A 57,671-nucleotide genomic window follows, 5' to 3' on the forward strand; every position below is an offset into this window, starting at 1 on the left:
TAAATTTTACTAGCGAAATTGACTTCGCAAATGTTTTTTTGCACTGATCATAAGATCAGTGACCTCACACATTTGATTTGTCGAAACTTTGTTCAGTTTTCAAAGATCTACTTGAGAATTGCTTATTCACAACAGAAATTATTATATAATGACGAGAATTTCTTGTCAAGAAAATATTTAATTTTTATTTTGAAAGCATTGAAATCATTTTGCTAAAATAATTAAAAATCAATAATCATTGTGAAGCAAAAGTGACAACTCAATTATTATATAACATCGATCCGGATGATGTCAAGAACAAATTTGAATTAACTTTTTTGCTCTGTGTCACCACCTCAGCGACAAATACTATCATAGCAACATTTTCGAAAGTCGTCAACAACTTTTTTTGAATTCTTCATTTAAATTTATATATATGAATAAAAACGAATCAGCCTAAATAAAAGTTTGTATTTTAGTATTAATTTTTACCATTTTTAAAATAATCATTCGTATTTATAAGCCGTGATTCACAAATTCGATTCAATAAAAATTAACATATCAATAACTGATTCACCCATTTTGTTGTAAAACCTGTTTTTCTATTTAGTTCAATCCAACCGTCGTTAACTTTTCGCCTCAAATATTTCGCTGATCAGCTAACCATCGCTTTAATTCTATGCATGCAAAAAATCTCACGTCTTCTAAACAACTTCATTCTGTTTAGCTGCATTCTTTTCTCCTAAAATTAAAAAAATCACGGTCATTGCTGATTTAGCTTCTATTCAACAAACACTCCCTTATTTTGCTTAATCCGTCCATTACCGCACTTATACTACTAAATCAATTCAAGCGCCCTATACTTGTTAATGTAACAAGAACTATCAAACTCGCATTCAAATCTCCTATTCTTTGCAAACCAGCAAGCTCGCTGGCCTCCCTTTTCCAATCTCCTAGTACTTGTCTTGTTATTCGATTAAGCTTCTATATGAGCCCAGGTCTCTCCTCTTCCCCCCTTTAACTAACTCCCCGTTCTAGATTCATACATCATAAAAAAAGACCCCCCACCTAATTCGTGAGAGGCCCTAGCGAATTTTTATTCGTCGTCCTTGTTATCTTCTTTTAATTCCGGTGCATTTGTTTCATAGAGATCTTGAGTTGATTTACCATCGCGTTGATCGATCAAACTAGTCTTCTTTTCTTTCCGTGCCTTTTTAAGAGCTTTGATCCCGTCAGAGTACTTATACTTATACTGGGACTTATCAACTTTCTTAAAATTCTGTGGAGTATAGAAGCGTAAGAGATCTCCTGTTACGATCTTATCAGATAATGACAGCGCCTTGTCAGTCCGTTCCTGTTGTTCTTTCAAAATTTGCTTTTGTTCAACAGTTAGATTCTTAGTATTAACTCGGTTCCCCTGGTTATCATAAACCTTCGAACCAATTTTACTTAAATCAGGTGAAACAAAATCACCATTTCTAAAGGCAACGGTTTGATTCCGAGTCGTTGACAACAAATCATTCCCCAACTGGATCGTATCATCATTTTTAATCCCTAACAGATCCATCAATGTCGGCATGACATCAATTTCACCACCATAGGTATGATCGATCCCACCCGCTAAATTGTTAGAATGAACCATAAAAGGTACCTTCTGCAACATAGCTAGGTCATAACTAGTCACTGACTTCTTATCCAGTAATTTAGCTAACGCCTTGGGATGATTATTTGAGATACCATAATGATCACCATAAGCAACGATGACTGAATTATCATATAAACCAGACTTCTTCAGATAATTCATAAACTCACCAAACGCTTCATCCAGATAACGCGCAGTTTGAACGTATCCATCGACTGTCTTGTCACCCGTCTTAGTTTTAGGAATTGATTGGTTATCCTTGTCCAAATCATATGGATAATGGTTAGTCACCGTGATCACCTTAGCGTAAAACGGCTGCGGCAATTGTTCCAGGTATTTAACTGACTGTTTCAAGAAGATCTTATCTTTTAAACCATAGCCGACACTATAGTTGGCCTTTTCTTTGTAATATGACGAATCAAAGAAATATTGGTAGCCCCATGACTTATAGGTATTATCCCGATTCCAGAAACTACCCACATCTCCGTGCATCGAAGCTGTAGCATAGCCTTGTTGATCCAGGAATGCCGGTAAAGCTTGATAAGTGTTCGATGATCCGTAAGCCGTCATACTGGAACCTGATGGTAAACCATATAACGAAGTCTCCAACATTGTTTCAGCATCAGAGGTTTTCCCCTGACCAACTTGGTTAAAGAAGTTATCAAAAGCCAAGGTATGTTGGTCATGATAAAAACGGTTAATATTCGGGGTGACTTCTTGACCATCAGATTTGTAATCGATCAAAAATTGCTGGAAACTTTCCAAATGCAAGATAAAGACATTCTTGCCCTTTTCTTTACCATAATACGAAATATTAGGTTGCGACCGGTTTTTATTAACAAAATCTAGTGCACGATCAATATCGCTGCTAGTTGCGTTTTTACGGGTCGCAGTTTGCTGGTGCGTTTGATAAGCTGAATAGCCGGCAAAGAAATCAACACCGAGGTACTTCACAATATAATTATTATCAAACGTTCTAGTTAACAGCTGTGAGCGGTCGCCTTCTGCCATACTCAAGTTTAATCCGAATAAAATTAATGCCATGACAGAACCAACAACTGCATACCGTCTTTTAGGCTTAGACATGTCAGGTTGGATCACCTTAAAGGAGACTAACAAAATTAATACAAAAACGTCCAAGAATAACAGAAAGTCCGTGGGATGAATAATTTCTAAAATACTAAGTCCTAGATTATTGGAAACAGAACTCGATGATTTAATGATCCCGAACGATAGAAAATCTGAAAATTCTCGATAATACAAAGTGTTAGCGAATAACCAGGCCGATTGGATCAAACTAACGACCAGCTCGATCCAGTAAGATTTCCGCCCACCAAAATACAAGCCTAATCCTACTAACAATAAACCGCTTGGCACAGGATTTAGCAGTAATAAGAACTGTTGGACCCCGTTATTAACACCTAAGGTAAAGTTGTTTTGATAAGCCAGGTAGGTTTTTAGCCAGAATAAAAAGAACACTAGCCAGAAAAAACCTGCTCTAGAACTAACAACTTGCCTTAATTTTTTAACAAACGAACTCATTGTACGATTTCCTCCATTTTAAAAACTTGCCTGCTGACAAGTATAAAGGATTAATAAAAAAAGAAAAACTGAAAATAAGATATCTTCAGCTTAACTTAATAATCAATAATCCAGCAGGTCATAAATTTCCATTGCAGCTAGATCAATATTGTCGAATTGAAATTTTTGTTTAGTACTAATTTCTTCAAGTTCAAAGGCGTTTAACTTCGGATCATATGTAACTAACCCGCGTTCTTCCCCTTCTTTTTCAAAACGTCTTGAAACAACTTCTTCATCGGCACTCTTGATCATCGCGTCCAAGCGGGAAATGATCGCAACTAATTGTGAATTTTCCATGACAAACTCCTTTTCTACTTTATCAGAAACTTTAGCTCAGGCTAAGTTTCAACTGATTTTAGAATCTAGATAATTCTTTTACATACAAAACTGATAATAACATTTTTTGGGACAAAATAAAATTCAAAATATTAAATTCATCGTTTTTTCTGCTATCTTTTACCGATATTTAACAACTCTGACGCTTAATCACCCTTTTTGGCTGACAAATTAGAAAAAAGTCTGCACTAACACAATCCAGAAATTAATGTCTTGTTCCTCGTAATCGTGAGTCTGAACGGAAAGAAATCTTTTTTCCATAATTCACTTCACAAAAAAAAGCCTCAGTCTGTTTCGACTAAAGCTTAAGTTTCTTGTTCAACACTCATTCAGTGACTCGCCGTGGTTTGACCGCTAACGCCGCCATCCCTAACAGCATCCCCAAATAATAAGTGATCAAACGCCACAGGATCATCGCTAAGACGACCTTGCTGTTTTGGGTCAAGAAGGTCGAAAAGATTACTGAAAAGCTAAATTCAGCCCCACCCAAGCCGCCTGGCAGCGGAAAGAGTGAAATGATCATCACGATCAAAATATGCATCCCCACGACCATTAAAACGTCAATTTGTTTAACTTGCAGAGCTTGCAAGATAAAGTATGGGATCACATAATAGAAAAATAGTTGTCCTAACGTCAATAAACTCACTTGAAATAAAGTTCGCCCATCGCTGCCTAGACTTAAACTCTCCTGATAAAAATTGTCAATTTTTTCAGCAGCGTATTGCCGGTAACGCTCATAAGTTGCTGGTTTTCCCCACCATTTAATCGGCTGTAAGCACGCAATAACTAGTTTTTTAGTGAAGGAGTGCCAGTACATTACCATTAATAAGGCCGTGATCACAAAAAAATGAATCAAAAAGCCAAAAATCACTAAAGCTGATAAAGCATGCAACTTGGTTGCCAGATAATGAAATTGTCCAATCAAACTGATCACAAAACAAACCACGATCATGGACTGATAAACAATAAATTTCATCAACATTTTAGAAGTGCCCCGCCCGGCATCAATTCCCGACTGCAGCAAGGCATACAATTGTGCGGGTTGACCGCCGCTTTGGAAAGGAGTGATCCCATTGAATAACTGTTCTAACAGCGGGACTCGTAACGCATCTCTAAAACGGTAAGATGGATACTGCTTTTGCAATAAGCGATAAACAATCAGACCCTCAAACAATAATGAGATCAACATACAGCCGATTGCACCCAGTAACCAGGGCCACTGCAAGTCGCCAATTTCAGCTTGAACCACTGAAAGGGAGACATCTTTCATTGAATAGATAAAGATCCCAACTCCCACGACCATCACGACCGCTAAGCTTAATTTATTTTTCCAATTCATCTTCGACCCAACTTTGCTTGTTCGGTGTAAAAATCATGCCACACCTGTGCTAAGCGATCCTCATTGTAATAAGCTGCTGCCGCCGCTGCTTTCGTTTGCAAATGACTTAACGCAACTGCGTCAGTTTGTAATTCACTAATCTTTTGGCGCATTTCTTCCACATCAGCTGCTGGTTCATAATAACCAGAAATAATTGAGTGGTATAAATCTAAATCACGCAATAAAACAGGCACTTCACAACTAAAAGCCTCTAAGACGCTCATTGGGAATAACTCATTATAGGACGGCAGTAAGAACAAATCTGCCAAATTATAATATTCATTCATCTGTTTGCGATCCACGATCCCCGGAAACAGTAAATTAGCGGGCGGATCATCGACTACCTTTTTCAATTCTTCATAACCATCAGTCATTTTACCAAATGAAAAACCGCCGACCCAGATAAACTGGCATTCTGGTAATTGGTGGGCGAGTTTGATAAAGTCAAACAGACCTTTACGAGCCTGAACTTGTCCGACCCCGATCACCGTGAACTTATTTGCAGCTATGCCATGCTTCTGGCGCAGCTGTGCCTTTTGGCTGGCCTTCAGCGGGTAAAACTCCTTTTTTGAGACGAAATTCGGAATATAGGTAATCTTTTCGGCAGGGATCCCCAAAGCAGTCAATTTGGCGCCAAACGATGGATTCACCACCACTAGCTGATCCATTCTTTTATAAAACGAGATCATATAAGCATTAAAGATTTTCATCAACCCGCCAGGTAACTGTAAACTGCCTGCCATCGTTTCCGGCAAAAAATGGACATAGCCAATCTTACGCCCCACCCGTTTCGAGAAAGTCGACAAATAAAACTGTGGGTCGATCGTATGATAATGACTAATATCTGCGCTGCCAAAACGGTTCACGATCAAATTCAATTCAGTCGGATAATGTTTTTCTAGTAAAGCTATTAATTCGGAATAAGCACTGCCGACCCCCTGGCCAGCCACCTTACCCGCCGAGGAATACATTCGTATAGTTAACATCTTTCACGCTCCTAGTTGACGCTAAATTCGTTCTCGTGACTGATCGGCATCCACTGCGGGGGCACCTGCACAACAGTCCTGATAGAATTCCAACACTGCTTCGCCGAAATTATCGGCTGAAATACTAGCGACTTTTTTCTCTCGCACTACGTTATCTGCATACTTTTGCGGGTGTAAGAGATATTCAACGGTTTGTTCCACAAATTGAACCGGGGTCTCAAAAGTCGCACCAACGTTCAAATCATCGAGCAACTCATCCGTATATGGACCGCTGGCTGCCACAACCTTTAACCCAGCTGCTAAAGCTTCGATAAAGGTCAAACCCTGAGATTCCGAGATAGAAGTCGAGACAAATAGGTCTGCCATCTGGTAATAGGCTGGAACTTCATCGTGATCGATCTCACCCGTAAAAATAACCTGGTCAGTCAGCTCCATCGCAGCGACTTGTTCCTCTAACTGTGCCTTGGCCGGACCATCACCACAAATCATCAACCGTACCCCTGGGACTCGTTTTTGAATCTCGGGAAAGGCATTGATCAAGCGGTCAATGTCTTTTTCAAAAGCGACCCGACTGACCGTCAGTAACAACGGTGTTTCAGGAGCAATTTGATATTTCTCGCGCAAATTCTCCGATTTAACTGCAGAAAATTTAGTGATATCGACCCCAGTTGGAATGACTGTGATCGGTTCTTTAACCCCATAAGAAGTCAAGGTTTCCAAAACTCGCACACTAGGCGCAATAATCCCCGTCATGTGTTCACAAAAAGTCTTACTTAATTGTTTAACATGCGCTGGTCGTAAAACCTTGCCTTTCATCACATAGTGTAAATAATCTTCATACATTGTATGGTAAGTGTGCACACACGGAATTTTCAAATTTTTAGCGACAAACTTGCCGATCAAGCCCATCGAAAATTCAGTTTGTGTGTGGACAATATCTAAATTTAACTCTTTGGCGATCTCATAGGCCTGAAACAGTCCTCGAACTGCGATCCTACGATCGGTAAAAGAGACAAAAGGAACACTAGTAAAACGAAAGATGTTCCGTTCAAATACATTTTTATCTACCTTAGGGTCCGTGGTGGTAAAAATGTACACATTATGACCACGGCTCTCTAATTGTTCGCGCAGTGTTTTGATCGATGTCGCCACTCCACTGACCTGCGGATAATATGTATCTGTAAATATCCCAATATTCACGGTGATCCCCCTTAGTCTGAATAATAATCATGTTTAATTATATTGGTTTCAATTGTTATAAGCAACTCTCTGGCTGACAAACGAATTATTTCTTAAACAATTCGTCATATAAAACGACAAAGTTGATTATACAAGCTAAACCCAACTTGTCAAACAAAGGCCCAGGAAACAAACGAGCATCAAAACATTTTAAACCCGTCCCTACAGTCATTTTTACCCTGATAGTCTCGCTTTATTTTCTCAGACAGGCTGACAAAAAAGGTTCAAGCTTCCTGCCAAAGCAAGAAACTTGAACCTTTAATTTTTAAGCTTCAGTCATTAGTCAATATACTGATGAACTAATTCAACAACTTCTTCAGTTGTTTCACAATCAGTGACAGCTTTATCAGCTAATTCCTTCATCTTAGTTGTATCGAGTTTCTTCAATAAGCTCCGTGTCTTCAAGATTGAAGTAGCACTCATTGAAAATTCATCTAGGCCTAAGCCGGCTAGTAATGGAACAGCGATTTGATCGCCGGCCATTTCCCCGCACATGCCAGTCCATTTGCCTTCCTTGTGGGAAGAATCAATGATATTCTTGATCAAACGCAACAATGATGGGTTGTATGGTTGATACAAGTATGAAACTCGTTCGTTACCCCGGTCTGCAGCCATTGAGTACTGGATCAGATCGTTAGTACCGATACTAAAGAAGTCAGCGTATTTCGCTAATTTATCAGCGATCATGGCAGCAGCTGGGATCTCCATCATCATCCCGACTTCGATTTCATCAGAAACCTGAACGCCGTCAGCCACTAACTTAGCTTTTTCTTCTTCAAAAACAGCCTTAGCTGCTTTAAATTCTTTAACTGTTGCGATCATTGGGAACATGATTGCTAAACGTCCGTAAGCAGAGGCCCGCAACAATGCCCGTAATTGAGTCCGGAAAATATCTTGACGATCTAAGGAGATCCGAATTGCCCGGTAACCCAAGAATGGATTTTGTTCTTCTGGTAGTGGCAAGTAAGGTAATTCCTTATCTCCACCAATATCCATGGTCCGTACTACGACCTGTTTGCCGTTCATCCCTTCAACTGCTTGTTTGTAAGCTTCGAACTGGTCATCTTCAGATGGCAATTCGGAAGCATCCATGTACAAGAATTCAGATCTGAACAAACCAACAGCTTCAGCGCCATTATCATTGGCTGCTTCAACGTCTTTTGGTGTTCCAATATTTGCACCTAAAGTAACTTGTTTGCCGTCAGCTGTCACAGACTGTTCATTTTTCAAACGAGCCCATTCTGCCTTTTGTGCAGCAAAGTCAGTTGCTTTTTGTTGATATTCTTTCAGTTCAGCTTCGCTTGGATCAACCAATGCATCACCGTTGATACCATCGATAATAACTGTTTGATCAGCTTTGATCTCAGCCGTGGCATTGCCTGAACCAACAATGGCAGGAATTTCCAACGTCCGTGACATAATGGCTGAATGAGAGGTCCGGCCACCAATGTCAGTGATAAAGCCTTTGACATAACGACGGTCTAATTGCGCCGTATCAGATGGTGTTAAGTCATGCGCTACGATCACAACTTCTTCGTCAATTAAAGCAGGACTTGGCAGGGTAACCCCTAACAAGTGGCTTAACAAACGTTTCGTCACATCGCGGACATCCCCTGCACGCTCTTGCATGTAGGCATTGTCTGTCATGGCTTCAAACATACCAATAAACATATCGGTGACACTTTTAACCGCTGCTTCTGCATTAACTTTATCATTCTTGATCTTATCACTGATCTGACCCAGCATTTCTGGATCAGAAAGAATGGTTAAATGTGCCTCGAAAACTTGTGCTTCTTCTTCACCCAAATTTTCTGCAGCTTTAGCTTTGATGACCTCAAGATCTTTCTTAGAAGCGTCAACGGCAGCATTTAATCTGCTGATTTCAGCTTCTGGGTCATCGATTGCTGTCTCGGAAAATGATAAATCGGGTTGCACAAGCATATAAGCTTTAGCTGCGGCAATACCATCACTGGCTGCGATCCCTTTCAACATTTTCGTCATTATTCAGCAAGTCCTTCCTTTTTCATTGTTTCAGCAACAGCTGCGATTGCATCTGCTTCGTCAGCACCTTCGGCTGTGATCGTTACATCAGCACCTTGGCCAACACCCAATGACATTACGCCCATGATAGATTTCAAGTTAACTGACTTGTCATTGTAAGCCAATGTAATATCAGCGTTAAACTTGCTTGCTGCTTGAACCAACAAAGTAGCGGGACGTGCGTGGATACCTGTTTCTGCAATTACGTGAAAGTCTTTCTTTTCCATTTTAAACCATTCTCCTTTAAATAAAAAAATTATTGAGTTTAGCCTATGAAAAAAATCAGCAATTTTGTCGAACACGTTTACATTTCAAACGTCCCAAGCTCGCACTTTCATAGTGAAACTCGTTAAAAAAATAATACCATGTATCATGTGATAAAACAAGTTTGTTTTACTGCTCAAAGGGTTAGAAAACGTTTTAAATCGCGCTTTTTCCACCGACTGAAAATCGCTGCGAACTAGTCTGACAACTTCTTGACCACTTGTTTAGCGAAAATGAAATTTCTTTGTAAGAAAATCATTTTGCACAACACACTTCTAATTAAATAGATAAGCTTTTATCTAGTTACTCTGAGGTTATTCATGCTCATTGCCGTGTTCATAGTGATAAACTGCACCGCCGCCGCGCAAAGCCGTGCCCACGACTTTTTTTCTGTGGGAATATTCCATGAAAACCTTCTGAAAGTCTAAAAACTCAGCGGTCGTAATTTTAAGTTCATCAATTTCACCAGCCCGCAGCTGTTTTAACAGTGCCAAATAATCTTGTGCCATTTGCTCTTCCCCCTTTTCTCAAGTGCTCGTGTCATTATAACACGAAAAAAGTATTTTTTTCGAAGCGTATGGCTTGCAGTTTTCAGAGAACTTTGTATAATGAAATCATAAAGGTCAAAGAAGGTCAAATAGATTTCACCTTCACTGACCGACACTTACGAAAGGTCGTGAATTATATATGCTATGTCAAAATTGTCAACAGAATCCAGCAACGATCCATTTGACAACGAATATTAATGGTCGGCAAACTTCGCTTGACCTCTGTCAAAGCTGTTATCGAAAATTAAAAGATCAAGCTGACCGTAATGGCCGTCCAAACGGCTCCATGCAAGACCCATTCGGTTTTGGTAACTTGGATGATATTTTCCGCTCGATGTCTGGTAATCAACCACGCAACCCGCAAGGAAGACAAATTCCACCGACTCAAGCAGCTGGCGGCCCTGGTCAAGGGAACGGTAATCAAACGATCCTTGGTCAATATGGTTTAGACTTAACTAATGAAGCTAAAAATGGTCGGATCGATCCTGTCATCGGTCGGGATAAAGAAATTGAACGAGTGGTTGAGATCTTAAACCGCCGGACTAAAAATAATCCTGTTTTAATTGGTGAAGCCGGGGTTGGTAAAACTGCTGTTGTTGAAGGCTTAGCCCAAAAAATCGTGGATAACGATGTGCCGCAGAAACTGCAAAATAAAAAGGTGATCCGCTTAGACGTCGTTTCACTGGTTCAAGGTACAGGGATCCGGGGTCAATTCGAAGAACGAATGAAACAGTTAATGGATGAACTGAAAAAAGAGAAGAATACGATCCTCTTTATTGATGAGATCCATGAAATTGTTGGTGCCGGGAATGCTGAAGGCGGCATGGACGCCGGCAACGTTTTGAAGCCTGCCCTCGCCCGTGGAGAACTGCAATTGGTCGGAGCGACAACGTTAAATGAGTACCGGACAATTGAAAAAGATGCTGCCCTTGCCCGTCGTTTGCAGCCGATCCAGGTCAATGAACCTTCAGTAGCTGAAACTGTCAAGATCTTGCAAGGAATCAGTACTAAGTATGAAGCTTACCACCATGTGCACTACACGCAAGAAGCTTTAGCTGCAGCGGCCAACTTGTCTGCGCGCTATATTCAGGATCGTTTCTTGCCTGATAAAGCCATTGACCTGCTGGATGAATCCGGTTCGAAAAAGAACTTAACGATCCATACCGTGGATCCAGAAGTCATGGACCAAAAGATCAAGGAAGCTGAAGATGACAAACAAGCAGCCTTAAAAGATGAAGACTATGAAAAAGCCGCTTACTACCGTGATCAGGTCACGAAATTCACGAAGATGAAAGATAATGCTTCCCCTGATGAAAATGTGCCTGAGATTACTGCCAAAGATATGGAAAAAATTGTCGAAGCTAAGACTAACATTCCAGTTGGCGAACTTAAAGCTAAAGAGCAAGCACAGTTGAAGAACTTAGCCGGTTCCTTGGAAGAACACGTCATTGGTCAAGACCAAGCCGTCAATAAAGTTGCCCGTGCAATCCGCAGAAACCGGGTTGGCTTTAACAAATCTGGTCGTCCAATTGGTTCCTTCTTATTTGTTGGACCAACCGGTGTCGGTAAAACCGAAACGGCTAAGCAGTTGGCGCGTGAATTATTTGGGACAGAAGATTCCATGATCCGCTTTGACATGAGTGAGTACATGGAGAAATTCTCAGTCTCCAAGTTGATTGGTTCGCCTCCAGGCTACGTCGGCTATGAAGAAGCTGGACAATTGACCGAACAAGTTCGCCGTCATCCTTACAGCTTGATCTTGCTCGATGAAATTGAAAAAGCTCATCCAGATGTTTTGCATACTTTCTTGCAGATCTTAGACGATGGTCGTTTGACTGACTCACAAGGTCGGACGGTTTCCTTTAAGGATACGATCATTATCATGACATCTAACGCTGGAAGCGGCGACTCTGTTGCTTCCGTTGGTTTTGGTGCTGAAGCATCCGGTCAGACCAACTCCATCTTAGCTAGTTTGACTAAGTACTTTAAGCCTGAATTCTTAAACCGTTTTGACGGGATCATTGAATTCAACGCCTTAACTAAAGAAAACTTGCACCATATTGTCAACTTAATGTTAGATGATGTCAATGAAATGCTTTCTGCTAAAGAAATCAGCTTGCGGGTCACTGGCCCAGTTGCTGACAAATTAGTTGATTTGGGTTATGATCCGAAGATGGGCGCTCGTCCTTTACGTCGAGTTATCCAAGAACAACTCGAAGACCGGATCGCGGATTACTATCTAGATAATCCTGCTAACAAACACTTATTAGCTAAGTTAGAAGATGGCAACATCAAGATCACTACTGATGATGAAACTGCCAACGACAAAACTGACAAAACAACTGACAAGTAATTAACTAGTCCTTAGTTATTAGCCCGCAAATTTCACTTACGAGAAATTTGCGGGCTTTTTTATTGCTCCAAAACACTAATTGGCCTGCTGGGTCGAGCCTGAATGAACGCCCAGCATCAATTAGTGCCCTGCTACAATTTTGAACCTGTGCTTTTTTGGAAAAAATCACCCAGTTTCAAGTATTATCTATTGTTAGATTGGATATTTTTAATATATAATATAAGCAAAAGAAGGTTTGGAGGTCAGATCATGATGAACTTAATCGATGTCACTAACAGTTATGCCCGTGAAATTAGTAAGGAACTTCGTGTTTCTCCTGTGCATTTTATTAAGGTTTATACCTTAGGCAATTCTGTCGTGGTTCATAAAAAGAAACAAGATGCCCATGAAATCGTCATCTCCAATAAACTACGTGAGATCACGGATAAAGAATTGAACTTTGTTCTAGACACGATCCTTGGCACTGACCAAAACCAAGCTGTCATTTCAAAAGCTGGTAAAGTAATTGAAATTGAAAGTGCAATCAAATAATTTGCAAGCTATCTGATTCCACACAGCCCTGGCCAAGTAGTACGGACACTTAATTTAGACAGTCTCATTGAGGCTGTCTTTTTTTAAAATGCCGCCTTTAACCTAAAAATTAAAATCAACTGTTAAAAACTACAAAATGTACGTTATAATGAACTATAACAGCACTAATTCAGAAGTAAACTACTAGTAAAAAGAGGTGAACAAATTGGCACGGTTTGAACCACTACAAATTATTCGACGTGGCTGGCGCGTTTTAAAAGCGGAATTTTCTGCAGAACGCCAACTGACCCCACTTGCTCAGACCGACGCTGACCAGGAGCTGACTTCGCTTAAGTTCACGCCCGCTTTGAACGAGGAGGCTTCTGTCAAACCAGCCGGTCAATCACCTCAAGCACAGACTGAGCCAACTGACACTGCTCAAACAATGCCAGTCAAAGTTTCCCGGACCGTTAGTCCGATTTCAGCTACAATTCTGGTTTTGTACTTAGATGACCAGCAAAAATCAATGACTGACCCGCAAATTTTGCATGGTGATCAAGGCCAACCAGTTCACTTGGAACTCAAACAATTCCGAAACTACTATGTCAAAAACATTGCTGGTTACACCTCAACTTTTACTGAGCGCTATGGTGTGATCAAGATCCACTATGCCGCAAAAAAAGCCGCACCGGTGTGGTTATTAGCCAAGGACCTGGATGATCACAGTTTGTTGACCAAACCAGAATTTATTCATGGCGAATTAAATGAGCCCTATTCGTTAGTCGCACCCAGTTTTGTCAATTATCAGCTGCAACAAGCTCGTGGACCGGTGACTGGTCGTTTTCTAGAACGCCAGCAGATCGTAACTTATCTCTATCGCCAAAAGTTATGGCGTGAAGTCGACGAATCCTTACGGCTGTTACAGGTGACCGATTTTACCGCCTGCGTCAGTGCACCGCATGGTCAAACGCTCCATCTGACCCTAGCCAAAAACACCCTCTGGCAAGTTTTCAAATCCGTCACGACTACGGATGATAACGTCTGGTACTGCTTAGGCGGTAATACTTGGGTCAAACAAAGTGATCAAACCAAGTTGCTAGACCGGCAAAAGTACTTAACCCAAGCCAAAAGTGCTAGTCAGGTTCCGGAAAGTTATGCGGTGACTTTACACGCTAAAGCAACGATCGACTTTATTCCCGGCAAAAAAGTGGCCTTATATGATCTTCCCTGTGGTAAAAAGCAGGATGCCTTAGCCGACGGTACCGCCGTTAAATTAACTGCACAAAAAAATCTCAGTGGCATGCAGTGGTATTGTGTCGCTGACCACGGTTGGATCTTAGCGGAATATCTTAATTTCAAACATGCATCAAAATAGCAGTGCACTAGCCTTTTTGGTTAGTCCACTGCTATTTTTGACTGGTTATACCGGCTAAGACATGTCTCCAGACTGATGCGAGCTCATTTTGATCCCACTCAAAAAGCAGACTGTGTTTCGCAGCCTGCTTAGTTTAGCTATTATAGCAATGAGAACAATTTGACATCCGGATACTTGCCGGCAAACCAGCGTTCCGCAAAATCATTTTCAAATAAGAATAGTGGTTGTTCTTTCAAGTCCTTAACCAGCATATTCCGCGAACTAGCCATCTTTTCATCTAGCTGTTCTGGGTCGATCCATCGGGCAATTTTATGTCCAAGCGGTGTCATCACAACTTCAGAATGATATTCATTTAACATCCGGAACTGGAAGACTTCAAACTGCAGTTGACCAACGGCACCCAAGATATAGTCACCAGTTGAGTAGCTTTGATACAACTGGATCGCACCTTCTTGCACTAACTGTTGGATCCCCTTGTGGAATGATTTTTGCTTCATCACGTTTTTAGCGGTGACACGCACAAATAATTCTGGGGTAAACTGCGGCAATTTTGGATACTGCAAACTTTGCTTGCCACTGTAGATCGTATCCCCGATTTGGAAATTACCAGTATCATACAGCCCAATAATATCGCCAGCAACCGCATTTTCCACTGTTTCCCGGGTGTCCGCCATAAATTGCGTCGAATTCGACAAACGCATTGACTTGCCCGTCCGGGTCAAATTAACGTCCATCCCTCGTTCAAACTCGCCAGAACAAATGCGCACAAAGGCGATCCGGTCACGATGATTAGGATTCATGTTAGCTTGGATCTTAAAGATAAAGCCAGAGAAATCAGCTGAATCAGGTGCAATTGTCTCTTCTGCTTCAGTTTGATGGGCACTTGGAGCTGGTGCAAATTGCAGATAAGCATCCAAGAAAGTTTTGACCCCAAAATTAGTTAAGGCTGAGCCAAAGAAGACTGGTGTCAACTCGCCACTCGCGATTTTTTGTTCGTCAAAGTCATTACCGGCATCTTTAACTAGTTCGACTTCATCCAAGACCTGTTGGTAGATACTATCTTCCATCAGTTCATTTTCAACCGCCAGCTTACCGTCTTCATCCAACGGTAAGAAATCTTGGCCCTTATCTTCTGAATGATAAAGTTCGATCCGGTTGTTATAAATGTCATACAAACCACGCAGATCTTTTCCCATCCCAATTGGCCAGTTCATAGCATAAGCATTGATTCCTAAAACTTCTTCCAATTCACTGATCAAATCTAATGGTTCACGACTGTCACGGTCCAACTTGTTCATAAAGGTAAAAATCGGGATCCCCCGCATTTTACAGATCTGGAACAATTTTTTGGTCTGGGGTTCGATCCCTTTCGCGGCATCGATGATCATCACCGCAGAATCCACCGCCATCAAAGTTCGGTAAGTATCTTCAGAAAAATCCTCATGTCCTGGGGTGTCCAAGATATTGATCCGTTTACCAGCGTAATCAAACTGCATCACAGAACTGGTCACTGAGATCCCACGTTTCTTTTCAATTTCCATCCAGTCAGACTTGGCAAAATTCCCCGTCTTTTTTGCTTTCACCGTACCCGCTGTCCGCAAAACACCACCGAACAGCAATAACTGTTCGGTAATCGTCGTTTTCCCGGCATCCGGATGTGAGATGATGGCAAATGTGCGCCGTTTGGCAACTTCATTGTCTAATTCTTTTTTATTCATTTTGCTCACTATTCCTTATTCTCACTGTGCTCTTCATTAAAATAGGACGGTTTCGCAGTTTAACTAGCCAACCGTCCTAGTCGTTACTCTCTAATTATTCTTGGTCGCGATGTAATTCTAACTTCGCTTGTGCTTTACGTTTGGATTTTTCCCGTTGCACCCGATATTCCAGTGCCGTTTGCGCGACATCGATCTCTAGTTTAAGTAAACGATCGCCGTCCATCTCAGACACTTTCAATTTTGAACCATCGTCTAAGGTGATTTGATCTTTTCCAGGTTCATCTGGAATATACCCCAATTGGGTGATCATATAGCCCGCGATCGTATCAACATCTGGGACCGAGATCGTTTGTCCAAATTCATCGTTAAAATCAGCCAAAGCCATCTTGCCTTGAACGCTAAACTTAGTTGGCCCAACCTGTCGCAGCATGCGATCTGGTTCATCGGATTCGTCTTCGATCTCCCCGACGATCTCTTCAATCAGATCTTCCAGAGTGACTAAGCCCACGACTCCACCATACTCATCCAGTAAAATGGCCATATGATTTTGCTTACGCTTCATCTCATAGATCAACTGGTCGATCATGATCGTTTCCGGCACAAAGAATGGTTCATTCATGACTTGCCGGATCGTAATATGTTCAAAACCGAACTTCCGAGCAGCCTTAACTAGGTTCTTGATGTGAACCACGCCGATCACCTTGTCTTTATCTTCATGATAAACCGGGATCCGCGAATAGTTCATCTGCAAAATATCATCGATACTCCGGTCATTATCATTAGTAATATCGATCATAAACGCATCGATCCGAGGCACCATGACTTCCCGCGCCATTTTTTCATGCAGCGACAAGATTCCTTCGATCATTTCATATTCGTCATTATCAATTTCGCCCTTACTGCGTCCTTCTTCGATCAGGTCCACAATATTTTGCCAAGACATGGCCTGATTAGGTGCCACGGGCGTCGTTTCACTCTTGCCAAATAACTGACTTAGCCAGTTAGATAAAAAGACCAGTGGTAAAAAGATCACGACCGCCCAGTGTTTATAACCGTACGAATGAACAACCTTTTGAGCAGCATGACCACTCACCAACCGTAATGGTAATTTAACTAAAAGCGGTTCGACCAACAAACTAACAACTAGGCCTAAAACGACCGCACCACCGCAAATGACCGCTAAATTCTGGTCCAAGCGCAATAAGCCGGCCGCTGCCGCAAAAATCAATCCCAACAAACTTGTCGTCCACCGGGCAAAGTGCGCGAGCTCATATTCCCGCGGTAATTTTTGTCCTAAGTTGACGAACTTTTCCCTTCTTTTGTCAGTTAAATCTGCACTCGCATGCTCTAGTGCCTGAGCTGATGTCGTTTCCAATGCCTCTTCATACAAGGCGAACCAAAAACTAAGCACCAACATCACACCAGCAATGACCCACAAGATCCACTGCTGTCCAGGATCAGCATCCATATTTTTCCACCACTCCAATAATAAAGTTTATATCACTCAATTATACTATATCTCAAACACTTTCAACAAATTATTTTGGTACTCGGATAGTATCTCCTGCAGTTAGGTTGACATCTGAGCCCATATCATTCAATTCTTGAATTTTTTCAACGGTCGTTGCGTATTTTTGGGCTAACTCACCGATCGTTTCACCATCGCCCACATTAACTGTTTGTGTTTCTTCTTTTGACTCGGCTGAAGACGATGACGAAGATGAGGCCGACGACGAACTAGCCGAGCTGGCAGAACTAGCACTAGCTTTTTTTGCCGAACTTGCCTGCTTTGTACTGGAAGCTTCCTGCACCTTTTTGGCAGCAGTCTGTTGTGAACTCGACTTTTTAAGTTCTACTGCGAGCGAACTTGAATCAGCCTGCTTTCTGGACTCTAATTTGGAAGACTCAGCTGATTGCCGGTGGGTCAGACTAAATTGGCTCTTTTCTGCAAACCACCAGCCGCCAACTACTAAGATCACCACGATAGCCGTGACTATCCAGCCCCAGCGACCATGATGCGTTTTGATGGCATCTGGTGTTGCTTTAGCCGTTGCAGTTGCTTTAGTCTTTTGACTGACAGGGTCTACACCATGCTCGACAAAGAACGCCTTGCGCATGCGCGGTTCGTCTTTTCTAGTGTAGCCTTGTTGAAATTGCTCTCCTTTAAACTCTTCATACAAGCGGTTAATGTCAAATTCGACCTGCTTTTTTTGCTGCTTGGCTAAGTAGTCATTTTGTTCCGGCAAACTCAGGCCATAGTAGTAATCCATGAAATATTGGTACTGTTGCAAGACATCTTTTGTGGGGCCAAAGTCTTGTTGCTCCCCAAATTGCAGCCAAACTGTCCGTTCACAGAAGTTTTCCACGTTTAACCCGCGAGAATCACTAATGAAAAATGACACGCCTAAATCCTTTAAACGTTGGATTCGGTCGGCCGTCTTTTGGAAAAAGTCCTGGTCTAATAAGAAAAATAAATCATCGATCAAAACTAACTCCGGCTGCAAATATAAGGCGATCCCCAGGCTCAAACGGGCGCGCATCCCCACCGAATACTCATTCACTGGTCGGTAGAGCCACTGACCCAACTCACAGAAATTAATGATTCCGTTCGTTAAGTGGTCGCCTTTAAAACTATCGATGTCGGCAGCTGCAATTTGCGTCCGAATGTTTTCAAGTCCTGTTTGCTCATTATTGAGGCCATGGGTCGCTGAAGCCAGATTGATCCGGTTATTGCAAGTAATAAAACCGGTCGTTTGCTTGGTCAGCCCACTGATCACTTGCAGCAAAGTTCCTTTACCGGAACCGTTTAAGCCCACGATCCCGACTGCTTCGCCATCGTTGACATTTAAGGTCACACCGCGTAATTGCCAGAAGTTGTCATTTTCTGCGGTATGGACCACACCCTTGTTACGCTCTTTTTTGTCGATCATTAAGGGACTTTCTTTTGTAATATACTTTAATTCAATTTTAGCCATTTTGCTCTCCCTGAAATTTAAAATCGGTTAAGTTAAATACTAATCAACTCTCTATGCTCTGTCAATTACCAGGCCACAGTTTTACCCAGCTTGGCAGAACCATTTGTCACAACAAAGCCCCAACTATCGGCATAAAACTCACGGCGACAGTCGAGGCTCACATCATTTTGGTCGGTCCTCAGAAACTTTTGACCTAGAAAGTCTGGGCAGTCGCTTCAGACTTACCTTGACGGGTCATTAAGTTGCCAATTTCTTCTTTAATATCTGCTTTTTGGTACAAAACATTGTAAATGGCATTCGTGATCGGCATCTCGATCTGCTTTTGCGCCGCTAATTCGTAGGCAGCCTTGCAGGTGTTGATTCCTTCAATCACCATCCCCATATCGGCGATCACGTCAGGGAGTTTTTTACCAGCACCTAACTGGTCCCCTGCCCGCCAGTTCCGGGAATGGACACTAGTACATGTAACTATCAGATCACCAACGCCGGATAAGCCGATAAAGGTCAATGGGTCAGCCCCAAAAGCCACACCCAAACGGCTGATTTCAGCCAGTCCCCGAGTCATCAAAGCTGCCTTAGCATCGTCGCCGTAGCCTAGGCCGTGCAAAGCCCCAGCACCTAAAGCGATGATGTTTTTGAAGGCGGCCCCTAATTCGACCCCGATCAAGTCGGTGTTCGTGTAGATCCGCAGGTAGTCATTCATAAACAGGTCTTGCACTTGCTTGGCCAGCTCTAAATCTTCGCTGGCCGCTGTGATCAAGGTTAAATCGTGGTGCGCCACTTCTTCAGCGTGACTTGGGCCAGACAAGGCCACGATCCCCTGATTATAGCCCGCCGGAATTTCTTCGGCGATAATTTCGGAGATTCGTTTATAAGTCTTCAGCTCCAAACCCTTGCTGGCATGAACCAAGAGCGGTGCTTGATTCGTCGCGCGCAAAATGTCGCAGACCTGAACAGCCACTTCACGAACCGCTTTAGTTGGTACGACAAATAAGATCACATCAGCATCATGCAACGCCTCTTGCAGGTCAGTTGTTGCATGTAAACTATCAGAAAAACGTAAATCCTGGATATACTTGCTATTAGTATGTTGGTGGTTAATTTCATCTGCCTGGGCACTCTTATAGGTCCACAAGGCAACTTCGTGTCCGTTCTCGTCCAAAACATTGGCAAGCACGCTTCCCCAAGAACCAGCACCTAAGACAGCAACTTTTTTAGTCATAATTAACGTTTCATCCCATTCTTATTTTTTCATTATCTTGAACTTGCTTTACAGAAGTAACAATACCATACTTCTACGTACCTAGCAATTTTAACCCAGTCAAAAGCCGGCTGGACGGGCTTTTGTCCTAGCAATATCGGGCATTGAGCTGTGACTAAGTTTTCGTTAAAAATTTGGCGAAATGGTGGTGCAGATCAAGTCTCGTTGCTATCTTGCTCAGTCGCTTTTCCATTAGAGCACGTCATATCAACAACAAGACGACCTCCCCGCCGCTTCTTTGGCTAACAATTCATCAGCGGCATAGAATCTAACTGCAACGACAAAAAAGCCCCCGCTGATCAGCAAGCAGCTATCAGCCAGAGACTTTTTTGTGCTAAACACTACGATGGTGCTACTGTCGCCGCGATAACTCGAGGTAACGGTTATACCATATTTCAACATATTCCTGCGAAAACGGGCCCTTTTTATGGTCGATCCAGTCGACTAATGTCCGGACGTTATATTTTAAGATCTTATCTGTTTCCGCCGAATAATGCCAGCGCGCACCGAACTCCTGATACTCATCGACGTCTAACAGCCGCTTTTCACCATTGGGAAAAAGCTTGACGTCTAAATCATAATCGATATACTTCAATGCTTCCTTATCTAAAACAGCTGGAGAAGCTAAATTGCAGTAATAGGAGATCCCATTGTCGCGAATCATAGTCACAATATTAAACCAGTAATCGGCGTGAAAATAAACCAGAGCTGGTTCACGTGTCAACCACCGCCGTCCGTCAGACTCAGTGACCAAAGTATGGTCATTGCAGCCGATCAGGGCATTTTCACTAGTTTTTAAGACCATTGTATCGCGCCAAGTCCGGTGTAGGCTGCCGTCGTGTTTATAACTCTTTAAAGTAATGAACTCGCCTTCCTTGGGTCCACTGAAATGTCGCATATACTTCCCTGCTTTCCATAAACACCGGTGTCAAATACACCGAAATCACTTTAATTATAGCAAAACAAGCCGCAATGCACAAAGCAATTCACTGACTTTTATGCACACGACTTATTTTTTATTTTAAACTTAATTTGACAACGGCTTCAGTCCGAGCAGTTTGCGGGAACATATCCAACGGTTGGATGTAGTCCACATCGTAAGCCTCTGATAATTGCACCAAATCGGCGGCCAGCGTCGATGGATTGCAAGAAACATAGACAAATTTACCTGGTAAATATTGTAAAATAGTCTGGATCAACTGGTCATCTAAGCCAGTCCGTGGCGGATCGACCACCAAAGCATCAGGAGAAACGCCGGCTGCAGTCCATTTAGCCAGCCATTCTTGTGCGGTCCCAACTTCATAATGAGCATTATTCAAGCCAGCTAACTTAGCATTCTGGCGCGCATCATCGATGGCTTCTGGTGTAATATCCATCCCATAAACAGCACTGGCATTTTGTGCCAAATAAATTCCAATCGTTCCAGCTCCACAGTAAGCATCGATCAAGACATCGCCATCTGCGAGTTCCAAGGCGGCATTGATCTGATCATACAAAACTTTAGTCTGCACCGGATTTAACTGGAAGAAGGCCCGTGCTGACAAATGATACTCAGCATCGCCAATTTTTTCAACGAGCTGGTCTTGACCGTACAACCGCACAGTCTTGTTCCCCCAAATCAAGGAAGTTTTCTGGGAATTCACATTTTGCATGACTGAGACTACGGCTGGTTGTTTGGCAACCAAGTCCTTGATAAACTGATCGACTTGCGGAATTTTGCGTGTTCGACTGATCAAGACGACCTGCAACTGGCCAGTCGCAAATGATTCACGGATCACCACAGTCTTGATCACTCCCATGTCCTGTCGTTCATGGTAGGGTTCGATCTTCCATTTGGCCAACAAATCACAGATCAGCCGAATCGTTGCCATCGACAAATCAGTTTGAGTGGCAAAGGTGGGCAAGTTTACCAAATCGTGGCTATCTGGGCGGTACAAGCCGGCTTCGATCTTGCCGTGCTCACCAGCACGAATCTGAAACTGCAACTTATTCCGATAATGGTATGGGTCTTCCATTCCCAAAGTTTTCTTCAAATCATACGCCTCATAATCAGCTGGGCGATATTTCTTTAGCGATTGCTTGATGACATCACGCTTAAACTTCAGTTGCGCTGGATAAGCGAGGTGTTCGAGCTCAATTCCGCCAACGTCATAGTGGTCTACCGGTTTAACACGGTCACGACTGACTTTCTTCACGTGAACCAGCTCACCTTCAAGGTAACGTTGTTTTTCGACGGTCACCCGAGCTAAGACATCTTCATGCGGCAAGGCCCCGGGAATAAACATGATCTTGCGTTTATAATATCCGATTCCTTCACCATTAATACCGAGGCGTTTGACAGTCACTAAGACAACTTGTCCTTCGAGTCCCTTACCTTGATTGCGGGAGTGTTGGAACTTCCGGTTGTTGTGCGAATTATTTTGGTGGTGCTGTGGTGCATGTTGATTATTTTTCATATTTTTAAATTCCTTTTTTTGACAGAGTGGAGGGAGGCGACTAAGAGACGAGCACTATCCTGGGCTGACCTTTAATGCGTTTTTGGCATTGAAGGTTGGGCCGGGATAAGCGGAATCTCTTGCCTCACGAAGCTCGACTAATAAACAGAGCGAAGTGAAACGGGAGAAAGCGAGCACTATCGGAGCCCGACCTTTAATGCGTTCTTGGCATTGAAGGTTAGACTTAGATAGGCGGAACTTTCTGTTTCACGGAGCTCGACTAATAAACAGAGCGAAGCAACTCGAGAGAACTGGAGCATTATTAAGTTTCCTCAGTTTTCCCGCACTTTTAACATACTGTTCCTGATTATAACACGACGCGGATGGAAAATTCCGACTTTCCATATTATAATGTGGATACTTAACAAACTAATTTGTAAGGGAGGACCATTTTGACACAAACAATCACCCTCATTAAAGCACAAAAACGGAAAGGCCGCTACAATATCTATTTGGATAACAAATACGCCTTCCCCGTCGGCGAAGATGTTTTAATTCGCTTCGGCTTAAGTAAAGGCCGCGAACTGACCCCAACTGAAATTGCTGATCTAAAAGAAGCGGACAATACGTCCAAGGCTTATCAAAAAGCGCTGAACTACCTTGCACACCAGTTGCGCACTACCAAAGAAATCAGAGACCATCTCCGCAAAAATGAAATTGAACCAGCTGACATTGAAAAAACACTGGTCAAACTAACAGAAATGCACCTCTTAGACGACTTGCAGTATGCACAAAGTTTTGTCCGCACGATGGCAAACACTTCGGATAAAGGCCCAACGGTGATTAAAAATAAGTTACGGCAAAAAGGCGTGTCTGCCAATGACATTGAAGAAGCACTCACTGAATTTTCCCCTGAGCAGCAAATTGAAAATGGACTTAAAGCAGCCCAAAAAAATGCCCAGCACCTGCACGGGGAATCATTTCGAACTAAGACCAATAAAATCCGCCAACAGCTAATGCAAAAAGGCTTCGCTGGCGACGTAATCACCGTCGTGATGGACGAATTAGCCCTTGAGCCAGACGAAGATGAAGAACAAACCGCCATCAATGAACAAGGTGCCAAACTGTGGCGTAAAAATCGCCGGTATAGCCAACGCGAACAAATGCAAAAAGTGCGGCAGGCTTTATATCGGAAAGGTTTCGGTGGTGATTTGATCAATAATTTCATTGCAGACCAAGTAGAAAAAGATAACCAAGAATCATCTATTTGACAAGCAAAAGCCCAGCTCTCAACTATGAGAACTAGGCTTTTTAGCTTACTTTTTTTTATGGGTTGGATCGACCTTGTCGTACAACCGTTTAATTGCAGTCCGTTTGGGTTCAATTTTACCGTAGTGGTACCGCTCCAGAGTCGAATTTAGCAGTGCCCCTAACAAGACGACCCAACTGGAAAAGTTTAGCCAAAACAGCAAGACGATAAAGGTTCCGATCGTTCCGTAACTCAGCACTGATTTGGCAAAATACTTGAGGTAAATCGAGAAGCCTTGGGTCAATAACATCCAACCGCTGGCGGCAAATAATGCCCCTGGCCAGACAAAGCGCATGTGCGTTTTAGCGTTGGTCAAGAATTCATACAAAAAGAGCATGACCAGCACTAGCACCAAGAAAGTCCCAAAGGTTTTGTATTTGCTGAACGCATCGAGCCACCCTAAATTCCAATGGAAAATTGGTGCCAGATAATCTAAAACTAACTGTCCAAAACTATTGATCAAGAAAACCACGATAGCTAACAGTCCAAAAACTAAAATCGCAAAAAACGAAAAAATCCGACTGGTAATTGCATTGTCATATCCCTCGACACCATAAACCTGGTTGATCGACATTTTCAAAGTGTTAATTCCACGACTAGCCGACCAAATCGTTAAGATCCCGGTTACAGAAGCTAAACCACCAGAACTATTATTCAAAAAGTCCATGATGATTGGCTTTAAAGTACTATAGACGGCTGCGGGAAAGGCAACTTTGAGGTATGGCAACAAATTTCCCGCCTTTAAACCCAACAATGGCAATAAATTGGCCGCAAAAATTAGTAGCGGAAAAATTGCCAACAATACATAGTAGGCCATCACGATTGCAGTATTACCAAAATTGACCTCGCCAAACTCCGCAACGATCAGTTTGATAAATTTTTTAATGGGCTGAAGCTTTTTACTGTGAGCCATGCAGTGAGTTCACATCCTATTTCTTTATTCAACGGAAGCGTCTGTCGTCTCCGTTTGAGTTGTTTCGTTTGTCCCTGTCGTTTCATCCGACGTATTATCCTGAGTTGCTGTCTCAGTATCATTGCCAGTGTATGTCTCGGCTGATTGAGTCTCTACTTGTTGAGTGTTACTTTGTTCCGTTGGACGTTTTCCAGTATCAGGCACTCTTAGCTGAACTCCCGCTGAAATTTCACGGCTTTCTAAGTCATTTAATTCAATCAGTTCGTCCACAGTTGTCCCATAATCTTCGGCAATCGTTGATAGAAATTCACCATTCTTAACCACGATCGTCAGATATTTGCCAGACTTAGTGACTTTTTTGGTGCTAGACTTCGCCGCTTTAGCGGTTGTTTTCTTAGCTGGGGCCTTAGCCTTCGTTTCTTTAACACTAGATTCTGACTGGCCATACTTCTTTTTAGCAAGAGCTCGTTGCCGATTATATTCCTTTTTTTGATAAGCGGCATTATCACCAAATGAAGCCTGGACCCGACTTTGAACGACCGGACTTTTCCAAGCCCAGAGCCCAGCAACGATAACGACCACGAGTCCCAGAATGGTCCAGCTAAACTTTTTCAACATTTTCTTTTGTTTGGAATGCAGGTGTTTCTTCTGTTTATTCATGAAAGTACTCCCCTAATCTAATTATTAGTTATGTTTAGTACGTGAATCAGAGTAGCGGCTCCGAGTACTTCGCACTAATGCACAAAAAATATTACCTTTTTTATTTTACACTAAAACGCAGTTAAATAGTAGGGAAGAATCTTCAGAATCATTTTCTAGGAGAGAAACACGACCCTTTTCTAGGCCTTAACTGGTGAGTTGCTGGGTGTTGGGAAATGAGTTTGGAAAAGTGATGGACATTGTGACACTGGATGACATCGTTTTGGAGAAACAGTATTTGAACCCTCAACTTGCAGTCGTTGTTTTGGTAAAACAACGCACGTATTTCACTTTGCGGTCGTTGTTTCGATAAAATAGCGGTCGCATCTCATTTTGCAGTCGTTGTTTTAATAAAACAGCGGTCGCATCTCACTTTGCGGTCGTCGCTTTGGTAAAACAGCGATTGCATTTCACTTTGCGGTCGTCGTTTTACTGAAACAACGGTCGTATTACCGATAGCTGGTCCTACTTTTACTAAACGGGACCAGCTATCCTCCTCTATCCAAAAAAAGAAGCCCCCACCACAGCGGAAGCTTCTCATTCAATGATTTATTTTAATTTCTTGCTGAGTTCTTTGATATAAGCAGCTAATTCATCCTTAACTTCTGGATGACGTAAGCCAAACTCGATCGAAGTCTTCAGGTAGCCAAACTTGTAACCAACATCGAAACGATCACCCTTGAATTCATGGGCAAAGACGCGTTGGATCTTGTTCAAACGGTCGATGGCATCAGTTAACTGGATCTCGTTACCTGCACCCGGCTTCTGTGTTTCTAACATTGAGAAGATTTCAGGTGTTAACAAGTAGCGACCAATAATTGCCAAGTCAGATGGGGCCTTGTCAACCGCTGGCTTTTCAACGAAACGCTTAACGTCGTACAAACCAGGCTTCGTTTGCATAGCAGGGTCGATCACACCGTACTTGTTAACTTCTTGATGCGGCACCTTCATCACTGCCAAAGTTGAAGCGTGAGTATCATCATAACGGTCCATCAATTGCTTAGTCAATGGCACCTTGTCTTCCATGATGTCATCACCTAACATGACAACAAATGGTTCGTCGCCCACAAAATCCTTGGCCATCAAGACGGCATCACCCAAACCACGTGGGTGGGACTGACGGATAAAGTACAAGTTAATGTCAGTTGTTTGTTCAACTAATTTCAGCAAATCGGTCTTGCCCTTTTCGCGGAGGTTTTGTTCCAATTCAGGGACAGAATCGAAATGGTCTTCGATTGGACGTTTACCTTTTCCGGTTACGACTAAGATGTCTTCGATGCCTGACTTCTTAGCTTCTTCCACGATATATTGAATCGTTGGTTTGTCAATAATTGGTAGCATTTCCTTGGCCAAAGCCTTAGTTGCCGGCAAGAAACGAGTTCCCAAGCCTGCAGCAGGAATAACCGCTTTTCTAACTTTCATTAAATAGCTCCTCCATTAGCAACAGCAAATCATTACTGTGCCGATTAATTATGATTTTATTGTAACAAGTCCACTTATTAATGTAAACGTAAGTCACATCAGTCCTTATTATACCGGTTCCGCCTGCTAAAACAAATATTTCGCGTCAAATTCAGGATCTTGCGAAGTTAAGATCTCCGGACCATCGTTAGTGATCGCAATCGAATGTTCGAATTGGCATGACAAACTCCCATCGGCTGTCCGTGCAGTCCAACCATTTGGATCATCCATGTTAGCTTCCCAGCCGCCCATGTTGATCATTGGTTCGATCGTGATCGTCATTCCTGGACGTAAACGCAAGCCCTTGCCTGCTTCACCATAATGCGGCACGTTTGGACTTTCGTGCATCGTTGGCCCAATGCCATGACCAATAAATTCACGGACATCGCCATAGCCATTTTCATCTTCGGTAAAGTGCTGGATCGCAGCACCAATATCACCGATGCGGTTGCCGACTTGCGCCTGATCAATTCCAAGGTACAAAGCCTTTTTAGTGACATCCATCAAGCGGTCAATTTCTGGGGTTGACTTACCGATCACGTATGACCAGCAAGAATCACTCATTGCGCCATGGTAGTTGACCACTGTATCGACTTTGATCAAATCGCCATCTTTTAAAATTAAATTTTTGCGTGGGAAACCATGACAAATTTCATCGTTGACACTGACACAAGTGGCATACTTGTAGCCTTCAAAGCCAATTTGTTCTGGGATCGCATCATGTTCTTTAAAATACTTCAAAGCGAACTCTTCAATTTCCCAGCTCGACATCCCTGGATGAAGGATTTGCTTGACCCCTTTGTGCATTCCAGCCAAAATCGCACCGGACTTGGCCATTTCCTCGATCTCTCGCGGTGATTTTAATGTAATCATTACTAAGTACCTCCAATTATTTCGACTGACCTTTGCCATTTGCCAAAGACTAGTCGTTCATGCTTGCCTGTCAATTTACTGTACTAACAGCGTCATTTCGACAGCATTTCTCCCCCATTATAGCTCATAAGTCGAATTAATGGTTAATTTTCCCTCAGTATGGATGAAATTCTTCAATAATCTGCTATAATAGCTCTTGATATTAAAAGTGAAAGAAGGATCTGACATGCCAACGGCAAAAGTAGTTTTCGCCACAATTACAGGAAACAATGAAGACATTGCAGATATTATCTCAGATAATTTAGAAGACCAAGGTTTTGAAATTGAACAAATCGAGATCTCCCAAGCACAAATTGAAGACTTTGAACAAGCTGATTTATGTGTGATCTGCCCATATACCTACGATGAAGGTGCCTTACCAGATGAGGGCCTAGATTTTTATGATGACTTAAAAGAAGATGCCGATCTAACTGGCAAGGTGTATGGTGTCGCTGGTTCCGGTGATACATTCTATGAAGGCTTTTACTGCACTGCAGTCGATGATTTTAGTCAAGCCATGAAAGAGGCCCATGCCATTCAAGGCGCACCTGACTTAAAAATTAACTTAGCCCCAGATTCCGACGAAGATCTTGCGGCCATCGACCAGTTCAGCAAACAGCTAGTTGAAACCTACAAGGCCCAAGTTAAATGACGTTGATCAAAAAGCTCTGGACTAAGTATCAAAGTGTGATTGCCTATTTGTTCTTTGGGGTGTTGACCACCCTGATCAACATCGTGGCTTTCTACGTCTTTGGGACGGTCTTTAACCTTTACTACCAGTTGGCAAATGTGATTGCCTGGTTATTGTCAGTGCTCTTTGCGTTTTTCACCAACAAGGTCTGGGTCTTTGGATCCAAATTCACCACCGCTCGTGCCTTTTGGGTCGAAATGGGTAAATTTTTCTTTTACCGTGGGTTATCGTTGCTCGTCGACGCAGCCATCATGGGACTCGGTGTTTCTGTCTTAAAGATCGACAAAAACCTCACCAAGCTCTTAGACCAAGTCGTCGTGGTCATCATCAACTACTTCTTTAGTAAGTTTTTGATTTTTAAGAGTACTCATAAATAACTATTATTAACAAGTCTAACTAGCCGTCAGTGGTTGTTAGGCTTTTTTAATTTTCGTGATTAAACTCAAGAAAAAGAACTTTTTTCAAATAAATGTCCAAGCAGTTCACACTTTCATGTGATTTGGTAGTATAATAATGTTATTGAAAGCGTTACTATATTTAAGAAAGGAGTCTTCCCATGCTAATTGATTTTTCAGTCACTAACTTTGCTTCGTTTAAGGAAGAAGCACTACTCTCTGCAGAAACTGGCGAAAGATTAAGTCGCTTTAAAAATACCAATACCCTCAAGGAAAATAATTATTCATTATTAAAAAACTTGTTAATCTTTGGGCCTAATGGTTCTGGCAAAACTAATCTATTAGTCGCTTTACGCCGCATGCAAATGATGGTGTTGCACGATCCGGCAACTGTCACCGAGCGCCTAGCTTATCAGCCCTATCTTTTTGCCATTGATTCACAGACAACACCAACTCACTTTAAAGTGACATTTAACCATCAAGCTGAAACCTTCACCTACGAATTTGCATACACTGCTCAAGAAATTTGCTACGAAAAATTAACCCGTGTCAAAAAGACTACCGCACGAATTTACTTTGAAAGGTCTTACCAGGACTTTCTAATTTTGCCACAGGAGCTAAAAAATGTTGCACAACACACCAAAGAGAATTCCTTACTGTTATATACAGCTCAAAATGCAAATGATCCTTATGCTAAAAGTGTTTTACGGTGGTTTGCCGAAGATTTAATTTTTGTTTCAACAATTCAACCCGAACGACATGATGAGCTAATTCAGTTAATCGACCGACCACCAGTTAAAACAGAATTATTAGCCTTTTTAAAATTTGCTGATATCCACATTACTGACATTAAAACGGCTAAATTTGCACCGACTCAATCAACCAGCGCCTTTAATCTGAACGAATCTCAGTTAAATTCGACCCGGCCAACTTATCAAATTCTAACTGTCCACCAGATTTATAACTCACTCGGAGAAGTCTTCAGCACGACAGAGCTTCCACTCACTCATGAATCTCGCGGCACTCAAAAAGTTTTTTGGATTGCTCTTTTCATTATTTTTGCTCAGTTAAATGGCAGCGGTAAAACTCTCTTATTTGACGAGTTTGATGACTCATTACACTTTGAGTTATCAAATGCCCTAATCAAAATCTTTAACTCAAAAAATAATTTAAATCAATTTATTTTAACAACTCATGAATTACAACTACTTGATTGTCCCGTTCGAGTTGACCAACTTTATTTAGTCGAAAAAGATTTCAGTGGCTGTAGTGACTTAAAATCTATCTTCGACTTTCAGGATAGCAGGAAAACCACGCGTTCCGGCATCAGCTTAATGAAAAAATACCTTGCTGGTAACTTCGGCTCCATCCCAAACATTGATGCAGCTCAGATGTTAGCGGCTCTAAATAATCAGGAGAATAAAAATGGGCAGAAAATCGCGTGGTCTCCCACAAAAGAAAAGCACTGTCATATATTGTGAAGGACAATCAGAAGTACAATATTTCCAAATGTTAGCTAGAAAATACAGTAGAAAAAATGTCAGTCCCCAAAAAATCATGATTAAATCCATGGCAAAATCTGGGCTGAGTCTATTAGACGGAGCCTGGCGGATGGAAAAAGATCGCCACCATGAAAAAGTCTATGTTGTCTTCGACCGTGATGCACTTACAAATGCTGAACTCAGCCAATGTCAAAAATTAGCTAAGCAATATCACTTTCAAATCTTATTTTCATGTATTAATTTTGAAGTGTGGATCTTGTTACACTTCGAATATTTTGAAACATCATATACTCCAGCCCAGTTAGTCAAAAAGCTTTCAGGCAAAAACTTTTTCGCTACAGACTATCAAAAGTTCAAAGGTCAACCATATGACGCTTTTTTGTTGAATCGTGTTGGAGTCGCGATGAAAAATGCGACGCTTTTAGCGCGAACCAATCAAAATTGGCTTCAAAGTAACCCATATACCAACTTGCACCACTATTTGCCAGAAATTTTCAGTGTCAGCAAATTTTAGAAAAAATCTATTAAAAATCTCCCATTCATTCTTGTTGGCAGCCTTTTTAGGTTACAATGTTAAAGAATGTATTGGAGGTTTTTTTCGTGGATTTTGCAGTTAAGCACCATCATATCAAAAATTTATATCGCGACTACTTGCTCCTCTTTCTGGTCGTAGCGGCCTGCATGTTTGGTACCTATTTGCTGAGCGGTCATTCTTTGATCTGGCGACTCGATGGGGCCAACCAGCACCTGCCCTTACTGGAAAACTTTCGTCGCGGACTAGGACAGCTGCTCAGCGGGCACACCCATTCACTATCGCAGTGGTCCTATCAAATGGGGCTTGGCACGGATAATTTTTCGGTCTATTCCTATTATTTATTAGGTGATATCTTTGCCTACCTGACGCTCTTATTTCCAGTGGCTCAGGTAGTGACCGTTTATCAATGGCTGATCGTCTTGCGGCTTTTTTGTGCGGGATTAGCCTTTCTTTTTTTGGCCTCCCACTTTAACTTCAGTAAAAATGCCCTGTTGACCGGGTCACTTGTCTACATGTTTAATGCATTTTTGTTGTATTCAGCCGCGGCTCAACCTTTTTTCACGACCCCCTTCATTATTTTTCCGCTGCTAGTTTTAGGCGTCGAGAAAATTTTACAAGGTCAGTCGGCTTGGCCGTTAACTGGTGCTTTTATCTGGATGCTGGTCAGCAATTACTACTTTGCCTTTGTCCTCGGCCTTGGAACTCTGTTATACCTAGTGTTACGGGTCGGTTTTTATTACTTACACGACTTAAATTACTGGCAGGCTTTGGGCAAACTAGCCTGGGCGACCGTCACCAGTTTATTGGTTTCAGCCGTCATGTTAGTCCCTGAGATCATCGCTGTTACTCATTCCACCCGGGCAGCGAGCTCCTTTGCAAATGGCCTGAAACTGTATCCGCTCTACTATTACCTGGCTTTGCCCGCCCAACTCATTAATGGGGGGAACAGGGACTTTTATTTCTGGTCGGCTTTAGGCTATGCCAGTCTCGTCTTTTTTGCACTAATTTTTGTTTGTGGTCACTGTCGCAAATATCCGTTGTTGACGACGACCTTTGGGCTGAGTTTCGTAATGCTGCTCTTCCCATTTTTCGGGGCACTATTTAATGGCGGGATGGCTCCATCCAACCGCTGGACCTTATTATTGTGTCTGCCTTTAGCCTTAGCGACCTGCGTACTCGTCCAAGAACTCCGGCAGTTAACCGACCGAACCATCAAATTATTTGCTGGCGGCTTAGGCATTTATGCGCTTGTGATCGCTATGACCTACTATTTTCAAAATGATGAAAAAATCTTTATTCCGTTCATCTTTTTGTTTGTCAGTCTAGCTGCCTTGCTGCTAGTTCACTTTCGTACGGTCCGTGACCCGCAACGCTTTTTACTGTGGGTCGTTTTGGCCAATGTTTCATTAAACGCGATTTACTTTGCCGCACCCTATAATGGCGGCTATGCCAACGAAATGTTGCCGACGAAAACTTACCAGCAACTACGCCACCAAACCTATGCTGGCTTGGCTGACAAATTAGCGCCGGTCCAAAAAAGCGGCTACCGGATCTCAACCACTAGCGAAAACTTTGATCTTGGCGGCGGTTACCACCTGTACAATAGTTTGCCCAGTCAGGCTACGTCAATTTCGTCTTATTATTCGGTACAAAATCAGTTTGTGGGCGACTTTTCAGAACAAATGGGCAATATTCAATATGATGCCAATGTTCCGTTACGCCAAGTGGACGATCGCACAATTTTAAGCAATTTTCTCGGCGTCCGCTACATTTTCAATTGGCTCAATCAAGATAATTTCAAAAAGATCCCAGCCAACTATTATTTAGACAAAATGTCGTCCTTAGTGACCGACCCGAACGGCAACCACCAGCACGATCAGCAGGCACGCCGCTACAAGACGGACCAAGCTTTGCCGCTCTTTTACTGGCAAGACCATGTTTTCACGGCCAGCCAGCAGCGCCACTATACGGTCAGTCAAAAAGAACGCGCCCTGATCAGCGGCGTCAAGGTCAGCTCCAAGACTGCGCACAACTTACCGCAAGCCAGCGTCAAGGGACAAACATTCAACCTCCCTTACCGGCTGATCTCGAGCCGTGGTAACGAGGTCGATCCGCATCATTTGACGAAAGAAGACAGTCAAGAAACCTACCAGATCGTCTTACCGCGCGACTTGCCCGACTACTATCCGGACTCGGAACTGCACTTGGAATTTAGCAAATTAACTTATCGGCCAGACTCACTTAAAGACCAGATCAAACTCGAACAGCTCCACCAAAAATCGCAAGGAATGTCTGGCCTGCTGGGGCAAAATGACCGTTATAACTATTACAAGTATCTACGGTATCATGTTTTGCAGGGCTCGCCCGACTCAAGCTTCAAGTTGAAAGTTTCTTCGGCTCTGGGCACCGAAACGATCGACCAGCCCAAGCAAAGCACCCTGTCCTTTTACAAGGATGTCACCGACGGCATGATGAACGTTGGCTACTTCAAGCAGTCCTTGCCGCAAGCTGTCACACTGACGCCTACGAAACTGGGTCACTACAGCTTTGACCTGAAAGTTGTGGCGGTCCCGTTAGGCAAAGACTCGGCTTATGGGCAGCAAGTCAAGCAGTTGCAGCGTCAACGTTTACGGCACTTAAAGCTGACAGCTGACAAGGTCACTGGTTCGATCACGACTAAAAAGCCCGGAATTTTGACTTCGACGATCCCGTATTCAAGCGGTTGGCAGGTCAAGGTCAACGGTCAAAAACAACCAGTTTTGCGCACGAACACCGCTTTTCTGGGGGTCAAGTTAGGTCGCGGCACGCACCACGTAACGTTCTCCTACCACTTGCCCGGAATTAAGCTAGGCAGCACACTGTCGCTCGCCGGGCTCGCTTTGTTAGCGTTGAGTCTGCTGGGAACATGGACCATCAAACATCGTCGCCAACACGGATAAATTAGTACGGCACCAGCTGAAACTCACGGCTGGTGCTTTTTTGGTCACAGCTTGCTGAATTTCTGTTAAAATTAACTCAAAGTTCCGCTTAATCAAACTAAAACGAGGAAGACCACAATGAAAAATGGCAGAAAAACTACCCACGCTCAACGACTCGCAATCGTCAAAGAGACTCTCAAAAATAACTATAGCTACACAGAGGCTAGTACTAAATACCAAGCTTCTTACCAACAAATTTATACTTGGGTCCAGAAATACCAGAAACTGGGAAGCGCTGGTTTAGAAGACCGCCGTGGTAAAAATCTCGTTAAACAACTGCCGCTAACAAAGGCTGACAAAGAAAAACTCGCGGCAAAACTTGCTTGGGAACAAGCTCAACATGCCAAAATTAAAACAGAACTTTTACGGCTAATTGCTCAAAGTTCAGCCAACAGCAGTAACAACGAACATAAATATCAGGCAATTTTCACTTATCATCGGGAAACTTCAGCTCCAATCCAGGAACTATGTCGGATCGCCGGTATTTCTCGGCAAGCTTACTATAAATGGATCCAACGCCAGCGTTCTCCCCGGCCAAAAAATCAACGTGAATTAGACAATGACTGGTTAGAAACTATTATTCCAGAGCTTTTTCATGAATTTAACGGGACCTATGGTTATCGTCGCTTGACCAGTGAAATTAATGAAAGATTCAATCAGCATTTCGGTTGGAAACGCATTCGACGAATCATGATAAAACTAGGACTAAAGGGCGATTACTGGGCTGGACATTCAACCCGAAAAACCACTGACTGACGGCTAATTTTGTGGACCTTATTCTGCCAATCTTTGGTCCACAAAAATTGATAACTAGCAATCTCCTAGTGCACAATATTTTATTCACCGCAAAAAAGGCGACCCCTTCTTTTTAGAAGAGAGCGCCTTTTGCTTTCAGATTATTTTACTTCAAAATTTGCGGGACGTGCTTCTAATTCACCAAAGTGGTACTTGATCGCATCCAAGATCCGTTGTGAGGCATTGCCGTCACCATAAGGATTTGAGGCTTCAGCCATTTTTTTATAGCTGTCATGATCATCGAGTAGCTGCAACATTTCTGCTTTAACCTGATCATGGTCAGTCCCAACGAGCTTGAGCGTCCCTGCTGCCACTCCTTCTGGGCGTTCCGTGGTATCCCGCAACACTAAGACGGGTTTACCCAGTGATGGGGCCTCTTCTTGAACACCGCCAGAATCGGTCATGATAAAGTAGGCACGAGCTGACAAGTTATGGAAGTCGATCACATCGAGCGGGTCGATCAAGTGCACGCGTTTGACGTCGCCAAAGACTTCATTGGCCACCGCACGCACTGCTGGACTCAAGTGCACTGGATAGACGATTTCAACATCTGGCCGTTCCTCTAAGACTTCACGCATCGCATGAAAGACCTGGCGCATTGGTTCGCCCTGATTTTCTCGGCGGTGCATGGTGACTAAGATCAAGCGATGGTCAGCGTCAACTTGATCCAAAATTTCATGTTGGTAATCAGATTGGACCGTTTCTTTCAAGGCATCGATCGCCGTATTGCCAGTCACAAAAATTTGGTCAGCCGAATGGTTTTCCTGCAACAAATTAGCTTGACTTTGGGTCGTAGGTGCAAAATATAAGTCACTCAAGACGTCCGTCATCTGCCGGTTCATTTCTTCTGGGAATGGTGAATATTTATTCCAAGTTCGCAGACCCGCTTCAACGTGTCCCAACGTTTTTTGCCGGTAGAAAGTGGCCACGCCGGCTGCGAAAGTTGTCGTCGTATCACCGTGGACCAAGACAATATCCGGGTCAGTTTCAGCTAAAATTTGATCAAGCTGTTGTAAAACTGCCGTCGTAATGTCATTTAAAGTCTGACCAGCATGCATGATATTTAAATCATAGTCGGGTTGAATATCAAAAATTTCTAAGACCTGGTCCAACATTTCACGGTGTTGAGCCGTTACCACTGTGATTGGTTCAAATTCAGTGGCCCGTTGCTGCATTGCTTTGATCAACGGTGCCATTTTAATCGCTTCTGGTCGTGTACCAAAAACCGTCATTACTTTAATTTTTTTCATTGCGTTCACTCCATTACCTTGAATTCTAAGCTGGCTAAACTGGTCGTTGATGTTAAAAAAACGGCATCGCTGCAACGTGCAGCCATACCGTTTCTAAAGGAATGCGCTTGATCGGAATTGAACCGATGACCTACCGCTTAGGAGGCGGTTGCTCTATCCTGCTGAGCTACAAACGCATCATGCAACCAACCTTTAATAGTATAGCGGTTCAAAAGCCATAAAGTCAATAGGATCAAGGATTTTAATAGCCAACTTCCAGCTGTTTTAAGACCCGTTTTAAATTACTAGCGCGCAGGTGATCTAGTAAGACACCCGTCACTTTATTTTTGACCGCCTGCAGGGGATTTTTTGCCCGAACCTGTTGGTCAAAGACTACCCGGACCTGATTTTTTGCCAGTGGTTCCAGTTCATAAGCGGTATTGATCACTTCCGCTGCTTTTTTACTTTGATAGTGATAACTAAGGCCTGGCAAAAGTTGGGTGATTTTCACCTGGCAAGCCTCGCCAGAACCATCCTCCGTCAAATAGGCAAACCCGAGTAACTGGTCTGGCGTCAGCCAATGATCCGTGGCCGTGTAAATATCATAGAGCCTGGTATCAACGAGACGCTGGAAAAAGTACTGCGCCGAGACATTAAGTTTGATCGAAGTCCTCATTTCAGACCACCTCATTTTCTAACCTGTCACCAGGCTTTTTTTAACAGTTTTAGTCTTTAGGAGAAGTGGGTGTTTCTTGATGCTGCTTGTGTTTCGGCTTCCCCTTATTCTTACGGTCACGTTTGCGGTTCTTCTTGTGCTTTGGTGCTTGAGCCTGCTTCTTTTCAGCAGCAAGTGTTTCTTTGTGCTGTGCCCGCACCTTTTTGGATTTCTTCTTTGATGGTTTATTTTCCTGCTTATTTTCGGCTTGGGCCGCTGCCAGATCAGTCACGATCTGGTGCTGGTAAACATAACCCGTTTGCAAGTCATAGCCTTCGTCACGAGCAAGTTGCTTAAACTGGCGCAAATCATGGTCATTGCCCAGGTTGATCACAACCCCTTCAGCCCCCATTCGACCAGTCCGGCCGCTGCGGTGAATATAGGTATTCAAGTCGCGCGGAACATCGAAGTTGACCACTGCAGGCAAAGCCACAATGTCCAAACCGCGAGCAGCCACATCAGTCGTTAATAAGAGCTTGATCTGGCGTTTGCGTAGTTTGGTCAGCGCTTGTTTACGCTGTTGCGAGCTTTGACCGGAGCTGAGTTCGCCGACCGCGACGTGCTGGAAAGCCAGCTTTTCGGCCGCGTCTTTGACCTGAGTTGTCGAATCAAAGAAGACTAGCCCAGCAAAATCATCTAAATTGGCTAACTTGCGCAACATGTCGACCCGTTTTCTGACGGGGCTTTCGATCAAATAGTGGACCACATGGCCCTGCGTTTGGTCGATTTGGCGAACGTCGATCACTTCCGGCTCGATACCAAACCAGTGGTGGACGTCGGTCAAGTTCTTTGAATCAGTGGCTGAGAAGAATGCTACTTGTACGTCAGCTTTGGCATGACCGACAATTTCGCGACAAAGTGCCAATGACTCTTCATCCGCTAACATTTGGTCGGCTTCATCGATCACACAAGCAGTTAACTGGTGCATCTTGAGTTTCTTTTCATTGATCACAGACAGGACTCGTCCAGGTGTTCCGACCACGATTTCTGGCCGTTTCTTTAATTTTTCATACTGCCGTTTAACGTTGGCCCCGCCAATTACTGCGATCGACTTCATTCCCAACAGGGACGCAAATCGGCCCATCACATTATTGACCTGAATGGCTAGTTCTTGAGATGGCACTAACACTAATAGTTGGGTTCCATCTTTTGGCAACAAGGTTTCTAACAACGGCATGGTATATGCCAGAGTCTTCCCTGAACCAGTTGGCGCATAGCCGACCACATTTTTGCCGGCAGCTAAAGGTTCATAAACTGCTGACTGGATCGGACTAAGCTCCGTAAATTTTTCTTTTTCAAATTCCTCAACAAACTTAGGATTCATCATTTTCCTCTTCTACTTCTTCGGCCACTCGATCGGCCTTAAATTTAATGTGGGCACTTTGCCGCAACTCATACAAGACCTTATTGACTTGCACTGCATAAGCGAGCCAGTCTTCTTCCAGTTGTTTGGCATCATTAGAGCCCTTATCGTTCAAAACATCCGCAAATTCATTGGCTTCTGCGAGCATTGGATTTTCAGCTTGCGGTACTGACAAGAGAGTCTTATTCCCAGCACCATCGTCCAAGTAAACTTCATTTAAGTCACTGGAGTGGTCCATCCGGATTGTTTCTTTCAAACCATAGATCTCGCCTGGCAAATATGAGTTCACATTTTTTGCAAGATTCAAAGTGACATCAAAGCCGTTATAGTGCAAAATAGCGACCCCTTTGCCATCAACGCCGGTAGTTAACATGGTAGCGTGATATTCGGCAGAACCCGGCATCCCAAACCACACGATTGCATCATACACCAGGTAAACACCCAGATCTTGGACACAGCCGCCAGAAAAGTCCGGTGAAAAAATGTTAGGTTCCTCGCCATTTAAGACTGCATCGTAGCGAGATGAGTACTTAGCGTAGGTCAAAGTTGCGCCCTGCACAACATTTAAACCTTCGACGGCTTTGGTAACGGCTCTAAAGTTTGGCTCATGGACATGGCGTGCCGCTTCAAATAAGAAGGTGTCTGGGTTTTGGTCTAGCAACCGTTGTAATTGTTTCATTTCAAACGGGTTGGAGCAAGCAGGTTTCTCAACGATCACATCTTTGCCTGCAAGAATAGCTTGTTTGGCCTGTTCGAAGTGCAGACTGTTGGGTGAGGCGATATAGACCGTGTCAAAACTCCCTTGGGCAAAAAAGTCATCCAAGTTATCAAAAAATTCGGAAGTACTTGCGAATTTATCGCCAAACTGATTAGCTTTTTCGAGTGTCCGAGAATAAACGGCGGTGAGTTCCCACTTCCCGGTTTCATGGGCAGCGTGCACGAATTGTTCAGTGATCCAATTAGTACCAATAATACCAAGTTTTAACATGAAATCAGCCTCCTAAAGATAACAGAGCGGAGTGAAACGGTTAGAAAGTGAGCACCATCGGAACCTAGGGACTAATGCGGTCTTGGCATTGGTTCCTGGGTTTGGATGGGCGGAGCTTTCTGTTTCACGCAGCTCGACTACGATAACAGAGCGGAGTGAGGCGGTTAAGAGACGAGCATTATCGTAACCTGGCCTTGAATGCGTATTTGGCATTGAAGGTCAGGTTGGGATAAGTGGAATCTCTTGCCTCACGCAGCTTGACTACGATAACAGAGCGGAGAGAAACGGGAGCAAGCGAGCACGATTTGAGCCTGGTCTTTAATGCGTTTTCGGCATTGAAGACTGGGCAGGAATCGGCGGAACTTGCTGTTTCTCGGAGCTCGACTACGATAACTCTAATCGTCACGACCATGAGCTGTGTTTCACTCAACGGCTCGCAACACAACATCATTTGCTTACCCCTATTCTACCAGAAACCGCCTGCCACGTATAACATCCGAGCCATTTTTCTTGAGAAAACTCTTTTCTGCTGCTGATGTCTACTTTGTCTCCATTCACGGACATAGTCTACCCGACCTGGTCCACTTCGATTTCCGCAAACAACCAATATTTTTACCCAGAATTTGGCGCAAAAAAAGAAGCACAGCCAACAGTGTGCTTCTTTCATCATTACTTAGAATCTAGTAACAGCGATTATGATCAGTAAAATCAAAATTGTGGTAGTAAAACCAAAGCTTTGATATTCCTTATAACGTAAGTGAGTGAACATCGCACCTAACATCACGATACCCAGACCAACTGCCGCCCATGCTGTCAAGACAGGCAAAATGTTTAATGCTTGTGGCAAGATCAAGCCGATAGCGCCTAATAGTTCCGCTGTCCCGATAAATTTGATGAAACTCCCTGATTCCAAGTGGTCCATCTTTTTCAATTCGTCTTCCTTCTTATTGTACTGGAAGGTCTTAGAAAAACCTGAGTTTAAGAATAATAGTGCTAATAATACTTGTAAGATCCATGCTATAATATTCATCTTAATTTCCTCTTCTCTTTCGTTTACTTACTAATAGTAAGTCAAATCTTTTAAGAAAGCAAGCATTTTTTAAACTTTTTCAATCATCAACGCTTTCCCTACTAACTTTAACGCTCTGGCACATCATTGATTTGCAGTAATTGCTCGGTAATTTGAATCAATTTTTCCAGTGAGACTCGCTGGGCTGGTGCTTGTTGGTGCCAAGCAACTAACACTTGTTGTAAGCCACCAGCGACAAACGGATCAGAGTAGACAGAATATTTTTGCTCGGGCAGCTGTTGATTCTGCCGTAAGATCCTCATATATCGTAAAGATGACTAGATCAAAATATTGAGTAATCCATTATCTAGCAACGCATCAAAAAAAGTTTGATGTTCCGCATAAATTTTAAAATATAACTCAACCTAAACATGCAGCGTCGCCTGGCGTTCCTGTTGCAACTGTGCTTGATAGCCAGCACAAGTTAAATCCAACTGATACTGCAAAACCTCTTCAAGTGTAGAAAAAGCCGCCCCATCGCTGAGCCGACTTTACCTGATATCTCAAAAATTTAAATACTGCTTTCACTAACAGACTTTTACTTTTGAACGACCTTTCCATCTGGGTTCATCTTAACTTGCATCTGGTGAACACTGTAGTAACCAAGTTTATCTAACAAACCTTTTTGAACTTTGTCAGACAAGACATACTTCAGTAAGGCTTTGGCCGTTCCTTTCGGTTGCCCCTTAGTATACATATGCTCATAGGACCAAATCTTCCACTGGTTAGTGGCAACATTTTTATAAGTTGGTTTAACATGGTCGATTGCTAGTTCCTGCAGATCGTCGTTCACATATGAAAAGGCCAAGTAGCTAATGGCACCTGGTGTTTGCGCCACAATTTTTTGGACCGTCCCGTTAGAGTCTTGTTCTTGGGCATTCAAAGCCTTATCGCCAGCTTTAAAGACCGCATTTTCAAAGGTTGCGCGGGTCCCAGAACCTTGTGCCCGGTTGATCACAGTAATTTTTTGATCCTTACCGCCAACTTGTTTCCAGTTAGTGACTTTACCAGTCATGATCTGTCGCAACTGCTCCATGGAAATATCTTTAACCCCAACACCCGGATGAACGACAGGGACCATCCCTACCACCGCGACCTGGTGATCCACTAACTGTTTCGGCTTAATGCCAGACTGTTGTTCCGCAAAAATATCTGAATTTCCAATTTGCACGGCACCGGACTGAACCTGACTCAAACCAGTCCCTGAACCGCCGCCTTGAACTGTGATATTGGCACCTGGATGATCACTTTCAAACTGACTCGCTGCTTTTTCAACTAACGGCTGCAGTGCCGTCGAACCAACGATCGTCACCTTTTCCGCCTTTTTCGTGTTGCTTTCGCCAGAGGTCTGCTTGCCGCCGCAAGCCACTAGAGTCAATCCTAGTACAGTGGTCATGAAACCTAATAGTAATTTATTCTTTTTCATCAGTCACCCTTCTTTAACTGCTTATTTTCTAACTGTCTTTAGAATAAACTGTCAACGTAACAACTGAATGCTGGTTGTGTAAAGAATCAGTAAAGTTTGAGCGAGAAGTGATTTTTAGCCGAGCTTCTGAGGTGGTTCTTAGTCGAGCTACTCAAAGCAACTCCTTCCGCCTATCCAAGTCCACTCCTCGATGCTAAGGTCGCATTGAGGGCCGACCTCCGATATGCTCGGGAGCTAACCGCTTTGCTCCGCTCTGTTTTTTTAGTCGAGCTGCATGAGGCAAGAGATTCCGCTTATCCCGACCCATCCTACAATGCCAAGTACACATTCAAGGCTAGGTCACGATAATGCTCAGCTCTTAACCGCCTCTCTCCGCTCTGTTTTTATATAATTAAAGCGCTTTATAAACACAAAATGATTGCAAAGTTTCACTAATGTTTCAAATTGGTCTAATTCCGTTTAAATCAAGGTTCTTCACTGTTTTTCTCTCAAAGATGGTGGTATATTTAAAAGTATAGGAATTTAACGAATAGCAGAAAGAAGGACACACGATGAGAGCGATCCGCTTCGGTCAACGGAAGAGAAAAATGCATAAACCATTCGCAAAACTTTTTCATTCCGATAAGAAGCAACTGAATAATCAAGCACCTTTAGCTCAGATTTACGCCGGTGACTGGCAATTTACCGATGAAAACAATTTTCGGGTACATCACCTACATATCAAGTCAGACCTTGCAATCGCTTTAGACAAACGTGCGCTTCCTGGCTCAGTCTTACGTTTAAGCGAACGTGAACTAGTTTTCTTAGATACCTACGGCTACCATTTACGCATCGATGCCATCGATGGTCACCCGATCAGTGTCTATGATGAAGCAGATAACCGCGTTTACCAGCTCTCACCTTGTGACTCCAGTTCAAAAGACTAAACTCAACACTTGACCTGTAACCATGGCCAAGTTTTTTTGTCCAAAAAAATAAGACAGCCCCAGGAGCAAAGGGATTCTCGGCCTAACGCCTTACTCCCACTCGGGAACCCAGCTTTCTTCCTTCTCAAGCTATCTTCAATAGTGTTATCTAATCCGTGATGGAATAGATCAATCGAGTTATTTAAATGCAAATTTTCAAGTTCCTCTTTAATTTAATCTTTTTCATATTTGAAGCCGGATGTTATCTACCAACTTGCAGGGTTCAGCTTGGAATTTTGACAAAGAAAGCGCTATAATAAAGGCAAGTTAACCGACAACTCGTCGGTTCATAAAAGGAGGTTTTATGTATGGCAGAAACAATGGATCCACATACAGCAGAAAAACTTGGTCTTCCAAAACCAACGACGATCAAATTGATCAATGGTGAAATCATCAAGGGCACCCTCACAATGGTTAAACCAAAACGCATCGTAGTCGATTGCGAAGATGGTCGGACACTGAAGATTTTCAAACACTCCATCGTCTATTACGAAGACTAACCTTATATTTTATATGGTCATCAAGCTCAGGTATCATTGAGCTTGATGACCTTGTTGTTCTAACTTCAAAATATCTAATAAGGGACCTTAGATCTGCTAAAAATTAGCCAAACCTTTTTGGATACATTTGCCTCAGTTAATCCCACGACTATTATGCAAGCCTACTTAGATGAGTCATATAGTACTGAAAAACTGCCCTCTGAACTACAAGAACCAGACTTTTTCTTCTTTTTTGCAGTTTCTGAAAAAATGTTCCAGGATTCCTTGGAGGTCAAATGGATTTATGTTCAAAAGGAGTATAAACATCAAGGAATTGGAACCAAGCTATTTCAAAAGGTTGCTTTGGTTAGGTGTTTGGGAACATCAGCAACCAGCCCACTAATTTCATCATCAATTGAATTATGCACAAATTGGAGACCAGGTTTTCCCAGCCGTTCCACTTGCTATTTTGCTTCTTTTAAGCTACTATAATTAATTGAAAAGGGACTAACGAGTGCAAGTCGTCAGTCCCGAGCGTGATTTGAATGATCAGAGGTAAAGCTAATCTTGATGGTTAGCTTTTTTTATTATCGCGTATGCTTTAGCACAGCTTAACACAAATTGTGCCAGAGCTACGATAACAAATGCTAGGCTAATTCCCCTAACCCCCGATCTTATCCTAATTAACAAGGCCCTCACCTCGATGATTTGAAATTGTTGAGGGGTGGACGACCATGTCATCTCACTAAGCCTTTCCCGCTAGGAGCGACCTAACTTGAAAAAGCCTAAGTTAATTATAACGCTTACTTTTCAATTAAAGTAGCCTTTTTTGCGCTGATTTTGCCTGAAAAGCCAGTGCTTTTTGGTAAACAAGCAGGTTTTCCCCCGTTAGCTCACTTAGTTCGTATTAGTTGTAATCGCTTTCACTGATGCTATAATTAATGTGAAGTGTTTCATAATCTGTTGCGTATTACACGATAAGGAGGAAATACCCATGACAGAAAATCGAGTCTGTTCTATTTTAGGCATCAAATCCCCCATTATTTCCGCAGCAATGTGGGGTTTGACCAACGCAGAAATGGTCGCGGCCATTAGTGAAAATGGCGGTTTAGGTATTTTAGGACCGATGCCTGGCCAGAAATTTAGCGGCAACTTAGGCGAAGCTAGTGAAAATATGCGCACCCAAATTCAGCGGGTCCGCACCCTCACCGACAAGCCGTTTGGCGTCAACTTGATCCCCGACAACAGTGGTCAAAATTCAGGGATCTCCAGTGACCTCTTTGAAGCCTATCTCAATGTAATGATCGCAGAAAAAGTACCCGTTGCCCTAGTCGTCGGCTCACTCAACAACAAGACCTTTTTCCAGAAATTAACTGACCACCACATCAAGATCATTTACCGCCCCAACACCGCTGACCCACGTCTGATCAAACCCGCTGAGGAATTAGGCGTTGACTTGATCATCGCCACTGGATTGGATGAAGGCGGCGGCTTACCCGTGAACGATTGGCTCGCCGGCACCTTCTCGATCGTTCCACGTTTTGTCGACGAAGCTACAGTCCCTGTGATTGCTGCTGGTGGGATCACAGATGTCCGGACAGCGACCGCCGCCGTTGCATTAGGCGCTGAAGGTCTCTATGTTGGGACCCGCTTTTTAGCGTCGGATGAAAGTCCTATCCCAACCGACATCAAACAATTGCTGGTACAAACCAACGTGGAAGACTTAATGTATCTACCAGACCCTACCTCAGAAACCGTTCGCGCGGTCAAGACCCCGTCCCTGCCAGACGTTATCGCACAAATTCAGGCAGGCGAATTAAAAGGGACTGGCGCATTACTGACCGGAATGTTGACTGGCAACCTGAACACCGGGATGGTAATTGCTGACAATGGTATTTCGCTGATCAAAGAGATCCAACCGATCCAAACTATTATGCAGGAACTGGCCACACCTTTTAGTTGACCCGTCAAACTAGCAAAGGAGTATTCACACCATGAAAGATTTTACTGGAAAAGTCGCAGTGATCACAGGGGCAGCCCATGGCTTTGGACGCGAGATCGCCCGTGCACACAAAATGCGGCTCTTTTTAGCCGACATTGAAGCACCAGCCTTGACGACCGTCACTCAAGAACTGCAGGAACAAGGCGCAGAAGTAGTGATGCAGCAAACGGATGTGACCGATGAACAAGCTGTCACCGCACTCATCGACGCCGTGATGCAACACTATGGCCAAATTGACCTCGTTGTTAATTCAGCCGGGATCGCCTTGGGCAACTTTGTTTGGGACTTGCCGACTCGCGACTGGGAATGGATCTTGCACGCCGACTTTCTGAGTCAAGTTTACATCATGAAACGCGTCATTCCATTAATGTTAAAACAACAAACCCCAGCCGACATCATCAATGTCGCTTCAGTTGGCGGCCTGACTTGTGGCCCAACTCTTTCGGCCTACGCCGCCGCCAAAGCTGCCAGCATCGCCATGACCGAATCCGTTGCCTATGATTTGCAAGCCATTAAGGCTGACATCCATCTTCACCTCTTTTGTCCGGCCTTCTATCAGACCGACTTAGGCCAGTCAGAAAAACGCCGACCCGCTATGTATACAGAGCTGACCGACCCTTACTATCGATCACCCGCCTACAAAGCAGCGCTCAAGCAGTCTCAGGCTTTCTTAGACCAGGGCGCATCCCTAGAAACGGTCGGACCCGTGATTTTTAAAGGACTGGCAGAAAACACCTTTATGATCACGACCCACCAGAAGCTGGCACCTTTTATCGAAGACCGCACTCACAGACACTTAACCGGTCAGCAGCCTAGTCTTGCCTTGTTTAATCAATATTTACCACTGATGGAAGATGAACTGCCATCCGACTTATTAGACTAATGACACCCCACGTCACCTCCCTGGCGTGGGCTTTTTTCTGCCCACTAAAACAGCGGCTGCCTTCCATTTAGAAAAGCAGCCGCTGTAAATTTAAGCTTGTTTAAAATGTCTTTTCTGCATTTTGTACCGCATGACGACCGCTGTGAACTGAGAATCCGCACGCCGTTCCAGGCATGTTCATGGTGTAGACGTTCTTGTACAGCATTACGCCGTCCATCCCCGTTGCGTACAAGCCAGGGATCGCATTATGCTCGTCATCAATGACTTCAAAACGTTTATTTGTGCCAATTCCGCCAATGCCGACCAGGTAGTTTTGGTCAACTTGCGCAATGTAGAATGGGCCCTCTTCTAAAGCTGTCAAAACTTCGGCATCCTTATTAAAGTCAGTATCTTCCCCTTGGTGGCACAGTTCATTGTAATGTTTGATCGTTGCTAACAAGTTTTCCTGTGGCAAATTAAAGCTGTCAGCCAAGCCTGCCAAAGTTTCACTTTCAAATAAGGTTTGACCCTCATTTTCTTTAACGGCATGATCTAAGACCTCTGCTCCATTTTCAACACCCACTTTTGCGGCGAAATCAAGGAACATTTGCCGAGTAAAGACTGCATAGCTGGCCTTGTTTTGCTTCATCGCCATTGATTGCAGCATCATGTTAAAGGCATAGATGTTTTCATTGACAAAACGGTCGCCTTCTTCGTTGACAAAGACCACTTCTCCACCGGTGGTAAAGCCCTTGATCCCGTTGATTGGATCCATATACAAGAGCGGTGCATCCGTTGGGAAAGCTTGGACATAGTTCATCACTAACTGGGCGGATTCATGGATCAAGTCTTTTGAACCAACTTCTTTAGTCATCAGATAACCGTCGCCCGCACTAGAAGGCATCCCTGTCAGCAACATGTGATCCGTATTCCAGCCCTGCTTGTGGACTAAGTCACGGTTGCCGCCGATGCCGCCGGTCGCAACAATCACTGCCTTAGCGTTAAATTTGATAACTTTGCCATCTTGGTCTTCCGCAATGACCCCCGTGACTTTGTGATCTTGATAAATCAAATGTTTAGCAGCTGTATTAAAAATAAAGTCGACCCCATTTTCCTGAGCCTTGGCGGTCATTTGTGGGACATAGCCTTGGGAAGCGTGTCCGCCATTGAACCAGTGGAAAGTATTAAACAAGCCAGTATAGTAATTATCGACTTGCCCTGAATAGTCAACACCGTTTTCCTTACACCAAGAAACATTATCAGCAGAGGAGTTAATGAAGTCCAGCCAAATCGAACCATTAGCCCGGTACTGACCCATTTGATGTTCAGCAGTCATGATTTCATTTGGAGTAATATGAATCCCCAATTCCTGCTGGCGTTCAGAGTTGATGGCAAATTGCCCTTCAACACCACCACCGTTGCCGCCAGTTGCGGCTAATTTTTCGATCACGATTGCATCCACATCGTCTTGGCCTGCTTGCACCGCAGCGGATAAACCAGAAATCCCTGACCCGATGATCACTAAATCTTTGGTGATTTCTTGGTCAAATTTGTCATAACTGGCAGCTGGGTCAGTGATGTTTTCAGTCTTTACACTGGCTGGAGCAGCAGCTTTCTGTGGTCCAAGTTCAGAAATGTCACCTGCTTGTTCTAAGGCATTTTTAACTGCATCCATGATTCCTTTTGAACTCTTAGTTGCACCGGAAACAATGTCGACCGCATAATTTTGGGCTGCGACGATCATTTCTGGCACCTTTTTAACTGTCTGTTGAGAAACAGCCTCTGTGTCATTCGTTTCATCCACGGTCACCTGAGCGATCTTACCATTTTCGATCAAGACCGTCACTTTTGTTTCTCCACCAAATCCTTGTGAAACACCTGCATAACTTCCATCTGTCAAACTCATCTGTCTGACCTCCCAGTCTTTTCCTAGGCCCAAAACCGCTGTTGCCGCTCGTACACCATTTTTCCAGTAGTTTGAATGCCCGGTTTCTTTTACATGTGAATTGTATCACATAAACTGGCAAAATAAAAAGAAGCCCAACTAATGTCTGAATAAGTTGAGCTTAATTATCGTGAAAATGGGCCACGATTCCCTGCATCAATTGTTCTTCAATTGGACTGAGCTGATTTTCCGGTTGCGTCACCCAGGCATACCGACTACTGCCAAATTTCAAGTCTGCCACCGGCAACGGCAAAAATTCCGCGCGTTTGTCCTGGTAAAGACTGTTGCGCAATTGAAAATCGCGTAAGAAGGTCACCGCCCGAAATTTTTGTAAAAACTCATAGATGACTTGCAAGTTATCCGTCACTAACGAGATATTCAAACGACCATACTTCTTTTGAAAACGGTCAAGGTCGGCCATTAACTGATCATCATCATAGAGCACAAATTCTTGTTCTAACAAGACTTCGATGGAAACTGGCTGCCCCGCCTCTTGCAAGTAGTGTTGTTGCATTGTATAAAACTGGGGCGCCCCGCTTAAACAATCATGGACATCTAAGCCCCCTAACAGGCTGCGCGAAGCTGGACAATATGTCAAAAAAGCCGCGTCATACTGCAACTTGCGAACTCCTCGTACCGCAAGAGTCGGATTCGTTTGGACCAGCTGGACTTTAAACTCTGGATACTGATCTTGGACCTCTAACAAGGCATCTACAAAAGGCCGCGAGATCTCATCACTAACTGCCAGCCGGAAAACATCGCGTTGCTGAGTTTTTAACTGTTCAATTTTGAAATTTAAGTCATGATAAGAACGCAAAACCTGACGCGCCTGGTCAATCACTGCCTCTCCGCTAGTCGTCACGACGATTCCCGTATGTGTGCGGGTAAAAATCGTTAAGCCCAGCTGTTGTTCGATTCGAGCGATTGCCTGGGACAAACCCGATTGGCTAATTTTTAACTTGTAGGCCGCTTTAGAAATCAAGCCTTCATCAGCGATGGCCACCAAATAATAAAGCTGTTGAATCGTCATGTCTTTCACCTCATTTATCTATCACCAAGCATACTACATTCGCCGAATTTTCCCCAGTGAAATTTGCTTAAGTTTTCACATTAATACTGTGAGTAGGGGGTTATCCCACAAAATTGACCTCGTAATTAAAAGCGAATTCCCTGCAAAAATTTTTCCTGCAAGGGTGTTAAACTTTGCCCAGCGCGCGTAATAATACCATAGCGAAAATGTTGCCCAGATACTTGTCCAACATCTGCAATTTCATGAGGAATTAGCGGATCAGCGGAACTAGCATACAAGCGACGGTCGATCTGAGTGTCGCGAATAATTGAGACTGCCTGAAACTTCCGCATGGTTTCTAAGATCACGCGAAATGAAGTCGACTGCACAATGACGTTTAACTCGTCTGTTTGCCGCGCTAACTTTTTAACAAAAGCCGCAATGTAGTCATCGATGAACAAGGCAAATTCCTGTTCCAATACCAACTCTAACGGCAACGGTCCCTGGTAGTTTGCCAAATAATGATTGGCCGTGGTGTAGAGTTTAAACTGACCACTACCAATTGCACGAAAATCCAAGCCATCCAACAAATGCACTGCTGCCTGGTCAACCGCAATCAAGCCAGCATCATACTCTTGTGCTTTCACGGCTCTAATAATTTCTCGCACCGTATTTTCTGCCAGATATGCCCGAAAATTGGGCTGGCCCGCCTGAAACTTCAACAACCAATCTAGCAAGGTACTGGGAACTTCATTCATGACTCCTAAGCGAAATGGCGCGGTCGGCACAGCCAACTCACTCAAGTCTGTCTGCATCAAACCCAATTGTTTTTCAATTTCTTTAGCTCGTGTGATAACTTTCAATCCCGCTAAAGTCGGCCGCGAACCTAGTCTGGTCCGTTGAAACAGCTGCACCCCTAATTCAGCCTCTAGCTTATCCAGCGATTGACTCAAGCCCGACTGACTCAGATTTAAATTTTTAGCTGCCCGTGAAATCGTCTAAGCTTGTGCCAATTCCACCACATAGTGCATCTGTTCCAAGTTCATTTCAACTAACCTCCACCACTTATTTTAAATTAATGCTAGCCGTCAAAAAGAGCCGTGTCAAACTGCACACGACTCTTTTCTAGCTTTATTTCAAATCTTCTAAATTATATTCTGAACTCGTCCCATTCTTTAAAACTGACTTGCTTAATGAACCTGCTTGATGCATGCTATAAATTGATTCTCTACCTGGTAAATGCGGCTCCATTTTCGGATCAGAGAACAAGTTAACTAAGCCAGGTGTGAGCTGAGAGCGTTTGATCTGTGCTGGGGAAATTTCAGACACGATTTCATTGTCACGACCTTCTACGATTTTACGGGCAATTTGCGGGTCGATCATTGAAGCTCGACCTATTGCCACTAAATCAGTATACTTCAAAGCGTCTCTAGCAGCCTCGCCATCCATCACATTACCGACGATGATCAACTTGGTTTCTTGCGGCAAGATCGCCCGCATTAATTCGGCATAAGTTTGGTCACTGTCCGCTGGTTTTGCATCATATTGCGGTAAGGACAAATGAATGTAATCAAAGTCCAATTCGCTGGTGAGTCGTTTGATCAATTCATTAGCTTCACGCCAGTTATAACCAACATTTTTCCCATGAACTTCTTCCGGACTGATTCGGTAGCCAATAATAAAGTCTTTTGGACCATATTCTTTAGCAACCCGGAAAACTTCTTTGGCAACTTCTAAGATAAAGAACATCCGTGAATCTAAGGAATCCCCGCCCCACTTGTCGTGCCGCCGATTAGACCAAGCAGAGAAAAATTGTTGCAGCAAGTAGTGGTTGGCTCCGTGAATCTCAACACCATCGAAGCCACAATCAATCGCGCTTTGTGGCAGCTCCAAAGTCATGGATCACTTCTAAAATATCTGCTTCAGTCATTTCTTCAACTTCATAATCCAAAAAGCCAAAGTCAAAAGATGAAGGAGCGTAGACTTTTTCACCGAGTTGTGCGTGATAGTTAGCCTCACGACCAGAATGTTCCAACTGTAAAATGGCTTTGTTACCGTCTTTTTTCAAAGTTTGAGCTAGCTTGGTAAAGCCAGGCATCTGTTCATCTTTGTAGAGTCCTAATTGTTCCCGGTCACTGGCCCACGAACGCGATGGTCCGCCTGCTCGACTGACGTAGGTATATTCAACGATCACCATGCCAGCTGAATTAGAGCGCTGGTTATAGTAGTTGATTGTATCTTGTGTCACATGTCCATCATCACGACCACTATTAGTCAGCATTGGCGGTTGCACGATTCGATTAGCTACTGTTGCACCATTTCTAAAGGTTACTGTATCATTTAATTTCTGCATGATTGACTCTCCTCTCGCTGATATTTTTATTATATCTCATAATTTGTGAAAATAATAACAATTATAAGTGTGCTTTACATTAGGAGAACTTATGTCCCGAACAAGAGAGTTTTTTTAAACTAGCAATTTTCTTTTTAAAATTTTTTTCAATCAAATTCCTACTATTATTTGTCCACCAAAATCACTCACAATAATGTTATGTATCCCTAACTTTTTATTTCCATATGTTTAAATATGGTGTACAATGGCAATTGTTCGAAAGAAAGGTGGTTTTTCAAGTGAGTCAAAACAAGTCTGATACTCACAAGCAGCATTACTTGATCCATTACGCTAATGGACCTTCCCTAGAGGAAATCAACGGAACTGTCGAGGTTCCCAAAGGCAAAGGATTCTGGAAAACATTATTTATGTATTCTGGACCTGGTGCCCTAGTCGCGGTCGGTTACATGGATCCCGGTAATTGGTCAACCTCGATCACCGGTGGCCAAAATTTTTCCTACCTGTTGATGTCCGTGATTTTAATGTCGAGTTTGATTGCCATGTTACTGCAATATATGGCTGCCAAACTGGGCATTGTCAGTCAAATGGACTTGGCACAGGCCACACGCGCCCGCACTGGGAAAACTTTAGGCATCATTTTATGGCTCATGACAGAATTAGCGATCATGGCAACTGATATTGCTGAAGTTATTGGTGGTGCGATCGCCTTATATCTCTTATTCAATATTCCGCTAGTGATCGCCGTTTTCTTAACCGTCTTAGATGTCTTGTTACTGCTCTTATTAACTAAAATTGGTTTTCGGAAAATTGAAGCAATCGTGGTCTGCTTGATCTTTGTTATTTTAGCGGTCTTTATTTACCAAGTCGCTTTATCAGATCCCGACTGGGGTGCAATGTTCAAGGGCTTAATGCCAAGCGGCCAAACCTTTGCTTCCTCCCCTGATGTACAGGGTATGACACCTATTTCTGGCGCGTTAGGGATCATTGGTGCCACAGTGATGCCGCATAATTTATACTTACATTCAGCAATTTCTCAGACCCGGAAAATTGACCACAATGATGCAGAAGACGTGGCTCGAACTGTCAGATTCTCAACTTGGGATTCAAACATTCAGTTATCACTAGCCTTTGTTGTGAATGCATTACTGTTGATCATGGGTGTGGCAGTGTTCAAATCAGGAACTGTTGAAGATCCATCATTCTTCGGTTTGTACCAAGCACTCTCAGACACTTCGAAGTTAAGTAACGGTCTCTTGATCGGCGTCGCTAAATCCGGAGTCTTATCAACATTATTTGCCGTGGCTCTTTTAGCTTCTGGGCAAAACTCAACGATTACCGGGACCCTAACTGGCCAAGTCGTCATGGAAGGGTTTATTCACATGAAGATGCCGCTTTGGGCTCGTCGTTTAGTAACTCGTTTGATCTCTGTCATTCCCGTTTTGATTGCCGTTCTTTCAACTAGCGGTCAAAGCGAAGTCCAACAACACGTTGCCATTAACAACTTAATGAACAACTCCCAGGTTTTCTTAGCGTTTGCCCTACCATTTTCGATGTTGCCATTATTGATGTTAACAAATAGTAAAACTGAAATGGGCCAACGCTTTAAAAACTCACTGTGGGTCAATGTTTTAGGCTGGGCGTCAGTTATTGGACTAACCTACTTAAACATGATCGGTTTACCCGGTTCGATCGAAGCCTTCTTCGGGACTAACCCTACGGCAGCTCAAGTCGTCTTATCAGACCGGATCGCCTATGTCATCATCGCCTTGATCATCGCCTTACTGATCTGGACAGTCTACGACTTGTATCGTGGTGACAAACAACTAGCTCAAAAGGAACTGCTGGCAAAACAACAAACTCAAGGAGGACAAGCTAATGACTAAGATGCAAACTAAATTTTCCCGTCTTTTGGTAGGAACTGACGATTCACATGACTCGCAGTTGGCCTTTCAGTACGCTATCAATTACGCCAAAGAAAACGACGCTGAGCTCTTTATCGTGTCTGTACTCGAAAGCGACGAAATGAACGTTTACCAGGCTTTAGATGATGATTATATTCATGGTGAACGACAAGCATTAGAAGAACATGTCCGCCAGTATGAAGCAACCGCTAAACAAGCTGGTGTCAAACAAGTCCACACGATCATCGCAGAAGGTAATCCTGGCAAGACGATCGTCAACGATGTCATTCCAGAAATTCAGCCTGACCTGTTGATCATCGGTTCTTTTGATAAGCAAGGTGTCGCGAAACGCTTTGGCTCTGAAGCTGCTTATATGGCTAAATATTCGCCAGTTTCAGTTCTAGTAATGCGTTAATTCAACTTTTAAATTTTTTCTCTTAACTAATCGCTAAAATGCGGACCTTAAAATAAAATTTCACACAAAGAAATGCGCCATAATGTTGGAGAACAACTCCCATTATGACGCATTTTTGTCGTGTACTTTAGTTACCAGTTGCTTTCAAACTCTCTACCAAATTATGCCATCAAATTAAAAGAAAAAGCATAACAACAAGTGTTACACTTCTTCATTGATTTGTTTAAGCCAAGTCTAGTTCAATCAGTAATTATGATCGTCATGAAAATCGTCATAGTCATCATAAATTTCATGGTTGACCCAGCCTTCGATCCAGGCATCGCTTGTGTTATCATGACCCATTGGTTCATTACCGTGCTTAATAATATACCACAGCAACTGCACTGGTAACGACATTAACCAGATGGTAAACAGCATATCGCCTACCCCACTCCAGGTCCAAGACCTTTTGACTGGCTGAGCACGATTACTTAATTTAACCTGCTTTTTAACCACCCGTTTAGTGATTGCCACCATTCCTTTGGCTTGACGTGCTGGTGAGTCGTTTAAGAGATGCTTCTTGCCAAAAATCAGGTGTTTCCAGTTCCAATTCGAATAGTATGGACCAGTGAAACCGCCAGGTGCAAATGATAAGTCACCTGTTTCGGGCATAAAAAGCAGCACATTTTCTGTGCCCATTAATCCTAGATAAGACCCATTATCTTGTTGCAGCTGGTGTTTGACTAGCGCAGCTTTAAGCGTTCCTGCTGGTGTATCCACATCGACACCAGTCACCGGGTTAACCTGGCCATCAAAATTAGCTGCTATTTGCGCCCGATGCACAATATAGATTTGGAAATTCTGCGGGTGCTTAGTTTGTGATAATGGCTTGATTTCTTGTTCCAGCTCAGCAATTTGTGCCTGACTAAAAAAATCTCGGTCCTGATAAATATGCCGACTGACATTGGGTTTGATTGGCATGGCATCTGCCTGTGCTAACTGCGGCCAGCACCACACTAAACCCAAGACCAGCAAAGGTAAGCATAAAATTTTGACTAAGTTTTTCATTGGAATCCCCCTATCGCTAAACTAAGCAACCATTACTATCACTCTTATTATATTACACATCGCCTGTCTGTTTGTAGTTAACTTCCCCCCTAAATCAACTAACTTTAATCATTCCTACTTCCCTAAAACCTGCCGAATTCTCTCTCGGTCTTCATCGGCAGCAGTTCCTAGTGCACTCTCTAAGGTAGAACGAAGCCCGTTCTTATACCTTGCTGATGAATAACTGGTAGCTTCCACCTGCGGATATTTTTCCAATGCCTCTTCTAGCTCTTTTTTTAGCCGACGAGCCTCCTCTTCCTCGAACTCTTTTTGAGATTGCAAAAATTCCTGGCGCCGTTGCTCTTGAATATCTGTAATTTTTGCTTGGAGTTTCTGGTCATGCTCACTATGTTGTTTGATCAATTCCAAGTCTTGATCAGAAACGCCCTCCCGATTAATTACCTTTTCAAACCCGTATTGTTCCAATAACATAGCTCTTAAATCATCATCTAGTGTTGTGTATCGTCTCATAACTGCCTCCTGTTTAACGTCGCGTGGACTTTATTAGATTAATAAAGAAAAACCGTGCTCGGAAATACGAACACGGTTAGGCGACGTATATCCGTTTACAGTGAAGCACCTTACCATAAGGGCAGGTTGCTACTAGGTCAAAGTGTGTAACCACTCGCTAGTTCTTGATATAACACGATATTTAATTATTAAATTAATGCTACCGCAAAAAATCACGGTTGTCAAAAAAATTTGCAGTTAACCAGTCTCGAGCAGTTCTTCATAGTTCTGCAGATTCCTGCTGATTCTCACTAAAAGACACCTGGATCACTTTACTTTTGTGATGCGTAACAAGCTGCGCCGGTGCCCCAACAACGGTAGTTCTTGCGGGGACATCTGTTAACACCACTGCCCCTGCACCCACCTTACTCTCTTCCCCAATTACTATCGGTCCTAGGATTTGTGCATTTGCTCCGATGAAAGCACCCTGTTTAACATGCGGATGACGTTTTTGCACAGCCGTTTCATGTCTGGAGCCCAAGGTCACGCCGTGCAAGAGTGTCACATCATCCTCGATCACTGCGGTTTCACCGATCACTACTCCCACACCATGGTCAATAAAAACTCTCTTGCCGATCTGAGCAGCTGGTGCGATCAAGATTCCTGTCTGCCGTGCACCATGACGACTAACTAACCCCGCCAAAACGTCCAGTTTGTGTTTGCTCAAATAATGAGCGATCCGGTACCAAAAAAGTGCATGTAAGCCAGGATAAGTCAGCACGACGTAAGTGTCCGATTTTTGTTGGTTCACTTTTCCTTACCGTAAATCCTAAGTTGTAAGTGTTAATCTTGTGAAATAAAAAATTTATTTTAGCCTTCTGTTTTATCCTAAATCCATGAACCTATACTTGTTTTCTCTACCGCGCTGACGCTTGGTTGCCACTGAATGAAGTGATAATTTAAAAACCAAATCATCACTTCATTCAGCGGGCTCTTAAGGGCTTACGCAAAATACCGCTGACCATTGAGTTCAACTTTGCCGCTGATTACACCGACATGCGGCTCTGAAAGCCTCTGTGGCTGGCTCAAAAACCTACGAATCTGATTACCGTCATATTGCCACTTCTCACGCTCTAAAATTACCATTGGTAATCCTAAGTACTGTTCTAGAGTATTGTTTTTTACGCAATCGATAATCAGTGCTTGGGCCCGGGCACCAGCGGCACTCCAGTATTTTCCATGTCCTTTAAGTCGATTACTATAACGGCGATGTCCGCTTTCACTAGTTCCTAATCCACCGGGGTTATGGAATTTGCCGTAGGCTTTAATTGGTTTTAAAGATGACCAATTGCGTTTTAAATACTCAAACAGTTTTTGGACTTCTGTTCTTTCTTGGTAATTTCTACTTGGATCGACACTTAAAACACTGTCAATGGTGGTTAAAATCGTTGTGACTTGTCCAAAATCATAGTTCCGAAAAACCGCGCGGTAAAGGCGTTCCTGTAACTCAGGAAATTTGTTCTTCAGACGATCTTCAATTTTTCTGCGGGCATGAAAATGATCCAGCTGATGAATCCACTGACCTGCACCAGCTCCAAAAGTCTCAAACTTATCTGGTGTAAAACCACTGCCATTGTCACTGTTAGTGATCACGACTGTGTTACGAAGGTCATAGTGGCCATTCAGATACGTTTTAGCTAACCAGAATACATTTTCACGCTTAGTTGAAGAAAATGTCACGGCATTGATTAATTCGCGCCTGTTTTTGGCCGCTTGGCCATTTTTCTTTAATACTTGTCGGCTGCCTTCATGAATCGTTAACCGATACAGTGAAGCGTGGTGAACCTCTCGTCCGCTTTCTTTGTACAACAAAGCATCTCCTGTGACAATTACATACCGAGCCTTTCGGCGTGATTTTACAGTTCCATTGTAAAATGCGTCTTGAGCTTGGACCGCTTCAGTTTCCTGCTTTGCGGCCAACTCTTTACCCACTTCATGCACAATTTGATTGACTGCCTGATGGCTTAAAGAAACTGGCGTGAGTAATGAAATAATCTCAGTTTCGTGTCGGGCAGTCATACCAGTGCTAGCTTTGACGACCCAGGCTCTCAATAAAGGAGTAGCCCGCTGAGTTTTCTCGATTTCTAGGAAACGATCCAAGGCAAAATAATTCTTTACACCGGTCGAAGACAGGTAATAACGACGTTGATAATGAACTTCGCCAAAAGGCGTGAGGATCGTCCGCGCTTTCTTTTGATGAATTACCGCGTCTTGGGGTTTATCCTGAGCTAATTCATCATCCAAAAGACTCAAAGCATCAGCTAAACACTTAGTAAAGAATCCTCGAAATAGGCTAGCGCATCTCAATTCTTTCTTGATTAATGGCAATTCACTCTTTAAAATTTTGACTAATTCATTTACAATTAAATCCATGGGGCTATTATCCTCTTTTCATGTTCTGTGGTAGGTGCATGTATAAAGGATAATAGTCCTTTTTGTGTAAATGCAAGGACTTTTTTTCTGTACTCCAGGATTGTGAATTATTGAGCCTGAAGCTTAAGCGTTAAAATCAACCATTCTCAAAGCAACCAACTAAAACTTTAC

Annotated in this window: 49 protein-coding genes, 1 tRNA gene and 1 pseudogene; 17 read left to right on the top strand and 34 right to left on the bottom strand. The window is 43.2% G+C overall.

Annotation, left to right across the window (positions count from 1 at the left end; translation table 11 throughout):
• Positions 1-1,075: 1,075 nt before the first annotated feature.
• The 8 genes from LPAF129_RS01040 to ykzS all read right to left on the bottom strand — a co-directional run bounded on the left by LPAF129_RS01040 (position 1,076) and on the right by ykzS (position 9,954).
• Entirely contained in the window at positions 1,076-3,163 is a 2,088-nt protein-coding gene (locus LPAF129_RS01040; protein ID WP_244054157.1) for an LTA synthase family protein, read from the bottom strand.
• A gap of 102 nt (positions 3,164-3,265) precedes the next feature.
• Positions 3,266-3,499, bottom strand: coding sequence for a YkuJ family protein (locus LPAF129_RS01045; RefSeq protein WP_244054159.1), 234 nt, complete (start codon positions 3,497-3,499; stop codon positions 3,266-3,268).
• Between the two features lie 364 nt (positions 3,500-3,863).
• Positions 3,864-4,877 (bottom strand): lysylphosphatidylglycerol synthase transmembrane domain-containing protein, encoded by a 1,014-nt coding sequence (locus tag LPAF129_RS01050; RefSeq protein WP_244054161.1) that lies wholly within the window; start codon positions 4,875-4,877, stop codon positions 3,864-3,866.
• A complete protein-coding gene (locus tag LPAF129_RS01055; RefSeq protein ID WP_244054162.1) occupies positions 4,874-5,902 on the bottom strand; it encodes a glycosyltransferase family 4 protein in 1,029 nt (342 codons plus the stop codon). The genes LPAF129_RS01050 and LPAF129_RS01055 overlap by 4 nt, the downstream gene beginning before the upstream one ends.
• A gap of 21 nt (positions 5,903-5,923) precedes the next feature.
• Positions 5,924-7,102 (bottom strand): glycosyltransferase family 4 protein, encoded by a 1,179-nt coding sequence (locus LPAF129_RS01060; protein ID WP_244054164.1) that lies wholly within the window; start codon positions 7,100-7,102, stop codon positions 5,924-5,926.
• Positions 7,103-7,420: 318 nt separating this feature from the next.
• Positions 7,421-9,142 carry a phosphoenolpyruvate--protein phosphotransferase gene (ptsP, locus tag LPAF129_RS01065; protein WP_244054166.1) on the bottom strand — a complete coding sequence of 574 codons (1,722 nt, stop codon included), beginning with the start codon at positions 9,140-9,142 and terminating at the stop codon, positions 7,421-7,423.
• A complete protein-coding gene (locus tag LPAF129_RS01070) occupies positions 9,142-9,408 on the bottom strand; it encodes a phosphocarrier protein HPr (RefSeq protein ID WP_244054168.1) in 267 nt (88 codons plus the stop codon). Before LPAF129_RS01070 ends, ptsP begins: the two co-directional genes overlap by 1 nt.
• 351 nt (positions 9,409-9,759) lie before the next feature.
• Positions 9,760-9,954, bottom strand: coding sequence for a protein YkzS (gene ykzS, locus LPAF129_RS01075; protein ID WP_244054169.1), 195 nt, complete (start codon positions 9,952-9,954; stop codon positions 9,760-9,762).
• Positions 9,955-10,132: 178 nt separating this feature from the next.
• On the opposite strand from ykzS, the gene LPAF129_RS01080 reads away from it, so the two are divergent.
• The 3 genes from LPAF129_RS01080 (at position 10,133) to LPAF129_RS01090 (ending at position 14,231) form a co-directional block, all read left to right on the top strand.
• Positions 10,133-12,346, top strand: coding sequence for an ATP-dependent Clp protease ATP-binding subunit (locus LPAF129_RS01080; RefSeq protein WP_244054171.1), 2,214 nt, complete (start codon positions 10,133-10,135; stop codon positions 12,344-12,346).
• Positions 12,347-12,595: 249 nt separating this feature from the next.
• Positions 12,596-12,877 (top strand): DUF1827 family protein, encoded by a 282-nt coding sequence (locus LPAF129_RS01085; protein ID WP_373875021.1) that lies wholly within the window; start codon positions 12,596-12,598, stop codon positions 12,875-12,877.
• Positions 12,878-13,082: 205 nt separating this feature from the next.
• Positions 13,083-14,231 (top strand): MucBP domain-containing protein, encoded by a 1,149-nt coding sequence (locus tag LPAF129_RS01090; RefSeq protein WP_244054173.1) that lies wholly within the window; start codon positions 13,083-13,085, stop codon positions 14,229-14,231.
• Between the two features lie 140 nt (positions 14,232-14,371).
• Here the strand turns inward: LPAF129_RS01090 and LPAF129_RS01095 are convergent, their stop codons facing one another.
• The 6 genes from LPAF129_RS01095 to rlmD all read right to left on the bottom strand — a co-directional run bounded on the left by LPAF129_RS01095 (position 14,372) and on the right by rlmD (position 22,641).
• Entirely contained in the window at positions 14,372-15,949 is a 1,578-nt protein-coding gene (locus LPAF129_RS01095; protein ID WP_244054174.1) for a peptide chain release factor 3, read from the bottom strand.
• A 94-nt stretch (positions 15,950-16,043) separates the two neighbouring features.
• Entirely contained in the window at positions 16,044-17,417 is a 1,374-nt protein-coding gene (locus LPAF129_RS01100) for a hemolysin family protein (protein WP_244054176.1), read from the bottom strand.
• Positions 17,418-17,487: 70 nt separating this feature from the next.
• Positions 17,488-18,924, bottom strand: a complete 1,437-nt coding sequence (locus tag LPAF129_RS01105) for an ATP-binding cassette domain-containing protein (protein WP_244054178.1) — start codon at positions 18,922-18,924, stop codon at positions 17,488-17,490.
• Between the two features lie 193 nt (positions 18,925-19,117).
• Positions 19,118-20,146: an NAD(P)H-dependent glycerol-3-phosphate dehydrogenase gene (locus LPAF129_RS01110; RefSeq protein ID WP_244054179.1), complete on the bottom strand. Its 1,029-nt coding sequence runs from the start codon at positions 20,144-20,146 to the stop codon at positions 19,118-19,120.
• 391 nt (positions 20,147-20,537) lie between these two features.
• Complete coding sequence (locus tag LPAF129_RS01115; protein WP_244054181.1) at positions 20,538-21,083, bottom strand: DUF402 domain-containing protein; 546 nt, start codon at positions 21,081-21,083, stop codon at positions 20,538-20,540.
• A gap of 118 nt (positions 21,084-21,201) precedes the next feature.
• Entirely contained in the window at positions 21,202-22,641 is a 1,440-nt protein-coding gene (rlmD, locus tag LPAF129_RS01120) for a 23S rRNA (uracil(1939)-C(5))-methyltransferase RlmD (RefSeq protein ID WP_244054183.1), read from the bottom strand.
• A 431-nt stretch (positions 22,642-23,072) separates the two neighbouring features.
• Between rlmD and recX the strand changes: the two genes are divergently transcribed.
• The gene (gene recX / locus LPAF129_RS01125; RefSeq protein ID WP_244054185.1) at positions 23,073-23,891 is read left to right on the top strand and encodes a recombination regulator RecX; all 819 of its coding nucleotides are present in this window, start codon (positions 23,073-23,075) and stop codon (positions 23,889-23,891) included.
• Positions 23,892-23,936: 45 nt separating this feature from the next.
• On the opposite strand, the gene LPAF129_RS01130 is transcribed toward recX, so the two are convergent.
• From LPAF129_RS01130 to map, 4 genes are all read right to left on the bottom strand, one after another.
• On the bottom strand, positions 23,937-24,842 hold the full coding sequence (locus tag LPAF129_RS01130) for a YihY/virulence factor BrkB family protein (protein ID WP_244054187.1): 906 nt from the start codon (positions 24,840-24,842) through the stop codon (positions 23,937-23,939).
• Positions 24,843-24,866: 24 nt separating this feature from the next.
• Positions 24,867-25,502, bottom strand: coding sequence for a LysM peptidoglycan-binding domain-containing protein (locus LPAF129_RS01135; RefSeq protein WP_244054189.1), 636 nt, complete (start codon positions 25,500-25,502; stop codon positions 24,867-24,869).
• A 588-nt stretch (positions 25,503-26,090) separates the two neighbouring features.
• A complete protein-coding gene (galU, locus tag LPAF129_RS01140; protein ID WP_244054191.1) occupies positions 26,091-26,963 on the bottom strand; it encodes a UTP--glucose-1-phosphate uridylyltransferase GalU in 873 nt (290 codons plus the stop codon).
• Between the two features lie 126 nt (positions 26,964-27,089).
• Positions 27,090-27,875, bottom strand: a complete 786-nt coding sequence (map, locus tag LPAF129_RS01145; RefSeq protein ID WP_244054193.1) for a type I methionyl aminopeptidase — start codon at positions 27,873-27,875, stop codon at positions 27,090-27,092.
• Between the two features lie 226 nt (positions 27,876-28,101).
• Here map and LPAF129_RS01150 point away from each other — a divergent pair, with 226 nt between their 5' ends.
• The 6 genes from LPAF129_RS01150 to LPAF129_RS01175 all read left to right on the top strand — a co-directional run bounded on the left by LPAF129_RS01150 (position 28,102) and on the right by LPAF129_RS01175 (position 34,771).
• A complete protein-coding gene (locus LPAF129_RS01150; protein WP_244054467.1) occupies positions 28,102-28,566 on the top strand; it encodes a flavodoxin in 465 nt (154 codons plus the stop codon).
• On the top strand, positions 28,563-28,982 hold the full coding sequence (locus LPAF129_RS01155) for a GtrA family protein (protein WP_244054196.1): 420 nt from the start codon (positions 28,563-28,565) through the stop codon (positions 28,980-28,982). Before LPAF129_RS01150 ends, LPAF129_RS01155 begins: the two co-directional genes overlap by 4 nt.
• A gap of 179 nt (positions 28,983-29,161) precedes the next feature.
• Positions 29,162-30,481, top strand: coding sequence for an AAA family ATPase (locus tag LPAF129_RS01160; RefSeq protein WP_244054197.1), 1,320 nt, complete (start codon positions 29,162-29,164; stop codon positions 30,479-30,481).
• Positions 30,482-30,509: 28 nt separating this feature from the next.
• Positions 30,510-31,016 (top strand): RloB family protein, encoded by a 507-nt coding sequence (locus tag LPAF129_RS01165; protein WP_244054199.1) that lies wholly within the window; start codon positions 30,510-30,512, stop codon positions 31,014-31,016.
• A gap of 86 nt (positions 31,017-31,102) precedes the next feature.
• Positions 31,103-33,976 carry a YfhO family protein gene (locus LPAF129_RS01170; RefSeq protein ID WP_244054201.1) on the top strand — a complete coding sequence of 958 codons (2,874 nt, stop codon included), beginning with the start codon at positions 31,103-31,105 and terminating at the stop codon, positions 33,974-33,976.
• Between the two features lie 117 nt (positions 33,977-34,093).
• A complete protein-coding gene (locus tag LPAF129_RS01175) occupies positions 34,094-34,771 on the top strand; it encodes a helix-turn-helix domain-containing protein (RefSeq protein ID WP_244054203.1) in 678 nt (225 codons plus the stop codon).
• Positions 34,772-34,911: 140 nt separating this feature from the next.
• Here the strand turns inward: LPAF129_RS01175 and wecB are convergent, their stop codons facing one another.
• The 8 genes from wecB to LPAF129_RS01215 all read right to left on the bottom strand — a co-directional run bounded on the left by wecB (position 34,912) and on the right by LPAF129_RS01215 (position 41,600).
• Positions 34,912-36,060, bottom strand: coding sequence for a non-hydrolyzing UDP-N-acetylglucosamine 2-epimerase (wecB, locus tag LPAF129_RS01180; RefSeq protein WP_244054205.1), 1,149 nt, complete (start codon positions 36,058-36,060; stop codon positions 34,912-34,914).
• A gap of 102 nt (positions 36,061-36,162) precedes the next feature.
• Positions 36,163-36,236: transfer RNA gene (locus LPAF129_RS01185), tRNA-Arg, on the bottom strand.
• Between the two features lie 65 nt (positions 36,237-36,301).
• A complete protein-coding gene (locus LPAF129_RS01190) occupies positions 36,302-36,715 on the bottom strand; it encodes a DUF3284 domain-containing protein (RefSeq protein ID WP_244054207.1) in 414 nt (137 codons plus the stop codon).
• Positions 36,716-36,764: 49 nt separating this feature from the next.
• Entirely contained in the window at positions 36,765-38,078 is a 1,314-nt protein-coding gene (locus LPAF129_RS01195) for a DEAD/DEAH box helicase (RefSeq protein WP_244054209.1), read from the bottom strand.
• Positions 38,068-39,105 carry a Gfo/Idh/MocA family protein gene (locus tag LPAF129_RS01200; RefSeq protein WP_244054211.1) on the bottom strand — a complete coding sequence of 346 codons (1,038 nt, stop codon included), beginning with the start codon at positions 39,103-39,105 and terminating at the stop codon, positions 38,068-38,070. Before LPAF129_RS01200 ends, LPAF129_RS01195 begins: the two co-directional genes overlap by 11 nt.
• Positions 39,106-39,778: 673 nt before the next feature.
• Positions 39,779-40,135, bottom strand: a complete 357-nt coding sequence (locus LPAF129_RS01205; RefSeq protein WP_244054213.1) for a DoxX family protein — start codon at positions 40,133-40,135, stop codon at positions 39,779-39,781.
• Between the two features lie 107 nt (positions 40,136-40,242).
• Complete coding sequence (locus tag LPAF129_RS01210; RefSeq protein WP_244054214.1) at positions 40,243-40,437, bottom strand: hypothetical protein; 195 nt, start codon at positions 40,435-40,437, stop codon at positions 40,243-40,245.
• Between the two features lie 275 nt (positions 40,438-40,712).
• On the bottom strand, positions 40,713-41,600 hold the full coding sequence (locus tag LPAF129_RS01215) for a phosphate ABC transporter substrate-binding protein PstS family protein (protein ID WP_244054216.1): 888 nt from the start codon (positions 41,598-41,600) through the stop codon (positions 40,713-40,715).
• A gap of 551 nt (positions 41,601-42,151) precedes the next feature.
• On the opposite strand from LPAF129_RS01215, the gene LPAF129_RS01220 reads away from it, so the two are divergent.
• The 5 genes from LPAF129_RS01220 (at position 42,152) to LPAF129_RS01240 (ending at position 45,929) form a co-directional block, all read left to right on the top strand.
• Positions 42,152-42,526 carry a DUF4828 domain-containing protein gene (locus LPAF129_RS01220; protein ID WP_244054218.1) on the top strand — a complete coding sequence of 125 codons (375 nt, stop codon included), beginning with the start codon at positions 42,152-42,154 and terminating at the stop codon, positions 42,524-42,526.
• 347 nt (positions 42,527-42,873) lie between these two features.
• The gene (locus tag LPAF129_RS01225; RefSeq protein ID WP_244054219.1) at positions 42,874-43,065 is read left to right on the top strand and encodes an LSm family protein; all 192 of its coding nucleotides are present in this window, start codon (positions 42,874-42,876) and stop codon (positions 43,063-43,065) included.
• 117 nt (positions 43,066-43,182) lie between these two features.
• Positions 43,183-43,536 (top strand): GNAT family N-acetyltransferase, encoded by a 354-nt coding sequence (locus LPAF129_RS01230; RefSeq protein ID WP_244054222.1) that lies wholly within the window; start codon positions 43,183-43,185, stop codon positions 43,534-43,536.
• 502 nt (positions 43,537-44,038) lie between these two features.
• Positions 44,039-45,007 (top strand): NAD(P)H-dependent flavin oxidoreductase, encoded by a 969-nt coding sequence (locus tag LPAF129_RS01235; protein WP_244054224.1) that lies wholly within the window; start codon positions 44,039-44,041, stop codon positions 45,005-45,007.
• A 31-nt stretch (positions 45,008-45,038) separates the two neighbouring features.
• Positions 45,039-45,929 carry an SDR family NAD(P)-dependent oxidoreductase gene (locus LPAF129_RS01240; RefSeq protein WP_244054226.1) on the top strand — a complete coding sequence of 297 codons (891 nt, stop codon included), beginning with the start codon at positions 45,039-45,041 and terminating at the stop codon, positions 45,927-45,929.
• A 100-nt stretch (positions 45,930-46,029) separates the two neighbouring features.
• Here the strand turns inward: LPAF129_RS01240 and LPAF129_RS01245 are convergent, their stop codons facing one another.
• The 4 genes and pseudogenes from LPAF129_RS01245 to LPAF129_RS11260 form a co-directional block, all read right to left on the bottom strand.
• Positions 46,030-47,814 (bottom strand): FAD-dependent oxidoreductase, encoded by a 1,785-nt coding sequence (locus tag LPAF129_RS01245; RefSeq protein ID WP_244054228.1) that lies wholly within the window; start codon positions 47,812-47,814, stop codon positions 46,030-46,032.
• Between the two features lie 160 nt (positions 47,815-47,974).
• A complete protein-coding gene (locus LPAF129_RS01250; protein ID WP_244054231.1) occupies positions 47,975-48,883 on the bottom strand; it encodes a LysR family transcriptional regulator in 909 nt (302 codons plus the stop codon).
• 125 nt (positions 48,884-49,008) lie between these two features.
• Complete coding sequence (locus tag LPAF129_RS01255; protein WP_265747137.1) at positions 49,009-49,857, bottom strand: LysR family transcriptional regulator; 849 nt, start codon at positions 49,855-49,857, stop codon at positions 49,009-49,011.
• A gap of 136 nt (positions 49,858-49,993) precedes the next feature.
• Positions 49,994-51,215, bottom strand: a pseudogene (locus LPAF129_RS11260) (oxidoreductase).
• A 278-nt stretch (positions 51,216-51,493) separates the two neighbouring features.
• On the opposite strand from LPAF129_RS11260, the gene LPAF129_RS01265 reads away from it, so the two are divergent.
• Both LPAF129_RS01265 and LPAF129_RS01270 read left to right on the top strand, forming a co-directional pair.
• Complete coding sequence (locus tag LPAF129_RS01265; protein ID WP_244054235.1) at positions 51,494-53,098, top strand: Nramp family divalent metal transporter; 1,605 nt, start codon at positions 51,494-51,496, stop codon at positions 53,096-53,098.
• Between the two features lies 1 nt (position 53,099).
• A complete protein-coding gene (locus LPAF129_RS01270; protein ID WP_244054468.1) occupies positions 53,100-53,531 on the top strand; it encodes a universal stress protein in 432 nt (143 codons plus the stop codon).
• Positions 53,532-53,774: 243 nt separating this feature from the next.
• Here LPAF129_RS01270 and LPAF129_RS01275 read toward each other — a convergent pair whose 3' ends face one another.
• From LPAF129_RS01275 to LPAF129_RS01290, 4 genes are all read right to left on the bottom strand, one after another.
• Complete coding sequence (locus LPAF129_RS01275; RefSeq protein WP_244054237.1) at positions 53,775-54,578, bottom strand: hypothetical protein; 804 nt, start codon at positions 54,576-54,578, stop codon at positions 53,775-53,777.
• A gap of 114 nt (positions 54,579-54,692) precedes the next feature.
• The gene (locus LPAF129_RS01280) at positions 54,693-55,088 is read right to left on the bottom strand and encodes a hypothetical protein (RefSeq protein WP_244054239.1); all 396 of its coding nucleotides are present in this window, start codon (positions 55,086-55,088) and stop codon (positions 54,693-54,695) included.
• A 259-nt stretch (positions 55,089-55,347) separates the two neighbouring features.
• On the bottom strand, positions 55,348-55,878 hold the full coding sequence (gene epsC / locus LPAF129_RS01285; protein WP_244054241.1) for a serine O-acetyltransferase EpsC: 531 nt from the start codon (positions 55,876-55,878) through the stop codon (positions 55,348-55,350).
• Between the two features lie 191 nt (positions 55,879-56,069).
• Complete coding sequence (locus LPAF129_RS01290; protein WP_244054243.1) at positions 56,070-57,500, bottom strand: ISLre2 family transposase; 1,431 nt, start codon at positions 57,498-57,500, stop codon at positions 56,070-56,072.
• Positions 57,501-57,671: the final 171 nt, after the last annotated feature.

Source organism: Ligilactobacillus pabuli (assembly GCF_022836475.1).
Taxonomy (GTDB): Bacteria; Bacillota; Bacilli; order Lactobacillales; family Lactobacillaceae; genus Ligilactobacillus; species Ligilactobacillus pabuli.

Coding starts and splice junctions, on each gene's coding strand:
- LPAF129_RS01040 (WP_244054157.1), bottom strand. CDS start 3,163: ATGAGTTCGTTTGTTAAAAAATTAAGGCAAGTTGTTAGTTCTAGAGCA.
- LPAF129_RS01045 (WP_244054159.1), bottom strand. CDS start 3,499: ATGGAAAATTCACAATTAGTTGCGATCATTTCCCGCTTGGACGCGATG.
- LPAF129_RS01050 (WP_244054161.1), bottom strand. CDS start 4,877: ATGAATTGGAAAAATAAATTAAGCTTAGCGGTCGTGATGGTCGTGGGA.
- LPAF129_RS01055 (WP_244054162.1), bottom strand. CDS start 5,902: ATGTTAACTATACGAATGTATTCCTCGGCGGGTAAGGTGGCTGGCCAG.
- ptsP (WP_244054166.1), bottom strand. CDS start 9,142: ATGACGAAAATGTTGAAAGGGATCGCAGCCAGTGATGGTATTGCCGCA.
- LPAF129_RS01070 (WP_244054168.1), bottom strand. CDS start 9,408: ATGGAAAAGAAAGACTTTCACGTAATTGCAGAAACAGGTATCCACGCA.
- ykzS (WP_244054169.1), bottom strand. CDS start 9,954: ATGGCACAAGATTATTTGGCACTGTTAAAACAGCTGCGGGCTGGTGAA.
- LPAF129_RS01080 (WP_244054171.1), top strand. CDS start 10,133: ATGCTATGTCAAAATTGTCAACAGAATCCAGCAACGATCCATTTGACA.
- LPAF129_RS01085 (WP_373875021.1), top strand. CDS start 12,596: ATGATGAACTTAATCGATGTCACTAACAGTTATGCCCGTGAAATTAGT.
- LPAF129_RS01095 (WP_244054174.1), bottom strand. CDS start 15,949: ATGAATAAAAAAGAATTAGACAATGAAGTTGCCAAACGGCGCACATTT.
- LPAF129_RS01100 (WP_244054176.1), bottom strand. CDS start 17,417: ATGGATGCTGATCCTGGACAGCAGTGGATCTTGTGGGTCATTGCTGGT.
- LPAF129_RS01105 (WP_244054178.1), bottom strand. CDS start 18,924: ATGGCTAAAATTGAATTAAAGTATATTACAAAAGAAAGTCCCTTAATG.
- LPAF129_RS01110 (WP_244054179.1), bottom strand. CDS start 20,146: ATGACTAAAAAAGTTGCTGTCTTAGGTGCTGGTTCTTGGGGAAGCGTG.
- LPAF129_RS01115 (WP_244054181.1), bottom strand. CDS start 21,083: ATGCGACATTTCAGTGGACCCAAGGAAGGCGAGTTCATTACTTTAAAG.
- rlmD (WP_244054183.1), bottom strand. CDS start 22,641: ATGAAAAATAATCAACATGCACCACAGCACCACCAAAATAATTCGCAC.
- LPAF129_RS01130 (WP_244054187.1), bottom strand. CDS start 24,842: ATGGCTCACAGTAAAAAGCTTCAGCCCATTAAAAAATTTATCAAACTG.
- LPAF129_RS01135 (WP_244054189.1), bottom strand. CDS start 25,502: ATGAATAAACAGAAGAAACACCTGCATTCCAAACAAAAGAAAATGTTG.
- galU (WP_244054191.1), bottom strand. CDS start 26,963: ATGAAAGTTAGAAAAGCGGTTATTCCTGCTGCAGGCTTGGGAACTCGT.
- map (WP_244054193.1), bottom strand. CDS start 27,875: ATGATTACATTAAAATCACCGCGAGAGATCGAGGAAATGGCCAAGTCC.
- LPAF129_RS01150 (WP_244054467.1), top strand. CDS start 28,102: ATGCCAACGGCAAAAGTAGTTTTCGCCACAATTACAGGAAACAATGAA.
- LPAF129_RS01155 (WP_244054196.1), top strand. CDS start 28,563: ATGACGTTGATCAAAAAGCTCTGGACTAAGTATCAAAGTGTGATTGCC.
- LPAF129_RS01160 (WP_244054197.1), top strand. CDS start 29,162: ATGCTAATTGATTTTTCAGTCACTAACTTTGCTTCGTTTAAGGAAGAA.
- LPAF129_RS01165 (WP_244054199.1), top strand. CDS start 30,510: ATGTTAGCTAGAAAATACAGTAGAAAAAATGTCAGTCCCCAAAAAATC.
- LPAF129_RS01175 (WP_244054203.1), top strand. CDS start 34,094: ATGAAAAATGGCAGAAAAACTACCCACGCTCAACGACTCGCAATCGTC.
- wecB (WP_244054205.1), bottom strand. CDS start 36,060: ATGAAAAAAATTAAAGTAATGACGGTTTTTGGTACACGACCAGAAGCG.
- LPAF129_RS01190 (WP_244054207.1), bottom strand. CDS start 36,715: ATGAGGACTTCGATCAAACTTAATGTCTCGGCGCAGTACTTTTTCCAG.
- LPAF129_RS01195 (WP_244054209.1), bottom strand. CDS start 38,078: ATGAATCCTAAGTTTGTTGAGGAATTTGAAAAAGAAAAATTTACGGAG.
- LPAF129_RS01200 (WP_244054211.1), bottom strand. CDS start 39,105: ATGTTAAAACTTGGTATTATTGGTACTAATTGGATCACTGAACAATTC.
- LPAF129_RS01205 (WP_244054213.1), bottom strand. CDS start 40,135: ATGAATATTATAGCATGGATCTTACAAGTATTATTAGCACTATTATTC.
- LPAF129_RS01210 (WP_244054214.1), bottom strand. CDS start 40,437: ATGAGGATCTTACGGCAGAATCAACAGCTGCCCGAGCAAAAATATTCT.
- LPAF129_RS01215 (WP_244054216.1), bottom strand. CDS start 41,600: ATGAAAAAGAATAAATTACTATTAGGTTTCATGACCACTGTACTAGGA.
- LPAF129_RS01220 (WP_244054218.1), top strand. CDS start 42,152: ATGAGAGCGATCCGCTTCGGTCAACGGAAGAGAAAAATGCATAAACCA.
- LPAF129_RS01225 (WP_244054219.1), top strand. CDS start 42,874: ATGGCAGAAACAATGGATCCACATACAGCAGAAAAACTTGGTCTTCCA.
- LPAF129_RS01235 (WP_244054224.1), top strand. CDS start 44,039: ATGACAGAAAATCGAGTCTGTTCTATTTTAGGCATCAAATCCCCCATT.
- LPAF129_RS01240 (WP_244054226.1), top strand. CDS start 45,039: ATGAAAGATTTTACTGGAAAAGTCGCAGTGATCACAGGGGCAGCCCAT.
- LPAF129_RS01245 (WP_244054228.1), bottom strand. CDS start 47,814: ATGAGTTTGACAGATGGAAGTTATGCAGGTGTTTCACAAGGATTTGGT.
- LPAF129_RS01250 (WP_244054231.1), bottom strand. CDS start 48,883: ATGACGATTCAACAGCTTTATTATTTGGTGGCCATCGCTGATGAAGGC.
- LPAF129_RS01270 (WP_244054468.1), top strand. CDS start 53,100: ATGCAAACTAAATTTTCCCGTCTTTTGGTAGGAACTGACGATTCACAT.
- LPAF129_RS01275 (WP_244054237.1), bottom strand. CDS start 54,578: ATGAAAAACTTAGTCAAAATTTTATGCTTACCTTTGCTGGTCTTGGGT.
- LPAF129_RS01280 (WP_244054239.1), bottom strand. CDS start 55,088: ATGAGACGATACACAACACTAGATGATGATTTAAGAGCTATGTTATTG.
- LPAF129_RS01290 (WP_244054243.1), bottom strand. CDS start 57,500: ATGGATTTAATTGTAAATGAATTAGTCAAAATTTTAAAGAGTGAATTG.